The organism is Telluria sp. AC161, from assembly GCF_979258535.1.
Window position 1 is genome coordinate 2,509,371 of the sequence record NZ_OZ409861.1, and the last position, 57,671, is coordinate 2,567,041.

A 57,671-nucleotide genomic window follows, 5' to 3' on the forward strand; every position below is an offset into this window, starting at 1 on the left:
GCGAACTGCAAAGCACCGACTGGGTGCTCAAGACGGCCGCCAAGGATGACCTGACGCTCGAAGGCAGCCCCGAGCAGATCCAGAAAGCCCTGCTCGCGCTGTACAAGAACGAATATGCGCAACAGTGGCAGAAGTTCATCCAGGGCGTGAGCATTCGCGAACTCAATGGCTTCGACCAGGCTGCAACCGCCATGAACCGCCTGGGCGATCCGGAATCCTCGCCGATCGATAAGCTGATCAAGACGGTGTATGCGGAAACGTCGTGGGACAACCCGTCGCTGATCGACGCCGGCCTGCAACGCGCTCAGCGCGGCGCCATGGGCTGGTTCAAGGAAACAATCCTGCGCCAGAAGCCGTCGGCGATCAACGTGAATCTGGACGCGAGCAGCAAGCCGGGCGCCGCGCCGATCCCGATGGGTCCGGTCGGCCGCGAGTTCTCGGGCGTGGCTCGCCTGGTGGTCAGCAAGGACAACGGCGCGACGCTGATGAAGGGCTATATGGACATGCTGTCCAAGCTGCGCGCGCGCTTCAACCAGATCAAGAACCAGGGCGACACCGGTCCCGGCGCCAAGCAGTTCATGCAGCAGACGCTCGATGGTTCCGGCTCTGAACTGGCCGAAGCATTGAAGTACGTCGACGAGCAGATGCTGATCGGGATGACCGACGCGCAGAAAAGCGCCATCCGGCCACTGCTGGTGCGGCCGCTGATGCAGACCTTCGCCGTGATCGTGCGCCCGACCGAGGCCGAGATCAACAAGGTGTGGGCCGCGCAGGTACTGGAACCATTCAACCGCACGCTGGCCGTGAAATACCCGTTCGCGCAGAATGCGGCCGTGGAAGCCAGCGACGCTGAAATCGGCCAGGTATTCGGCCCGGAAGGTGCGATCGCCAAGTACTTCAACACCACCATCGGCCCGCTCGTCGTGCGCCGTGGCGACGTGATCAGCGCCAAGACTTGGGCCAATATGGGCATCAACCTCGCGCCCGGCGTGGTGAGCAGCTTCCCAAGCTGGATCGCCCCGCTGTCGGCCGGCGGCGTGGCTGCCAGTGCCGGCGCCGGCGAAGCGCAGACGCGCTTTGAAGTCCAGGCATTGGGCGCAACTGGCGCAACCGAGTTCACGGTCGAGATCGACGGCCAGTCACTGCGCTGGCGCGGTCAGCCGCAACCGTTCGTGCAGATGGTGTGGCCGAATCCGCGCGGCGTGCCGGGCTCGCGCATCAGCGCCATGACGCCCGAGGGCCGCACCGTCGTGCTGCTGAATGAGCCGGGCCACTTCGGCCTGAAGAAAATGATCGATGCCGCTAAGCGCCAGCGCCGTGACAACGGTGTGTTCGAGCTGAGCTGGGAAAACAGCGGCGTCATCGTGCGCGCCAATCTGAAAATCGTGGCGACCACCCAGGCTGCCGCACCGGCGCCTGGCGCAGCAGCGGGCTTCCGCCGCATGCGCCTGCCGGACACGATCGCGGTCTCGGCGCCGCTCGCGCCGACGAGCGCCGCCGCCCCGGTTGGTGCGCCGGTGACCGGCGCGGTCGCGGGAACGGCAGCGGGCGGGAGCAAGCCATGAGTCGTCCGGTCGCGATCCCGGTCGGGTACTTCGGGAAGATCCCGACCCGGGCAGACTTCGTCAAGGCGAGCGAGAATGCGGCGCTGAGCAGCATGCTCGACGCCTGGCTGGCGCAGGCGATCGACCTGCTCAGCGCCGACGCGCGCTGGAAGCGCAACTACGATGCGCTGGCGCCGATCAACTTCGCCTTCATCGGGCCCCGGCGCGGGCGCGCGGTTGCTGGCCACCTGGTGGCCAGCACCGATCAGTCGGGCCGCCGCTTTCCGTTTCTATTGATGAGCACCATGGCGATCACCACGCCGGCCACCTTCGTGGCCAACAGCCCGCTGATGCTGGCGCGGCTGTGGAACCGGCTCGAGACGATCAGCGCCGACGTGATGCGCGCCCAGGAACCGGCGCCCGCGCTGCAGACCGCAGCGACGACCACGGTCGATTTTGACCCGGACAGCGCTGCCAGTACTGCCGAACTGAACACGTTCCTGGAACAGCAGACGGTCGGCTCGCTCGACACGATGCTGCGGCGCGCCGGCTTTCACGTCTCGACGCGCCAGATTCTGCTGGCGCTCGGCCTGCTGCTGCAGCCGGTAATGGCGACCAGCTCAAGCCGCCTCGAGAAAAGCCTGGTATTGCCACTGCCCGCAGAAGCCCTGCAGCGCCAGCAGGTCGCAGCGTTCTGGATGCACCTGATCACGCCATTCCTGCTGCGCGCCGACTTCGAACTGTCAGTCTTCGTCACGCGCCAGGACGAGCGCCCGGTGCTGGTACTGGGGTTTTCCGGCGCCTCGGCGCAGACACTGCAGGCGATCATGGATCCGCAGGTCGGGCTGGAACACCACATCGGCTTCGACCAGCTCGACTGGGTCGAAGACCAGGTCAGCGCCGACTACGCGATCAAGAAAGTCTCGACTTACCTGGCGCAAGGCGCCCTCTCACTCAAATCGGCCGGCGAATCGCTGCACGCCGCCTTTATCGGAACCTGATCATGCGTGTTGTACCGACCCTCCTGTTAGTCCTTGGCGCCGCCCTCCTGAACCCGGCTTCGGCCCAGACGGCGGTGCCCGCCGGCGTGACGCCGCAGCCCGGCCAGGTGCTGGCCAGCGGCACCGTGCCGGACGAATCGACCAAGGCCGCCGTGCTGGCGCGCCTGTATGAAGTGTATGGCGCCGACAAGGTCGTCGACCAGATCGCCGTGGGCCAGGTGGCGCAGCCGGCCAACTGGAACAATTACGTGCAAAAGCTGATCACGCCGCAGCTCAAGCAGATCACGCGCGGCCAGCTCAAGATCGATGGCAGCACGGTGAGCGTGCGCGGCGAAGTGGCCAACGAGGCGCAGCGCCAGCGCATCGCGAGCGACTTTGCCACCAGCCTGAACCCGACCTATGTCGTCAACAACGGCCTGCGCGTGGCCGCGGCCGAACAGAATATCCTCGACGGCGCGCTGGCCAATCGCATCGTCGAATTCGACAGCGGCAAGGCCACCCTGACGCCGGCCGGCCAGGCGATCCTGGACCAGATGGCCGTCGCCATCCAGAAACTGCAAGGCCGCAAGATCGAGATCATCGGCCACACCGACAACCAGGGCTTGAAAGCGGCGAACCAGAGCCTGAGCCAGGCGCGCGCCGACGCGGTCAAGACTTACTTCACCGGCAAGGGGATGGCCGCGGACATGTTCACGACGCTGGGCCAGGGTTCGGACCGGCCAGTGGCCAACAACGCGACGCCCGATGGACGCGCACGCAACCGCCGCATCGAATTCCGTATCGCGCAATAATTTACAGGGTCATCCATGACGTTTACAGCAGAACAACTACTCGAACCGATCAGCCCCGAATCGCCCAGCGGCGAAGACCTGTCGTTTTCGCCGGAGCTCGACGCCATCTCGCAGGCGCGCCGCTTCGACGACCCGTCGCTCGCCCAAGGCGAGTGGATCACCGACCTGAAAGAAGCCGATTGGCCATTCGTCGTGCGCCGCTGCGCTACCCTGCTGCAGGACACGAGCAAGGACTTGCGCCTGGCGGTGTGGCTGGCCGAGGCGGCCGTCAAGACCGACGGCTTGCGCGGCCTGGGTGAAGCGCTGCGCACGCTGGCCGGCCTGTGCCAGGACTACTGGGACGTGGGCCTGTATCCGGAATCGGATGGCGATGACCATGACCAGCGCATCGGCAACCTGAGCTGGATCCTGGCGCGCATGCCGGCACTGCTGCGCGAGGTGCCGGTGACCGATGGCCGGCAAGGCAGTTATTCGACGATCGACTTCGAGACGGCGCGCAAGGCGGCAGCGGCGGCCAGCAATGGCGGCGCGGTGACCGGACCCAAGCTGGCCGACCTGGAAGCGGCGCGGCGCAATAATTCTGCTGCGTTCGTCGCGGCGTTTGCCGCGGATAGTCAGTTGTGCCTGGATGCGTTGACGGAGCTCGAAGCCGTCGCCGACGAGCGTCTGGGTCCGGATAGCCCGGGATTCTCGGCGGCGCGCAATGCCGTGGTCGATCTGCAGCGGATGGTGCCGGCGGCTGGCGGGGCTGCAGCATCGGTGCCGGGCGACGCCGATGCTGCGGCGTTGGCAGATGCGCCGACTGGCGCTGCGGTCCATGTGGGTGGGATCACCACGCCAGTGGCGCCGGCTGGACAGCCCGGGCCGATTCAGACACGCGCGCAGGCGCTGGCGCAACTACGCGCGGTGGCGCAGTTCTTCCGGCACACGGAGCCACACAGCCCCGTGTCGTACTACGCGGACAAGGCCGCCGATGCGGGCGAGCAGAATCTGCATGACTGGCTCAAGTCGGTGGTCAAGGATAGCGCGACCATGTCGCATATCGAGGAGTTGCTGGGGGTGCAGCCGCGTAACGAATGACATGCGGGGGACGATGTCGGAGCCCGGCAATCCGGGTAGCGATTGAAGGTCGTGGCATTGCCCCCTCCCCACTGCTGCATGATGTATTGCTTGATGCGGACCCGCTCGCTAGGTGGCGTGGCGTGCTGCCATGACAATACAGTCAGCTACGCGAACACAAATCCACATCGTTTCATCGATCTTCGACCGCGACAGTGCCCGCGCGGGCGATCGCCTTCAGTTCGTCCAACCCCTGCTTGGCCCCGACAAAGAAATCCCAGTCACCCAGATCTTCGTCCGGGATAAAGCTCATCATGCTGGCCATACCGAACTGCCGGACATACGCGGACGCGTCATACGTCACCTCATGCGTGACGCCGCCTTCCAGATCGTGCAGCGTGAACGTGTTCATGCCAGGCATGTCGCGACCGTCACCGTCGGTGGCGGGTTCCAACTGCACGCGTAGCTGCGGCGCCAGATCGGTCAGCGCGCCATTGGTCTCGCGCCTGAACAGACGAATACATTGGCTGTCAGGTGTCATGAACACCAGTTCGGGTTCGTCGGTCCAGAACAGGCAGTATCTGCGACCGTTCTCGATGGCGTAGCTGCCACGAACCGAAGCATTCTCACGCTGTACGATCGAGGCGCATCCGACAACGGACAGGTCGTCGCGATCATCTGGCAACGGCTGCCAATGGCCGCTGGCGACATCGATATCGATGAAGTCACTCACTGTGGAGTGATGGAAAATACAAACCATAAGTCTTTATGTGATTAAGGCTGGATTGGCGAATGTTCCGCGCTGTCAGAACGAGCGAAGAACGCTGGATTGTTGGCCGCACGAGATTGTGTCGTGACGTTAGAACGGGACTGTGTCCGCTTTTTTCATCCATCCAACAGTCAGTTTTTTCCTGCCCTGATATTTTACGTACAACCAGTCAGGTTGTTCTTCGTAGGCGTAGATCGTATCGCCGGGCACCAGATATGTTCCTTCAACAGGACTTCCACCCGGAGCTTTGTAAAAAGCAGCACGTTTTGATTTGATAATATGGACACTACGCCAAGTGCCGGGTGTACGTTCAGGAATTACGAAGAAAACATTATCACCTTGCTGCGCGACGGATGGCTCACCAACAAAAGATAATATCCATTCACATCCGGCCTCCAGCTTCTTTCTGTCTAACTTTATTTTTATATTTTTCCCATCGTACACGACTGATTCCTTGTCAATGTCCGAGAATTTATTGACACCGTCCTCAGCACCGACAACAAAATAGCGCACTTGCAGTGTTTTTTGGTCCTTTGCGTTGCTGGAAAATAAGATGCGGCACTCATTCGTTTCACCTGGCGCAGTTCTGGAAACTGAAATCGATCCAGTCAAAACATTGCTGGTCGTATTGAATCCCGTTGCGATAAACGGATTGTCGAAGATTTCATTCTTCCCGGAAATGAACAGGTCATTTGCTAACACCGTTGGACCGGTCGTCAACCAAACAGCAATCCAAAACAGTAAATTAAAAAATATTTTCATATTTTCTTTATTGAGGACCGGAGCGGGTTCAACAGTCAGGACTGAAATTTGGACATCGCTCCAAAGTCATGTCATCCCAATAATTTAATCACGAGAATGCGAGAATTCACTTGGAAACCAAATCCACGAAAACTCTCTTGCCTGACTCTTTAAATATCATCCGAGGATACACGTAATAGACGATGAACCCGCATGTTACCAACCCTATGGCCATCATATCGGTAGGTATAGCAGCAATAGCAAGGAATAGATGCGTAAAAGGCAGACCAACTGTCGACTTCAGATATGTCGCGTTGGGAATCGTCAAAACGGCGCCAAACATAAAGATGATGACAAAAAGCGCATTAGGAAATTGACGAAAGCGCATTTCCTTTTCTAAAATTCTTACATCCGTCTTCTGTCGGTAGTAGATCAGCGCTTCAGATTCCACGTAGATACGCTGCCTGTTTATAGCATTGCCAGAAATTGACCTATAAACCACTACGAATCGCCAGGCCCAGCCGATTAGAATGAAAAGATACAATAGAAATCCAACTACTCTTAAAACTATGGGCAGTTTACTGTAGAGAAGAATACTTCCCCAAGGAATTGCACCAAGCAATGCAACACTTCCCAGATAAATCACAGAAACACCGAAATACTCCGCTTTCCAGTCCCATTTAAAAATTCGAGGAATGATGAACAGAAATACAGATAGTATGTATATAACAAACATACGAGGAAAAGCGGATTTCTGAACACTTCAACATCAGGTGCTGCACCAACCGCCAAGAACATGCTGCACGTCGACAATGCAAAAGGAAGAACCGCAGTGTTCGCGCAAAAGGTATTCGGCCTGGCAAATTTCGGGTTCGCTTTGTCGAGATCTATCAAAATGCGATCCATCGGTAATCGTTAGGGCCTCTACTGATTAGGTGATTTATTATATTTTCTGAACGTTAGCCCTGCTTTCATGACCTAAGCCATGACTAAGCGTGCTTCGATACTCAACGCCCCGATCACAACAAATCACTTCAGTCGCAACTTGACTGCGATCAGGGAGCACCCTGCTCTTCGTACAGGTCGAAATAAACCACGTTGGTCTTGTAATCAGCTTCAATATCGACATAACGCAGCGGACCGCCGCGATTCGCTTTTACCTTCCATTGCATTTCGCAGACGCCTTGTTTGGATTCGGGCTTGCCATAGCGCCTAGTTAGGATGCTAGTCATGTACTGGCATTTATCGACGCCGATAAAACTGCTCTGTATCATGGTGACTGGATCGGAGCCTGTGTTTGCCATTGCAAACTTAACCACGCCAACACTTTTATTGCATGCGACATTGCCCTTTTTCAGCAAGTCATCACCGGTGTCGGTACTCGACATGCACATGCCCTGCAATTGCCGCAAGACGCCCGAGGATGGCGTGGAAAACACTGTCTCAGAACTGATGACGTCAAAAACCTTTTGAAACTGCTCGGCTTTCTTGTCAGCTTGAGCGTAGCAACTTGCGCATACTAAACTTGCCAAAAAACAGAATATTTTATTCATTTTTAAAAGGGGTTACATTTATGAACCGTCGGCGTTGGATCGGCCAGATCAGCACAGCGCAGGAAGCCGGGATTTCTGGTTTGAATTCAATCTCACTAGCCCCTCCGTGATAATGTTTTTTCAAAAAGACTGCATCACCTTTTGAGAGCAATATCCAACAGCCAGCAGTGTTGCATCTTACTGAGGCATGATCGAATTTACTTTTTTCATTTTCTTATACATTTTTTCCAATGCGTTACCATGCAGTGGAAAGTTTTTAGAATCCAATAACTTTCCGCTCTCATCGTATGCAGTCCAAAATTCGGAATACGGCGCAGAGCCACCGCCGACGGAGTAATACAAAATCGCGTAGTTAGCATTCGCCACCTGCGCGCAACCCATTTTGATGACGTACAATTCGCTAACTGAACCTTCTTCTTCTTTTATCGACTTGATGTCACCTTGGTTCAATTCAGGTGACACCGCGCTGCGTACGATGCCAGCGCTAGATATTGTCATTTTCTGCGGCTTGCAGACATTCAGCGACATATCGTCGTCGCCTTTGGCGCATGTTGACTGTATGGACAGTTTGGCTTTGCCGCAACTTATTTCATCTGTGAACGTCTTGTAGGTGCCGACCGCTTGAATGGCAGCCGAGTATCCGAGTGCTAGCCCACACAGGATCGACTGGATACATCGTTTTGTTTTCAACATTGTATTCAACCTTTTTCGGTTGCGGAATCGCCTAGTTTAGTCCATTTACTCCAGTTTCGCGAAGAATCAGCTAAAGGAGCCGCTGTGAGGGGAAAAACGATAATAAGCGAAACTGGAAAGTCCATCAGTACAAACAGCGCTATTGATGCCAAACATGGTGGCACACCGTCACATCTCCATTTAACACCAGTTGCCCACCGTCTGCTTGCAACGGACATTGCAAAAAAAATCGTCGACGGCGCTGTTACGCGTAAATTTAAGCTTCAATTTTATGACGTTATTCGAACAGCCAAGTAATTCGAAGAAATTTACTATCCAATCTTCTCACAATTAAAACGGATGAAACCCAATAACTTCAATTTTTGGACCTCTTCAAAAAAATCCTGCTAACATAATTAATCAACGCAGATGGCAATACAAATACAAAAGGAGGGTTAATAATAGTAAACCCCCATCGGCAACTCAGGCGACCCACTTTTAATTCTCGCTTTCGTAGATTTTGTAAGGTTAACGTTTTCTGGAAAATCCATTTTAAGCGCAGGTGCCACCCCAGTCATCCGATTCGCAAAAAACATAAAATCGCCCCAACTCATTCCCACCGTCGCAATTAATATTACCGCACTGGATATAGAAGCCCCAAGCAAATAAAACCAAAGTTGCATGTTCGGTAAAGTAAATAGAAAACTTGAGATTGCAAATATTACCGCAACGTAAATTACCGAATTCCTAAAGATATATCTTCTCTGTGCTGAAACACCTCTCTCACAATGCGGCTGCATCCAAATGGTTCGATTTTCTGGGATAACTACTGCGATCGCATTGAAAATGCTGCCGCTTTTTACTCCGATGACTTTGATGAAATCACCATTTTTGAATGTGACTTTCCAAAAACTGCCTTCAACCTTCAGTCCTCCTACGCGCATGGAAAACCCCTCCACTGGATCGCCCGAGCTATTCGCGGCTTGCGCGCTATGCACAGCTCCAGGAGATCCTACCGCAGCTTGTAGAGTCGAAACAATGCTAGCGGTACGAGAGTTTCTCTCCGCGTTAGCCAAATAATTAACATCCGCGTCAAAGATGTTTAAATCTTCAACAACTCCTTCGATAATTTCATATGAACTCATTTTCATAATTGTGGTCAAAAAGGGAGCAATCAAAAAAAATGGGCAATGTTTTCATTTTATCTTCTCTTTGAACAACGAGCGGGGTCGATGGTAGTCAGTAATAATATACACCCATCGGCAATTCTGGCTTTCCACTTTTCACCATGGCACTTGTAGATTTAACAAGATTTATATCTTCGGGAGAATCTATGCCAAGCGCTGAGCCAGCCTGTGTCATTTGATGGGCAAACGTCATCAAATCTTTCCAACTCATACCTACTGTGAGGATTAAGGAAAGCACAGCTAATGACGATGAGCACAAAAGATAGAACCAGAGTGTCATTTTTGGAACAGTAAATAGATAGCTTGAGAGAATGAATATTGCCAAAACAAATAAAATGGAGTTTCTCAGTAGATATTTCCGCTGCGCTGCTATCCCTCTTTCGCAATGTGGCTGCATCCAGATCATTCGATTTACCGGCGACGTCACTGCTACCGCTATAAATACCCCGTCATCCCTGAACCCGATGACCTTCACGTTATCCCCATTCTTGAACGTCGTTTTCCAAAAGCTGCCCTGAATTGCCTGGTTTCCGACGTTCATCGTGAACGCTTCCACCGGATCTCCAGAATCACTTGCTGCCTGCGCACTGTGAACCGCGCCGGGAGCGCCGACTGCCGCTTGCAGTACTGACACGATGCCCGCCGTTTGAGAATTTCTGTCAGCGTTCGCCAGATAGTTTACATCGGCGTCGTACACAAACAGGCTTTCGACGACACCCTCAAGAATTTCATATTGACTATTTAACATTCGGTATCCTAAGATATTTCTTCTAATGCCATACCCAGTTTATCCATCAACTGAGCAGGCGTTTTTGGTCCATTTTTCTTATCCGGTCCGAACGGCGATTCTTCGCACCATTTCTTTAGTGGCTCAGGCGTAAAAACCCAGATAAGCGCAGTAATTGCCAAGCCTGCCATATTGAATCTGACTGCCCATGTCATGAAGAATAACCGCCGAGCTAATAGACGCGTGCCGGTCAGAATGAGGATTCGCATCTGACTCTTTTGCATCAATGGTGCCGCGTATGACAACGCTGCCAAGAGGCCTGCGGTCGCGGCCAATACCTGAATGCCGGCCTTGATTGCATACGTGGCCGCCATCCCGTAATCTTCTCTGGCGAAACTGGACTTCATATTATTCACTTCTTTTAGTGCGTAATAGTAGCCTGCACTCGCAGCGATCAAACCACCATAAACCTTGAGATACTGGAATGTCTTCGAAACCTTGTCGCCGACAGTGTGCTTTGCAGCATTCGCAGCGATATCTGACAGTGCAGCAATCGTCGAGCAGGCCGCAGCGCCCAGTTCTCCAAATGTCCGCTTGTTATCCTTAAACTCCCAGGATATCTTGATAAGATTGACTAGCTCGAGGATGGCAACGAGATACGACAGCCTATTTTCCTTGAGCGCAGTAGGTCCCTTGTCCGGATCTGCTTTGATTTTCTCCCAGCTCTTGCTGAGCTCGGTATATTTTGCGGTTTTTAGATCGTCCGCAGTGCCGAGGAAGGTTTTGGCTGTTCGCAGCCTGGCGACGATTTCGCTACGGGCCTTTCCTTCCAGTTTAGACTGGGTCGCCAGCGATTCGAGGATTCGATTCGGTTCGACGCCTGCGCGCGCCATCATCAGCCCCCGTACACCGAATTCAGCGCGGGAGTCGAAGCCACGCTGGATGAAAGGTAAGAATAACTTGTCTCCGACCGTCATAAACAGCCTGTCGAAGTTCGTGACTTTGACCTTGTTGATACCCTCAGCTGAATTCTGGGCTTTGATCAGCGTATTTTGCATCGTATTGGCTTTTTTATAGATATCAGCCATTTTTCTAACGTGCATAGTTATGAAATCCAACGCCAGTGTCCCTACTGGCACGCTCTGCGAGCCAGCGCTTGCCAGCAGTTCATTAACCGCAGTGATGCCTTCTTGCTGATTGAGAGCGATTGAGCGCCATAACAAGTTCTCTTCGCTCGCCTTCATTTCCTTCACCCACGCGTCGATCAAGATCCGCCCGTTCGGGCTCGAATTGATCCCATGTATCATCTTCCCGACTTGATCATCGAAGATGACGCCATCGTCGTTGCTAAGCTCATTGAATTCAATCAGTTGATCAAACAGGGCTTTCGATTTGAGCCAGACAATCAAGTCATCGGTTCGATGGTCGATCAACACTGCGGCTTCGTCGAGGAACGCATCATGTTTCTTTTCAAAGTTCTGATATGCATTGGGCGTGAGCTTCTCTTCGTATTTCTCCCAGCCGAACCGTTCCGCCTGTTTAATCATGGTTGGCGAGTTGGCATCCCGCGCGTCCAGCCGTTGCGCTGCCTCCGCTTTCAAGGCAGCGATCTTCGCGCTGCGCTGCGGTTCTTTATCCAGGTTGGCGGCGTTGAGCCGGCCACCGAAACCCGAGGTGATGGGCAGGTCGCGAGACGCCCAGTAATCCACAATGTCGCATACCTCGATTTCGTTGCGCCGTTCGACCGCGCTCAGCGTTTGCGCGCGCGCGCGCCGCTCGGTGGTGGCGCTGAGCTTGGGCGCATTATTGCGGATGTCTTGCTGCCGTTGCGTCTCGTTCTCGACCGCCTTCGTCTCCAATGCCTTCTTTACGCCCTTGATGGCATTCAAAGCGGTAATTTCCAGTTCGCGTTCTTGCGCGTACTTCTGGATCCACCCTGCCGCGTCGTTGCGGTAGCCGTTCAATTCCTGCGTGATGCCGACTGCATCCCATACCGCCATTACCATGGGCTGATGGGCTTGCCCTTTGCTGTTTTCGCCTATTTTCAGCATCACCTTTGCCAGCAATTCTCCCTGGCCGCTGCGGCTCACAGCCTTGTAGCGCGTCGCCTGCGTTGCCAAGCGCGCGGCCGTGTGTCCGCCGCTTTCGTCACTGATAGTCGGCACCATTTCCCGACCATTCAGACTTGCCACATCGAAGCCGGTTGCGTACTCGATGATCTTTTCGATGTTGTCTTTTGTCGCCACCAGACCGTGCCGATAACCGCCTGCTTTGACCCAGGTGGCGGGCAGGAAAGTCTGCATTCGACGGTCCCGCAATGCCGCATCTTGCGCAAACGCCTTGAGCGTTTCGGGACTCCAGGCGTGTTCGGAAAACGCGATCCAGACTCGTTTGCATTTTTCAGGAGATTCGATGGTGATCACCGACGCCGGGATATTATGTCCACCCGACGAACATGCGGGTTCGGTCTGCGGTTTCATGGCTTCCGGCGAAGGCTGCTTCCATACCGTGCCGGCTTCCGTTACGCCATACACTTCCCAGGTAATGTGGCTGCCGCGCGCGTGCTTTTCATGGAACAGGTAGAAAAATCCTGCGCGTAGAGTCCGTAGCGCATATTTGTAATGAGCGAGCTTCAGATGGGTGACTTTATTACCCAAAGGTGCAGGTAATGCGGCATCGATGTCTTTCGGCACCACTGCGTAACGCGCGGGCAAAATCGCCAGCCCGGATTTATTACAGTTTTGGCAATCAGGATTTTTCGGATTGGTATAAGCCATCGTTCCCTAACGAGATAATGTGTTAGTTGCCATGCAGGTAGTCTTGCAATGCGTACGCGGGTTGACCGGATACTTCTTCACATGCAGCGCCATAGTAGTCGCCCGTCCTGGTCTTCTCCCACACTGCAAGCATGCGTGCGTGTTCATGGAAATCGGCGCCCATCTGCAGCGCGTGGACGGCAAACAGCTCCCGGTCCTGCCGATCGGTAATCCCGTACACGCTCGCAGCACGCAGGGCATGAAAGAGCGCTTGCTCCCAAGCCTCACGGCTTGCCAGACCGTGCGAGGCATCCTGCACGTTGCTGCGCCAACGCAGCCATGCGGCGTGTACGACGGCGTAATCGTCGACCTGCTCCCACTGCGCAGGGGTCAGCTGCAGCTTGCCAGGACCCTCATGTACTTCCGGCGCAGCAGCGATGACTCCATGCATTATCAGCGCTTGCTGCCGGTTGAATGCCACGATGCAGCGCGCGGGCCAAGCAAGCGCGCTTGCTGTTGCGGCGTCAACGTCCGCCACAGCCATTCGCGGACGCTGGGATCATGAAAGCGCAAGAGCTTTGTCAATCCATTGACATAATGGAGATGACAATTCGCAGCCCAATGCTGCGCCAGGAGCGGAGCCAAGGCCGGCGGCGGCTGATCGCTGGCAATCCATCCACCGATCGCTTGGCCATTGAACGCCTGCAGGCTGTCGAGTTCCCAGGCGCTCCATCCGATCGCCACACTGCGCTTGAAGACGTCTGCATCGCCGCTTTTGCCAAGGTCGAGCGGCACGAGATATGGCGCGAACACCACGTCGAAATTGGCATGCTGGATCGGCACGCGTACGCGGCGCTCATCGACCAGCGGATCATCCGCGAAAGGGTCGCCCTGGGCTGGATTCACCCACAGCAGGCAGCGATCATTGGCATGCTCGTAGAACTGACGGTGCAGTGTTTGAAGGTGGGGCTGCCACGGTTCTGCTTCGTGCTGGAGGTCGATGCTCATAAGGTTTGCGATCCCGCCTGCGCTGCGCTGGCATCCCTGGTCGACTGTTCACAACCCTTGACCGCGCTCGTGGGAAAGCTGAGTTCAGAACTGCTGCTTGAAGGCCCCGCCAACTCCTTCATACTCGCCTTGAACGCCATCGTCCCCGGCCCATGAATCTCGATATTCCCGCCGTATAATTTGAGCGCCGCGCCCTGCGCCACAAGCTGGACGTGCGTCTTGGCCGCCACATTGACGCTCTTGGTCACACTGGCCACCGTCAGCGCCTTGTCGGCCGTGATCCGCGTTTCGTCGCTCTGGCTCTGGCTGCTCACCTTGCCGCTGGCTGCATGCAGCCGGATCCCGACTTCTTGATTCGGCTTGTCGCCACCGGTCAGTTTGCCGTACGTGAACAGCCCGATGCCGCTGCGTACCGCGTGATAGGCATTTCCCTGCGACGCCGCATTGATATCCTGATCCGCAGCGAACGTGCTCGTGCCCCCGGCACTGAGCACCGCATTCGCCGGTGTCAGCGCGGCAATCCCCGCTGGACTCGACAGCTGCAGATGCGGCTGGTCATACGCTGTTGGCGCGGCCGGCCCCTCGGCGCCGGCAGGCGCACTGCCCTGCCCGCGCGCCTGTAACGTCTCGATACTGCGTTGCAGCCCCTTCACCGCCGCCAGCGCTTCCGGCGTCGTCTCATCTTTCAACAACGCCTTGTGCTTGTGCGCCAGCGCCGCCAATTCGGTGGACATCGTCGCTGCCTGCTCGGTCAGCATTTCCGCCTTCGTTGAATCCAGCTGCGATCCGCCACCCGACGTGGCATCCGTCGACAGCAGCAAGCCGCTCCCTGCCCGCAGGGCCGCCGAGTGTTCGGTCTTGAGCTCGGCCCCAAACCCGGCTGCCGCCATCAAGCCGTTGTCGCTCTGATGCCGCAAGTGCCCCAGATTCAGTTCATCGGTGCCCGCGTGCTGCGCCGCGTGCCGCTGCAGTGCCACCCGTGCTTGCCCCGGGCTGTCATCGAACACGAGCTGGCTGTACGCGCCGGCGCCGCTTGCGCTCGCGCCCAGGGCCTGGCTCTTGAGGCCTGACAGCGCCGCCGCATGGGCGTGGGCGCCGCCCTGGCCGGGGAACCACATCGGCGCGTTGCCCGTGGCTGCCCCGCCACCCTGCGCTACCTGGTTGTGCTGGGCGTCCTGCGCCCCGGCGCCGTTGTAGACTGCGCCGATCACCACCGGCCGGTCGATATTCCCGTCCAGGAAATCGATCAGCACCTCCTGGCCGATGCGCGGCAGCGCATTGCTGCCCCAGTTGGCGCCTGCCGTGGGCGCGAGTGGCGTGGCGACGCGCAGCCAGGTGCCGGCGCGGTCGTCGCCGGGTGCGCCAGCGTGACCGTCGGGCGTCGGGTGCGTCAGGCGGCTGTGGCTCGCCTCGCCGCGCTGCCAGTGGAACTGGACCTTCACGCGGTGATCGCGGTCGGTGTGAACGGCGGCGCCCTGCGGGCCGACGACGATGCCGGTCTGCTGGCCGCGCACCAGCGGGCGTGGATGCAGCAGTTGGCCGTCGCCGCCCTCGCCGCTGGCGCGGAATGGCACGCTGGCGGGAATGGCGTCGATGCGATTGCGGTACACGGGGCGCTCGCCCGCGTTGCGGCCAAGCGTGTGCAGGCTCGATGCCAGCTCGGCGTCGTTTTCGCGGCGCAAGGCGCACTGGCCCAACAGGCGCGCGAGCGCATTGCCGGTGTCGGCGTCCAGATTGTTGTGCGCCATGTGGCGGGCGTGGATGATCGTGAAGGTCTCGCCATCGACGCTCGCATGGTCGTGCAGCGTGAATGTGGTGCCCGGCGCCAGCGTGCGCACGGTGCCGGCGCCAATGTGCACCTGCTTGCGCGCCTGAATCGCTTCGAGCTGGCGGTCGGCGATGCGCAACCCATCTTTGCGCGTCGGGTAGGCATACGCGCCTGGATAGTCGCGGCTGGTCAGGCCGGCGTCGCCGCCAGTGCTGCTGGCCACCTCGCGCACCGACCGGCTGCGGTAGTCCCAGCTGGCCAGTTCAATCGCGTCGGTTGTCTGCCGCCACTCGGTGCGCCAGCGGTCCATGCTGTCTTCGCGCATGACGGCGCCTGGCTGCGTGAAGCGCACATCGGCCTGCGCATTCGGCTTGAACGCGCCGTTGTGGTCCGCGATCACCAGGGTATGGCTGCCGAAGGCGGGGTCGGCGGCGTCGCCCACGTGCTCGAAAAAGTAAAACAGCCCTTCCTCGAACATCAGGCGCTCGATGAACGCCAGGTCGCTTTCCTGATACTGGGTGGTCACGCTGCGCGTCAGGTAGGCGCCGCGGTCTTGCAGGTCGAAGCGCCAGGCCGGCGCCAGGCGGCCCTTACCATCGTAGCTTTTCATGACCGCGTCGAGGATGTCGCACACCGTCATGTCCTGGAACAGCCGGCTGTCGCGGCCCAGTGACAGAAAGCGGGTCCAGGGTTCGATGGTCAGGCGGTAGCGCGCGAAGCCGCCGTTCGACCCTACCTGCTCGGCGCCCGTAACGTGGCCATGGAAGGCGCGTGGCGCGCCGAAACCGGCGGCGCCCAGTTCGACCAGCGCCGGCTGCCCGATCAGTGATTTGAGCGGGATTGCCGCATCGAGCGACAGCGCCGATACGTCGAGCCGGAAGCCTTCGCTCAGTCCCTCGGTCGCGCGCAGGCTTTCAGCCAGCAGCGCGTCCGGACCCGCCACCGTCGATAGCGTCATGATCCGCTGGTGCTGGCTGAACGTGCCGCCAAGGGCCGTCTGGACGGCGCTTGCCAGCGCCGCCGCCGAGGGGTTGAATGCATTCGTCATAAAGCCAACGTCATGGAAATTCCGATCCAGGTCGAATCGGACCGGCTTGACCGCCGGCCCGCTTACTTATTTACTTATTTACTTACTTATTTGCTTGCTTACTTCACGCTGTACTTGAACTGCCCCTTCTTGTCAGCGCCCACCTTGATCTTCGAGATCGTCTTGCCCTCGGCCATATTGGCCAGGACCGATTCGGCGACCTCCGGCAGCAGGCTGCCGTTCAGAATATTGTCGACATTGCGCGCGCCCGAATCGACTTCGGTGCAGCGCGCCAGCACTGCTTCGACCAGCGCCGCATCCCAGGTCAGCTCGGCCTTGTGATTGACAGCGATGCGGCGCGCGATCTTGGCCAGTTTCAGCTCGATGATGCGCACCAGGACATCGTCCGGGATCGGGTAGTACGGCACCACCTTCAGGCGGCCCAGGAAGGCCGGCTTGAAGGCCTTCATCAACTGCGGGCGGATCTGCTGTTCCAGCGCTTCGGGGTTTGGCAATTCTTCCACCGTCTTGTTCAGGCACGCCGCCATCATCGTGCTCGACGCCACGTTCGAGGTCAGGATGATGATCGTGTTGCGGAAGTCGATTTCGCGGCCCTCAGCGTCGTCCATCACTCCCTTGTCAAACACCTGGAAGAACAGTTCGAGCACGTCCGGGTGGGCCTTTTCGACCTCGTCGAGCAGCACGACACTGTACGGGTTGCGCCGCACCGCTTCGGTCAGCACGCCCCCTTCGCCATACCCGACGTAACCTGGCGGCGAGCCTTTCAGGCCCGACACGCTGTGCGCTTCCTGGTACTCGCTCATATTGATCGTGACCAGCTTGCGCTCGCCGCCATACAGCACGTCAGCCAGCGCCAGCGCCGTCTCGGTCTTGCCGATGCCGGACGGGCCGACGAACAGGAACACGCCCTTCGGCTTGTCCGGATCGTCCAGGTTAGCGCGCGATGTACGCACGCGCTGCGCCACGGCTTCGATCGCATGCGACTGGCCCAGCACCCGTTCTTCCAGCAGGTCCTTCAATTTGAGGACCGTCTTGATTTCATCCTTGACCATCTTGCCGAGCGGGATACCGGTCCAGCCGGCGACGATTTCGGCCACCACGTGACCGTCGACCTGCACCGGTACCATCGGGGTCTCGCCCTGCAGCGCGCGCAGCTCGGTCATCAGGGCCTGTACGCCGGCGGCGTCGCCCGGTTTGCCGCCCTCTTGCGCACCCGCTTCCAGTTCACCGCGGGCGGCCTGGATTTTCTCGGTCAGCCCTTTTTCGATCTCCCAGCGCGCTGCCAGCGTGCCGTGTTCGTCGCTGGCCGCGCCGCGCGCTGCGCGCAATTCGGCCAGGCGCGCGGTATGACTGGCGCCGCCGCTTTCTTCGCGCGCCAGCGACGCGATCTCGGCATCGATGCGATCCAGGCGCTTGGCCAGGTTGTCGAGCAGCGCGGGCGTGGCGTTCTGGCCCAGCGCCACCTTGGCGCAGGCGGTATCGAGCACGCTGATCGCCTTGTCGGGCAGCTGGCGCCCGCTGATATAGCGGTGCGACAGGCGCACTGCTTCAGTAATTGCCTCATCATAGACGCGCACATTGAAGTGCTTTTCCATCAGCGGCGCCATCGCGCGCAGCATGGCGCAGGCCAGTTCCTCGCTCGGCTCTTCCACCTTGATCACCTGGAAGCGCCGCGCCAGTGCCGGGTCTTTCTCAAAATACTTTTTGTATTCACCCCAGGTGGTCGCGGCGATCGTGCGCAGTTCGCCCCGTGCCAGCGCGGGTTTGAGCAGATTGGCAGCATCGTTCTGGCCGGCCGTGCCACCGGCACCGATCATCGTGTGCGCTTCGTCGATGAACAGGATGATCGCGTGCGGGCTCTTTTTGACCTCGTCGATCACGTTCTTGAGGCGATTTTCGAACTCGCCCTTCACGCTGGCCCCGGCCTGCAGCAGGCCCATGTCGAGCGTGTGGATCTCGACGCCCTTGAGCACATCAGGCACGTCGCCTTCGACGATGCGCAGCGCGAGGCCTTCCACGACAGCGGTTTTACCGACGCCTGCTTCACCCGTGAGGATCGGGTTGTTCTGCCGACGGCGCATCAGGATGTCGACTGCCTGGCGGATTTCCATGTCGCGGCCGATCACCGGATCGACCTTGCCGTCGCGCGCGCGCGCGGTCAGGTTGGTCGTGAACTGGTCCAGCGCAGGCGTCTTGCCAGCGCCCTGGCCTTCGAGTTCGCCGACCGGGTCCGCGCCTGGGACGGCATCCTCTTCGCCATCCGCCGCCGGGCCCATCGCCTCCTGAGAGCCCTCAGTCACCACATCGAATTTGTGCTTGAGTTCATCGACGTTGAATTTGTTGAACAGCGCCGAGCTGCGGTAGGCCAGCTGCGCCAGTTCGCTGTCGGTCAGCAGCGCCTGCAGCAGGTGGCCGCTGCGGATGCTGCTCTCGCGGCCAGCGCGCACGTCGAGCGAAGCAATCAGCCAGGCATTCTCGAACAGCTTCGGCAGGCGCGCCGAGAACACGGGCGTGCGCGTGTTACCGGTTTTCAGGCGCGCGACTTCGGCGTGCAGGTCGGCTTCGAGCATCGGCAGGCTGATGCCGCTCTTGCGCGCGATGACGGCCAGGTCGCTGCGCGGCTGCTCGAGCAGCGCCAGGAACACGTGTTCGAGGTCCACCTCGAACTGGCCTAAGCCCACGCAGATGCTGGCGGCGCGTGTGGCGGCAGTGCGGCTGGTGTCATTGAGCTTGCCGATCAGCGTCTTCAGGTTGATGCTCATTGCGCGCGAGTCCTTCTGTAATGTGATGGTGTGGTTGAGGGTGAGAGAATCGGTGTGTGTCTAGACGGTTGCCAGTTCGTAGCGCAGGTCGTCGCGGTCGCGCGTTTCCGGCGCAGTGCAGAGAAAACTGTCCCAGCCCAGGCGCCCGCCATGGCGTTCTTCACTGAGCGTGACGCCGTCGACGTCCGGCGCGCGCAGCACGATGTGCACTTCGTACTCCAGCGTCAGGCCGGTGAACATGGTGAGCATCTTCGCCAGCGCCCGCGCGGCCAGGCCGCCGGGCAAGAAGGCATCGAAGCCGGCACGATCGAGCGGCCCGACGGTCAGGCGCATGCGCAGGTCGCGCTGCCAGACGCGCCCGCCGACCAATGCGCTCATGCCCAGCTGCGCATTGGTGCCGCCCAGCGTCGTTTGCTGCGTGGGCGGGACGTCGTACCAGGCGCCGATGAATTGCGTGACGTTGATCGGCTCGCCGAAATAGTCGCTCAAGACCTTGCCGATCATGGCAGCCGACGCGGGCCGGTGACGCATCGCGGCGGCGAAGTAGCCGACCGATTCGTCCAGCACGCCCTCGCCCCCATCGGACAGGCGATGGCGCAGCGCGTGGTTGCCCAGGCCGGCCATTGAGAGCAGCAGCGGGAGGAAGCGGTCCTTGCCGTCGATTTCGTACTGCAGCTCGAGCCGGTACTTGCGCCAGGCTTCGTAGAACAGCGCCAGCGTGCGGTTCGAGAAAGTGTCGAGAAATGCGCGCGGGCCGTCATCGCGTTCGTACAGCGCGTGCGCCGCAATGCGTTCGGTGTAATGGGCGGGCAAGGCGCCGGCGGTACCAAGAAAGCCCATGAACGCGGGCGTAATGCGGATGTATTTCAGCTCGCCGCGCCGGAGCGCCTCGCCCAGGGCAGCGCTGTCCTTGGCCAGCGCGCGCGGCTCGGTGTCCATCGCCTCGAGCTGGCTGGCCGGGAAGTTGAGCGACAGTGAATTCTGAAAGCGTAAAAAGCTGGCCACCGCGCCCTCGCGCGGCAGGCCATGCTTCTTGAGCCAAAGCTCGAGCATCCGCACCGCCTGGAAGAACTGGAAGCGGTACGGTTGCTCGAACAGGCGCTCGATTACACTAGGTTCAAATCGCCGCTGCGGGGTGCGCATCGCCAAATCTCTTCTCCGGTTTTCTTGGAAACGATCGCCAGCTGCACGAAGCTGTTGGCGTGCACGTACAGGCCGAAGAAGCATTCGATAACGTGGGCAAACGCGTGAATGCCGCTGCCGATGAAGGCTTCTTCGTCGATCGTCAGGCGCACTTCGATGCCGCGCACCAGGCTGGCGAACGGATTGCCCGGCAACCAGGCGTTGGCGGCTTTTGAATCGATCGCAGCGATGCCGCGGATCTGGCGCTGCGAGATCGCCGAGCGCGGCAAATCGTACAGCGTCAGCATTTCGCGGAACGCGTCGACGCCGGCACCGGCCAGCGACAGGTGGTTCAAGGCCAGGTGCGACACCAGGCGCCAGTGCGCGCCGCGTCCGCGCTCGAAGCGCTGCGCCGGCGTCGGCCGCCGCAGGAATGCGATGCTGCGCACGCTCGATCCGCCTTCCAAAAACAGGTCCCCGCCCGGCAAGCCGTAGCTGAGTGACGCCGGGATGTCGCGGTTGGTGCAGGTCAGCTCCAGGCTCAGCGTGTCGGTCTCGATGACGGCCGGATCGAAGTCGATGTCGACAATGGAAATCTCGGTTTCGTAGCCCGGGCTTTTCAGCGCCACCAGTTCGTCGCGCCGCATGACCCAGTAGTGGCCATGCTTGCTCGGCGATTCGCCGTGGCGCAGCGAGTAGAACGGGCGGAACTCGGTGACCGACTCGCCCTGCGGCGTCTGGCGCACGAGCTTGACCGAATCGATCGATTGCACCTCGTAGGCATACGCGCGGCGCGCTTCGGGCAGCACCGGGTAGCTGGCGCTCGCGTGCGTCAGGCGAATCGGCTCGCCGCGCTGGCGGAACAGGTTCACGACCGGCGTGCAGCCCAGCAGCAGGTTATTGGTCGACATCGTGCCCAGCATGCGCGCCGTGTTGGAATCGGTGCGCAGGCCCGACAGGCCCAGATGCAGCGTGAAGCGCTTGCAGCCGGCCGGCAGCGCCGCCACGATGGCGGCCAGGTCGATGTCGAAAAAGTTGAATTTCTCGGGGAAGCAAAAGTATTCGGTCAGCAGGCGGTAGGCCGGATGCGAGCGCGCCGAGAACGGAATCAGCGATTCGTCTTCGCGAAAGCCGGCAGGCGCCAGCGGGATCGCGCCAAGCGGCGACCAGCGCCCGCTGCCATCCGGCTCGACCCAGGCTTTCACGGTGCGCATGAACAGCGTGTCGCGCAGCGCGGCGCAGAACGATGGCTCGCCATCGATGAACACGCGCAGCGCGCCCACGCCCAGTTGCCCGAGCGTGACCTGGGCCGCCGTGGTCTCGATGCCGATGGCGATGCTCGCGCTCACGCCGGGTGGCAGCATCACGGCTTCCGGCGCGTCGATGATCGGGTGGAACGCTGCGTGGCTCAGCGCCAGCGGCGCGATGGTGACGGGATAGGCTGTGCGGAAGGTGCAGGCCACGCCCTTGACGGCGCGAGTATCGAGCTCGGTGCCGCGCGCCATCGTGCTGGCGGTGGTGAGCTGGGCGGCGCTCGCACTGTAATCCATGCGCGCGATCGAGCACGATGGAAACGGCCGCAGGTAATGCGGATAAAGCACTTCAAACAGTGCTTCGGTCAGTTCGGGATAATCGTCGTCGAGGCGTTTGGCCACGCGCGAATTAAGCAATGCGAAAGACTGGATCATGCGCTCGATGTGCGGGTCTTCGCAGACCTCGCCGCCCATCAGCAGGTTCCCGGCGATCTTCGGATAGCGCTCGGAGAATTCACGTGAATAGCGGCGCAGGAATCCCAGCTCGCGTTCGTAATACGGTAACAGTTCTTCCACTTCAGGTTCCTTGCGCCAGGCGGCGCGCCTTGCTGATCGTGTAGTGCAAGCTCGATGGCTGCAGTACGGCGTCGAAATTGACCGGTTCCTGCTCGGCATGCAGCACGAGCAGCGCCGTGATGGCGAAATTGAGGCGATTGATCGTGCCCTCCTGCACCACGAGCGCAGCGCGCACATTGCGCAGTCGCGGTTCGTGGCGGCCGATCGTCTTTTCGATGCAGGCGCAGATGTAGGCGCGGTCGTCGCTGCTCGACAGGCTCAGGCCAGCAAAATCCTTGAGGCCATAGGTCATGATCGAGCGCGCGCATTCCGGAAAGGCGCGGATGCGGTCGTCGCCAATGGCGGCGCGGGTATTCAACAGTGCTTCCAGGTCGCGGGCAACGCTGTCCTTTAGTTCCTCGATCGACAGTCGGGTGACGGCTGCCGGCGCGCCGTGCGGTGCGCTGCGCGTGCTGCCCTCCATCAAGCGGTCAAACAGTCCCGGCGAAAAACCCTTCATGTGGCTCCTGGATAGCGTGGGTATGACGACTACATCAACTGCACGGCGCACCCGGGCGGCAAGCCTGCCACCCGGGTGCGCCGAAAGTGCACTACCGGATCATCAAGCCGTTTTGTTGGCCGACAGATCCCAACCGCCCGAGGTATTGCCGCCCGACCCGCCGCCCACTTTTTGCTGGGTGTACTTCCACTTCACCTTCGAGTATTTCAGCGACAGGTTCTCCGACAGGATGTCGCCGGCTTCAACGCGTGGCGACACATTGCTGATCAGGACGTTTTCGAGTTCGATCTCGAAATACTTGATGCGCTCGCCCTGGCCATCGGCGCGCAGGAATTCGATCTTGGCTTTCGGGATCGTTTTACCCGACGAGCAATTTTGCAGCAGCAGCGGGGTCGCCAGATCGGCCAGTTTGGCGATCACGATGTCCTTGTGCTCGGTACGCTCGGCCGTGTGGCCGCCGCCGGTCGATGCCGTTGCCGATTTCGGCTGCAGCACTTCCCACTGGACGGAACGGCATTCGATCCAGTCCTTGTGGGAGGTGTCGGTGGATTCGCCTTTGATGCCGTCGATTTGCAGGTATACGTCAATAGCCATGCTAGTTCCTTCGCAGAATGTTCGTGATTAAGATTTGGTCGATTGCGGCAGCTCCGCAACCAGGCGGAGTGACACGGACAGCTCGTCGAGCTGGAAATGCGGGCGCAGGAACGACACCGCGCGGTACACGCCGGGACGGCCGGGTACCTCGGATACCTGCACCGATGCTTCACGCAGCGGAAACTGCGCTTTCTGTTCCTGGCTGGCGTTGTCGTCAAGAAGGACGTACTGGGTCAGCCAGCGATTCAGAAAATCTTCAACATTGGCAGCCGATGCAAAGCTGCCGATTTTGTCGCGCATCATCGCCTTCATGTAGTGGGCGATGCGCGAGACGGCAAAAATGTATTGCAGCTGGGCCGACAGCACCGCATTGGCATTGGCCGCATCGCTGTTGTATTTCTTGGCGCGTTGCGCCGACTGGGCGCCGAAGAACGCCGCGTAATCGGTGTTCTTGCAATGCACGAGTGAAATAAAGCCCAGGTCGCTGAGCTCTTTCTCGCGGCGGTCGGTGATGGCGATTTCGGTCGGGCACTTCAGGGCCACTTCGCCTTCGTCGGTCTTGAAGGTGTGGGTCGGCAGGTCTTCGACCAGGCCACCGCCTTCGACGCCGCGGATCGCTGCGCACCAGCCGAAGTCCTCGAACGCCGTCGTCAGGCGTGCGCCGAACGCGTACGAGGCATTGCACCACAGGTACTTTTCGTGGTCGGTGCCGTCGACGTCCTCGACAAAATTGAAGCCGTCGACAGTGGCGCCATCGGCCGGATGGAACGGCAGGCGGCCCAGGAAGCGTGGCAGCGTCAGGCCAACGTAGCGTGCGTCTTCCGACTCACGGAACGATTTCCATTTGGCGTATTCGACGGTATCGAACACCTTCGACAGGTCGCGCGGCTTGCCCAGGTCGCTGTAGGTTTCCAGGCCAAACAGCTCCGGCGAAGCGGACGAGATGAACGGTGCATGCGAGGCAGCGGCCACGTGCGACATCTGCTCGATGAAGTACATGTCTTCGGGCTGGCGGGTAATTTCATAATCGCCCAGCAGCGCACCGAACGGGGCGCCGCCGAAGGTGCCGAATTCTTCTTCGTAGACCTTCTTGAACATCGTCGACTGATCGAATTCGAGCGCGCTCTGGAAATCCTTGACCAGTTCTTTCTTGGTCGCGTTGAGCATCTTGATCTTGAGGTTCTGGCCCGTGGCCGTGTTCTTGACCAGGTAGTTCAGGCCGGTCCAGCTGCCTTCGAGCTTCTGGAACTCGGGCGCGTGCATGATGGCGCTGAGCTGGCGCGAAATCATCGCGTCGAGTTCGGCCACACGGGCATCGATGGTGGCCGCCAGGTTGTTCGACACCACGACGGTGCCTTCCATGACCTGGGACACCAGCTCGGAAATGATGTCCTTGGCGCGCGCATGCTCGGTACTGGACTTGGCCACCTTGCTCTGCTCGACGATCTGGTCGAGCAGCGCGAGTTCGGTGGTGGCCGCGCCGGCGGCCTGGGACGAGGTTTGGAGAGACATGGTTCAGTCTTTCTTGGCAGGAGTTTGCTGGCCCAGTTCGGCCAGCTTTTCGGTACTGCTCAGCACGTCGCTGAGGATGTCTTCCAGCTTGTCGTTGCCGGCCATCTTGTTGCGCAGATCGGCAAGCTTGGTGCGCGCTTCGAGCAGCTTGCGCAGCGGCTCGACCTGCTCGACGACGGCTTCAGGGCGGAAGTCGGCCATCGACTTGAACTTGAGGTCGACCGAGAACTGGCCCGTGCCGTCGCCCAGTTCATCGGACACGCGGTAGGCCGCGCGCGGCTCGACGCCTTTCATGACTTCATCGAAGTTATCGCGGTCGATGTTGACGAACTTGCGTTCCTTGAGGCGCTTCTGCTCGATCTCAGACTGGCCGCCGAAGTCACCGACGACACCCATCACGAATGGCAGCTCCTTGTTCTCGATCGCATCACCGATCTCGACGTCGTACGTCATCTGGACCCGCGGTGGACGCACTTTTTGCAGGCGCTTCTGAACACTTTCTTTTTTTGACATGACCTTCCCCATTTCACATGAACGGCGGCGCGTTGGCGGCGCCGATGGCTTGAGACGACAGCTGAATTATTTCAATGCATCGAACGGATTGGCGCTCGTATCCGTGGTTGGCTTGGCGCCCTTGCGCGCCGGTGTGCGGGTGGCCGGCGTGGCAGCGCGGGCACGCGGTGCCGGCGGCACCAGCACTTGCTCGCCCAGGCTTTCGCGCAGCAGCTTGGCCAGGTCCTGCGACTCGGTGCGCAGCGAACCGGACAGATTGTTCTGGCGGCTCAGGTCAGCCAGCGCGCGCGTCGACAGGCGCAGCCCGCTGACCGCGATGATGCTGTTGGCGACCTGGTCGTTGGGATCGCGCACCAGGATTTCTTCGGCATTGACGATGGCTTCGCCATAACGGCCGGCGTCGTAGCGCGTTTGCGCCATACGCGTCCATGGCGTCTTGTCGGTGGGGTAAGCGGTGGCAGCTTCGCGCCACAAGGCAATGGCGGCTTCCTTCTGGCCGGCCGCATCGGCGGCGGCGGCTTTACCCATCACGTCGGCCAGCGATGGCTTGACTGGCTTGACTGGCGCGGTGCTGCAGGCACCCAGTGCCATGACACAAAGGGCGCTGCCCAACAGGCGGCGAAGGCGTACGGATGATGTCATGCGGTCCTCAAAAAAATTATTAATGCAAAGTTGTATCGAACAATTGCTCTACTGTCATTTCCAAAAAAATACCATAAATTATGGAAACGGCGCTCACAACAGGAAATGGAACAGCGCTTATGCACCGTAGGTAAAGGGGGTGCAGCACGGTACGAAGCGGAATAGCAATTTCCCGATATTCAATGTTATTGTCTTGTCAGTTGTAACCGAGCATTGGTTTTGTGTCTATAGGATGTGCGATGAGTAATTCTGGAAAACTTCTTTGGGGCGAAGGACTTTTTCTGCGTCCCCAGCACTTTCAGCAGCAGGATCGCTACCACGAGGCGCGCCTGCGCGACAGCGTGCGGGCACTGCATCCGTACTGCTGGGGGGTGAATGGTCTGCAGGTCGATCGCGACGCGCTGCAGAACGACACGCTGCGCCTGCTGGAGCTGACGGTGTTCTTCCCGGACGGCGAAATTTACGCCGCACCGGGTGACGACGACCTGCCGCCCGAGATCGACCTGGCGGCCATTCCGCGCAACCAGCAGGAGCTGACGTTCTACGCCGCCCTGCCCGCCTTCAAACACTTCGGCGCCAATTTCGCGCCCGACGGCCAGCCCAGCAACGCAGCGCGCTTCGCGCAGCACAATGCCGATACGCCCGACCTGTACACGCAGGCCGCGAGCGCGCAACTGGCCTACCTGAAAAAATCGCTGCGCCTGATCTCGGAAGCCGAGCCGCGCGATTCATACGTGAGCATTCCGCTGCTGCGCCTGCGCCGCCTGTCCACCGGCGGCTTCGAGCAGGATCCGACCTTCATTCCGCCGAGCCTGTCGATCCGCAGCGCACCGCTGATGTTCCTGCAGCTGCGCCGCTTGCTCGATGCGCTGCAGGCGAAGGTCGACGCGCTGTATGGCCACCACCGCGAGCCGAGCAAGAACGTCATTGAATTTCGCTCGGGCGACATGTCGTCGTTCTGGCTGCTGCACACGGCCAGTTCGGCGCACGCGTCACTGAGCCATTATTTCCATCATCCGACGCTGCATCCGGAACGCCTGTACGAGGCGCTGCTGAGCCTTGCCGGCGCCCTGATGACGTTCTCGAAAGGCCTGTCGCTGAGCGACCTGCCGCCGTACGAGCACGTCAATCCGGGCCCGGGCTTTGCGCGCCTGCACGCGATCATCCGCGAACTGCTCGATACCGTGATTTCGTCGAAGTACTTCGCGATTGCCCTGAACGAGGTCAAGCCGTCGTACCACCACGGGATGCTCGACTCGGGCAAGATCGATGCCCAAACCAGTTTTTACCTGGGCGTCTCGGCCGACCTGCCGGGCGTGGAACTGGTGGACATCGTGCCGCTGCGCTTCAAGGTCGGCGCACCCGACGACGTGGAAAAATTCGTCCTCTCGGCCATGCCCGGCGTGCGCCTGGCGCATGCACCGCAGGTACCGGCGGCCGTGCCGGTGCGCCCGGACACCTATTACTTTGCGCTGGATGCCAAGGGTCAGATGTATGACCGCATGCTGCAGGCGCAATCGATTTCGATCTACGTCCCATCCGGCCTGCGCGACCTGAAGCTCGACCTCGTCGCCGTTACCTCATGAAGACCTTGTTATGACAACCAGCGCACCATCCCTTATCCCCGGCGGCCAGCCATCGTTCTCACCCAACGTCGCAGCCGGCCCCGGTACCGAACACACGCTGATGGACCTGATGTACGACGGGTTCTACGCACTGTTCATGCTCAAGAACGGCCATGGCCCGCAGTCGGATGCCGACTTCCGCAACAAGCTCACGCAGTTCCTGGACGACTTCACGCGCGGCGCCAAGAAACAAAACGCCACGCCAGACGACATCGACAACGCCAAGTACGCTTTTTGCGCCGCGGTCGATGAAATCATCCTGCGCTCCCCATTCGCGATCCGTGACGACTGGGCCCGCCGCCCGTTGCAACTGGTGCTGTTCGGTGACCAGCTGGCCGGCGAGAATTTCTTCATCCGCCTGGAAGGCCTGCGCGCCCGCGGCAGCGCCCACCTGCAGGCGCTCGAGGTATTCCACATGTGCCTGCTGCTGGGATTCCAGGGCCGCTACATGATCGAGGGCGAAGAAAAGCTCAATTACCTGACCTCGCGCCTGGGCGACGAGATCGCCCACATGAAAGGCCGCACGGGCGGCTTCGCGCCGCGTGCCGAGCGCCCCGACCAGATCATCCACAAGCTGCGCAATGACGTGCCGCTGTGGGTGCTGTGCTCGGTGTTCGCACTGATCTGCGCGCTGGGCTACATGGCCCTGCGCGGCACACTGGGCAGCACGACCGAAACGACCTTGAGCGCCTACAACGACGTTGTCAAACTGGCGCCCAAGCAGGCCAACCTGACCATCACGCTGCCGTGAACTCCCCGTCCGACCTGGCAGGCGCATCGCTGATCGATGCGCTGTTTGGCGTCAAGCTGAGCCAGTATGCACGCCTGATCACGATCGCGTCGTCACAGGATTCCTCGTTGCCGCAGGCGCTGGTGGCCGAGCGGTTCACGGGACGCGAAGCGGTCAATGAGCTGTTCAGTTTTGATGTCGATGCATTATCGACGTCAACCGATCTCGACCTGGCGAGCTTCATCGGCGAAGAACTGACGATCACCTTGTTGCAACCGGACGGCAGCCGCCGCGCCTGGCACGGCCTGTGCACCGACGCCGCCTGGCTCGGCGCCGACGGCGGCCTGGCCCGCTATCGGCTGCATCTGCAACCGGCGCTGGCCCTGCTCGGGCTGCGGCGCGACAGCTATATCTTCCAGGACAAGGATGCGCGCGACCTGATCGGCGAACTGCTGGCCGACTATCCACAGGTGCGTCATTCGTTCGATGTGGCGCAGGCCCTGGCCGTGCGGCCGATCTGGACCCAGTACCGCGAAAGCGACCTGGAATTTCTGCAGCGCGTACTGGCGGCCGAGGGCCTGAACTGGCGTTTCGAGCATGATCAGGAAGGCGACGAACCGGCCGAGGGCGGCGCAGCGCAAGCGCGGCACAGCATCGTGTTCTTCAACAGCCAAGCCGCCTTGCCCGCTACGCCGGGCGGCGACACGTTGCGCTTTCATGGCGTGCGCGCCAGCGACACCGATGACGCGATCGACCGGTTCGCCGCGCTGCGGCGCGTGGCCGCCAACGCTGTTTCGATCAGCAGCTGGGATCCGGCGCAGCTGATGGCACCCGCGGCCGAGCAGCTGACCAGCCTGGATATCGGCGAGATGCCGTCGCTGTCGATTTACGACGGCAGCGCCGAGCGGCGTCATGACAACAAAGCGGGGGCCGACGCCCACAGCCGCGTCATGCTGCAGGCGTTGGAGCTGGACAACAAACAGTTCGAAGGCGCTGGCGCCGTACGCCGCATGGCGGCCGGACACGGTTTTACATTGACCCAGCACGACGGCTATGCCGACGGCGACAACAGCTTCAAGACACTGTGGGTCGAGCACGAGGCGCGCAACAATCTCGAACCGGCACTGGGTGAGGCCCTGTCGCGCCTGATCGGGCTGGCCGAAGCCGGCGCGGCAACCCTGCTGCAGTTTTCCGATGAAGCGCTCGAACCTGGCACCTACCGCAATCGGTTCGGGTGCGTGCGCGAAGCAGTTGCCATCGTGCCGCGCGCGGCCGCTGCACGCTTTGCGGGGGCGTCGCTCGGGCCGCAGACGGCCATTGTGGTCGGGTTGCCGGAAACGATCAATACGACCACGCGCGAGCATCAGGTGCGCATTCAGTTTGCCTGGCAGCGCGGGATAGGCGCGATTTCGGGCGGGTTGACGCATGACACCGACGAGAAAGGCAATGCGCCGGGCAACGATGCATCCGGTACCTGGGTGCGCGTGGCCGAGGCGCTTGCCGGGCCGAACTGGGGCTCGCAGTTCACGCCGCGCCTTGGTACCGAAGTGCTGGTCGATTTCATCGAAGGCGACATGGACCGGCCGCTGGTCGTCGCGCAGTTATATACCGGATCGGATACGCCGCCCTTCTCGGCTGGCGTCGACACCGACATCAATCATGCCGGTGTGATTTCCGGCATGCACAGCAATAACTTCGACGGCGGCGGATTCAACCAGTGGGTGCTCGATGATACGAGCGGGCAGTTACGCACGCGTCTGGCGACCAGCAGCGCGGGAACGCAGCTCAATCTCGGGTATCTGGTGCAGCAGGCGGCCGGCTCGGCGCAGCGCGGCGCGTATCGTGGGACCGGGTTTGAATTGCGCACTGATGCGTGGGCTGTTGTTCGCGGCGGCGAAGGTGTGCTGCTGTCGGCGACAGCGCGCGCGCAGCAAGGCAGCAGTGTGACGTCGACGCAGCTGGATAGTAACGAGGCGATAGGATTGCTGCGTGGTGCGGGCGAGCTCGGAACGACCCTGCTCGATGCGGCAACCGCGCAAAAGGCCCTGTCGAGCAAAGAAGCGTTGCAGGCGCAGGTTGAATTGATCGAGCAGATCGATCCGCAGCAGAAAGGCAAGTTCGGCGGCGGCGTCGGTGGGCAGGATGCGCTGAAGGCGGCGGTTGGTTCGCGTGATGCGGATGCGGATGCGGCGGTCGAAAAATTTGGTGCGCCGCTGGTTCTGATGGAAGCGCCGAGCAGCATCAATTGGGCGACGCCGGCATCGACCGTGGTGTTCGCGGGTGGGCAGTTGCAGTGGACGACGCAGGCAGATTTGCATATGGTGGCGGCGTACACGGTCGCCTCAGTGTCGGCGAATGCGACCGGGTTGTTTACGCATGATGGCGGGATTCAGGCGGTGGCGGCGAATGGGCCGGTGTCGCTGCAGGCGCATACGGATCAGCTGGAGATTCTGGCGGATAAGGCTGTCACCATTGTTTCGGTCAATGATGTTATCGAGATCAAGGCCAGTGAGAAGATTGTGCTGCAGGCGGGGCAATCGTCGGTAACGCTGGAGGACGGGAATATTACGTTTGCTTGTCCGGGGAATTTCAGCGTCAAGGGGGGGCAGCATGTTTTCGAGGGCGGCTCAAACCGGAATATCGACTTCGTCAAACTGCCAGACACCCGAATCAAGATTTTTGATGAAGCATTTGTTTTAAAAGATCCAAGCGGCGTACCAATTCCCTACATCGATTATATCATTGAAAATCGCGATGGCAAGCATATGGCAAAAACTGCTGCTGAAGGCCATAGTGATAGAATTTCCACCGTTGCAATTGACAAACTGAATTTCTCTATTAAGTGGTTCACAATTGAGCCGGAATGATAACTAGCAACTTACCCTTATTAGGTGATCAGTGAACGACCCCACTAATATTACAGCGACAACAAACACAACACCAAAGTCATATGTCGACGTCAATTGCGACTGCAATACTATGTGGTCATTTGCACAGCAGTTTAGCAATAAACGCTTATGCACGTTAAGTGGAGAACACAAGGGGAAACTGATTCGCAACTATTCCGTAAGAGCTAGACGAATAGCTGCCACCTATGCAAGATTTTACCTGGAAAACGAAGACGGCGGAAACACAAAATATAAAGGGAGATATTATTGGATGGCACTAGGTGCTTTCGCCAGCAAGACAGTCGCATGTACGTTTGATGCGTGGCAGGTCAGAGGCATGACTCCTTTTGACAGTACAGTATGGGATGGGTTGGGGAAGGGGAATTTTTGGTTATTTTGCGACATTAGCGGCTGGCACTGGTATCACAACATGCATCGCATGACATTCGACCAATGCGCACCATCTAGAGACGCAAAAAAATATGTTGGTCCGGTAAAAGAGCAAATAAAAAATCTACCTTGGCAATCAGAGGCACTACCGGTAATAAAAAATTTTTCACCGTCCAAGTACGTGTTGTCGGCTTTCAAGAAAGTGGCAGAGTACGAACGAGCTATGCCGAGAGAACGTCCAAGGATCCAGCTTGCCCATCTAATTGATATCGCAAACCATGAACAAGGCGTCATATTACAACCGCTAATTTATAAAAATCAATCATTCTCTAATCGGATAAAACTGCAGAGGGCATGGTATGCGAACTGGGCTAGCCCGACAGTTGAATTGATTTTTACTCACTTATGCTCAAGTAACGAAGCTAGCTTAAAATCTGTTGCTCCGGATGAAACAGAGTTAGAAAACTTGGCAAGCAGGATTAGTTGGATTTTATTAGCTGCGGAAAAATTTCATCAACTGATGTTAAACAAGCGGTCTTTTATGGAAGCAGAGTTGAAAATTATGGCAGATTGGAAAGACTTACCAGATACTCCTACCAATATGGAAATCATAAAAAACAAATCTCGTGAACTTGGAAGGTTCGCAAAAGATCTGATTAAATAATGCGATATGAAACGTATAACTTTAGTTGCAATATTTTGCTTAGCACTCTGCAGCTGCGATAAAAAATTTACCGGAGAAAACATGGTTGATAAAAAAAATCCAATAACAGTTAAAATTAATCAACCGGGAGCAGATTTTAAAAATCAGTATCCGGAAATTGTAAGAGTTGAGCGACAACCTGCTGGTCTTACATTTTATCAAATCAATTGGAAAGCAAACGCGAAGGGAATAGTCAAGCTAGATATGAATGACAGTAGTTTCGCGTTCGACAGAGTACTAGGGCTGATCGGAAGCGAAAACAATGAGGAAGAAAATTTGGGCATCTATCAGATAGTTATTACATCAAGCATTACTGATGCTGATAAAATTTCTCACGAGGATGCGAGAAAAGAATTCTTTTCAATACTCAGGCAAATAAAAAATTCAGGTTGGTCACCTATAATTCCTTTTACTGCCCCCCGATTAAGGGGGAGGGATATGCTGAACTATCTGTTAGAGTCCGGAAATCCAACAACGCTAGATGCAGATTATGAACTAAATATTGATGAATGGATGAAAATAGAAAACCTTACATCATGGGAATTTGAAAAAGGAAAAGTTTTTCTTGATGTGAGTTTTGTTAGAAGTGCAGCAGAATTAGAAGACCAAAAATCCATGACTTATATAGTACGATACTCAATTAAATCGGACGTTGCATATTTTAAAGAATTTATTGACCCCAGCGCGACTGATCCATGGAAATTACTGCTACCCGGCGAACTCAAAAACTCTGCTGAGCGCCGCAGACATCTAGAAAATTCGCTAGAAAAAACCGGTATAAAAATTGACAAGACATATACGAACCCAAAACCCCCAATAGTTTCTGGCGATGACTGATCTGTCTGTCTAACTATGAAAAATCTGGAATATATGCTGGAGTATTTCCATTAATCGGAGAGGACCTCGCTTGCATTGGAAATCAATCCTAATCTCATCTTGTTTGAATTATTACTTGAGGGCATAGATGTCGACCATGATGCCACACTCACTTACGGGATAAAGACGCCTAACAGTGGACATAGAGATTTCTATATCTCAGTCTAGCATTCATTCGGGAGTGAAATTTGTTGCGCTTCTTGTGCTAATGGAAGGGCCAAACAGCATCAATTGGGCGACGCCGGTATCGACCGTGGTGTTCGCGGTTGGGCAATTGCAGTGGACGACACAGGCGGATTTACATATGACGGCGTACATAGTTGCCTCGGTGTCCGCGACTGCGACCGGGTTATTGACGCATCATTGCGGGATTCAGGCGGTGGCGGCGAATGGGCCGATATCGCTGCAGGCACATATGGACCAGCTAGAAATTCTGGCGGACCAGGCGTTGACCATAGTGTCGGTCAATGACGTTATCGAGATCAAGGCCGAAGAAAAAATCGTGCTGCATGCGGGGCAATAGTCAGAACATCCTTGATCTCTTATCCAATCTTTCGGGTTTGTGCGCGCTTGCGAGTTATCCGCAGCTACACTGTTCGTTCGATGTGACAAAGTCCCTTGTCATGCGGCCGATCTGGACCCATTACCACGAAAGCGCCCTGGAATTTCTGCAGCGCGCATTGGCGGCTGAAGGCCTCATCTGCCGTTTCGAGCATGATCAGGGGCAACTGAAGAAACTCTGGAAACTATCTTAACTAATAAGTATATCTATTCTTATTTAAAAGTCAAATCTTTGAACGCGGACCGATATGAGACGTCAATTTACTAAGACAATCAAAATGGCAACTATCTTATTAGCGCTGACATGCTCTGTCAAAGCTAATGACAAGCGACACTGCGAAGTGAACTGCATCTTGATGAGCGCGCTTAGCGATCAGAATTGTGCGCTCGAAAACACACCACTCATACGCTGCGGGAATTTTGAAGAATTTAAAGATCACGATAATAGGCTTACTCATTCTTATTCGACTCTACGCAAAATGCTCAATAAGGCTGAGCAAGAAAATTTACGGAAGATTCAAATAAGTTGGATAAGCTGGCGAGACGAAACATGTGACGATTTGGAAACCGAAGCTAACTGTGACAATGGAATGTGCACCGGGGTCGCCCATGACTCATGTATGGTTTCCTTGACGGAACGTCGAGATAACGAGCTAGAAATCTTTAAAAAAAGCATTACTAAGGCAAAAGCGTCGAATTTTAGCTTTTCGAGAATGTTGCCGAATAATGAAACTTTTGAGCTTCCATAGAAAAATTGAATCAAGGCGGTCTCAATGCTTACTGGAATTGGTTCAACATGATGTTTTTTTTATTCCATTTGAAAAGAATTCTGGCACTGACGCTGCTTACTGCTTTAACAGCGTGCTCAAAAGATACAGAAAATAAGCTTTACTCCAACGAGCTTTTAGCGTTAAAGAAAGTTGTCGCGATACCCAATGAGGTACTTTCTGCAAAATGGGAGATATTCAGATCGCCGGAGTACGCTAATATTCCGGGGCCATCCGACTTCGTCGCGCTTGTCGCGGAAATTGAAATCAAGGATGGAAGCTTCCAAACACGCCCGTCGGTAGATGCGAAGGAGGAGTACATAGTACCTCAAGCTTCCAGACCTTGGCTGTCAAAAGAATTTAAAACACTGATGGCCAAACATTAGAATAGTCGTATCGAAATATCGCAGATCGGAGATTGCAGTCCCTACAGCGCAAAGATGACCAAAGGCGGTAGATTGGTAAATGGCATCGCTTGTGTTTCAGGTAATCGCTACTTAATTTATTTGTTGTTACAGTCTGACTCCCAGTAGATCGAGTAATTTTTTAGGCTGTTGATTCAGTCATAGTGAATGCAGTCATGAACAGGTATAAAAAAGTTACTGCCACTGCGCGCCATGCTCTGCACTAGCACAGTAATAGAATAACAGCTCCTAAATATGCTTGAGTCGCGATGTAAATCCTCCTTTTTTTCATCCAGCATTCATATAAATGAAAAACAAATTTTACGTCGTCGTATTTCTGTACGCATTAGCGCCGCATGCTCCCGCGAAAAATTCTCAATGCGCTGCTGACGAAAAAATTATTTTTACATGTAGTTCAGGAAAGAAGACAATGTCAATCTGTTCTATTCAAGAAGACACATCTTCACAATACGTTGAGTACCGATATCCCAATAATAGCAAAAATCCTTCTTTCACCTATCACTCTGACAGCAAACACTTATCTAATGAATTTAATAGGGCGTCTGTCATAGGCGCAAGTTCTGAAAGCATCATCATCTGGTTCAAAAACCTCGGACATACATATATAGTGAATGATCCAATTAAAGGACGCGCATCTGTGTCGGTGTGGAGATCGGGACGAAAAATAGCAGAGAGCCAGTGCACAGGGAATTACGGCGGCGATTCGGAGGCTTCGACCCCGTTGATCAAACAAAAAACTAATGACGGATACCTTTATATTTTTCGTGAAAAACAATAATTGAGTTTTCCAAACTAATACAGGCAGTGTTCCAGCCCTCTTGCGACTAGCTAGCCGACCGATCTGTAGTCATGTTCTTTCCTGGGGGTTGTACGCTCATAGGCACCTAGTATGGAGTTCCACCTAAATAATTGCCGCATCTCTGGCCTTGTACACATCGCCTTGCGCCTGGAGCGTATTTCAGACGAATTATTGACTGTGGCGGTACGACGATGCTACCGCTGGTGATCATCGACGTCGTTTGAACAATAGACTCCCTCAAGTTTCAAGATCGGCTAGAATCCCTACAGGATCGAAGAAATCCCCTCTTTGGGTAGAGGCGAGATGATCAGCGCTACAAATATCGCCGCCCGGGTCCCGAAACAACGGCTTCGTGCCAATTTGCCGGTATGGACCTTGAACCGGGAACCGGCCTCCCTTACTGGGACAACGAGCGCGTTGGCACAAGCAAGGATTCAGTATGCAATCTGCTCCATTCGAGTTAAGTCAGTCTCAAAAAATTCAAGTCACACTGCTCTACCTCTATGCGTCGTTTGATTACCTTAAAGAACTACGCCTCAAGTTGCAAGCGCCGATGATCGCAGTCAATCCGACACTCGATCTCGCGAAAATGCAACACCGCAATTCATTGATCACCGCTTCCCAGCGTGGCACACGTGAGATGTCCGAGAATTGGCGCAATGATGCCTGCTCTATTCTTATGCATTTCGAACGTTCAGTCGAAAGACAGATGACCGAACGTGCCAAGGATTCGTTTTCAATCACTATTGCGAACGACTGCGAGCGCAGCTTGAGAGAAATATCGCTGGCCTGGATGACGCCTGATGAGCAGGATAATTTCGACAATCAATTTCAAGCAATTTCATGGCACGCCGGTCAGCTCGACAACACGGTCAGTCAGCATGAACAGGCGGGGCGCTGGGATGATTTCAGTCTGATGCTCGCTGCGTCCGGGCGCAAGCACGACATCGACCGAGCGGATCCACTTCGGCTACGCCCAGATATCCTTGGTGTGAGTGGTACAACGCCGGCTCGTACAGGGGTGTATCTCCCTCTCGACGATCCCTACGGTACGCCTCAGTTCTGCTGGATCGGTAATCCACAAGGCGTTCTTCTCGACTGTAATACCTTCAATGAGCTTGGGCTGAAAGCACTGGCTTCCATCGGACGGGATGATTTATGGATCAACAAAAGCCGCATGCTCGAATTTGCCCGACGTCACGCGAACGATCCAAGATTAACGCAAGACCCATTTTTTGACGACAGCATCTCTGATGAAGATATTGCTCCAAGTCTTGTGGCGCGAAACGCATTTACCACTCGGCCCTGCCGCTGGATGTACGTCGAAAAGATCCATGGTGCGCTGAAAAACTGAGCTGAAGTAAAAAGCTGAAGGAATCTCAGCCATGGTGCAAATACTGGTCTGTATAGTTCTCGGCTTAAAATATTTGACCCATCAAACGAAAAACGCTGTTACATGACAAAATTCTTCACTGGCTTTCTCTGCTCAACGCTTTCACTTGGCTGCCTTGCAACCGAGTTTCCTGCTGTGGGCTTGCTTGAACAAATTCCCGTGATGGGAGCAGACTACAAGGTGATAGCACGGCCCATCTATATCTTTACAAACAAGAAGTTAAGTTCCCCTACCGTTTTTACTGGCATGGCCGGAACGGAACCGCCTTATATTCCAGTATGTTGCTATCAAGTCAGAAACATCTCCCCTCTTGATCTCCCGCGCGAAGTCAAGAAGTATCATAAGGATGAAGAGTTTGGTTCGCATATGAGGGGTATTCGAGGATATGCCTACCTATACGCAGCAGAACCTGTCAGCGACAAGTCCAAATGGACTTCAATGATGTCTGCTCTGATAGAGAAATCCTCGAACCCTGACGATGGGTCGCCGTTCAGTGCGCCGGTGTTAGCTGGAATGATCACTGCAGAAACAAGTCCGCCAAAGATGGGAACACCTCCCAATCAAACGACGCTTCACACGCGATATGACGAGAAATCTGATCGCCTGGTCTTTACCTTTCAGCAGGGAAAGCAAAAAATCGAGTTTTCGGAACCGACGTTTGCGCACTAGCTACCCGAAACAGGTTGCTTGGGATTTCACGACTGTGATGTAAACATCGTGGAAATCGCACTGATGGTTCTCCCAACGTGGAAGGCCGGCGGTCCTCACTCCCCCGTGATCTTCGCATCCTTCACAAACTTGCCCCACGTCTGATATTCCTTGCTCGTATGCGCTGCCAATTCCTGCGGCGTCATGTAGACCGCGTACGCACCCTGCTCCTGCGCCTTGCGCTTGAATGCGTCGGTTGCCATGATTTTCTTGATCTCGCCAGTCAGCTTGTCCACGATCGGCTTGGGCGTGTTGGCGGGCGCGTACACGGCAAACCACGAGCTCACGTCCAGCTTCTCGTACCCTTTGATCGTCGCCGTGGTCGGCACGTTGGGCAGACTCGGCAGCGCAACGTTGCCGGTCACCGCAATGGCGCGCAGCTTGCCGGACCGGATGTGAGCCAGCAACGGCGGCGCTGTCGTAAAGGTCATTTCGACGTTACCGCCCAGCAGATCGGTAATCGCCGGGCCCGTGCCTTTGTACGGCACGTGGGCGATATTCGTGCCGCTCATCTGATTTAGCATTTCGCCCGTCACGTGCTGCAACGAGCCATTCCCGGACGATGCGTAATTGAGCTTGCCGGGGTGTGCCTTGGCGTAGCTGACCAGCTCGGGCAGCGTCTTGATCGGCAGATCGGGCCGCACGACAAACACTTGCGGCGCCACGATCAGGTTCGCAACCGGGGTGAAGTCCTTGATCGGATCGAATCCGGCCTTGACCACGTGCGGTGTGATGACGTGAAAGCCCGAGTACTGCACCAGCAAGGTATAGCCGTCCGGCTTGGCCCGCTTGACGGCCGAGGCAGCGATCGCGCCCGCCCCACCCGGCCGGTTCTCGACGACGACCGGTTTGCCCAATGCCTTGGACAGCGGATCGGAAATCATGCGCGCAGCCAGGTCGGTTGTGCCGCCCGGCGCGGCCGAGACCATCAGCGTGATGGCGCGCGCAGGATAATTGTCCTGCGCGAGCGCGCCGGTGCTGACAAGTGCAGCGCCGACGGCGAGCATACTGGCGCGCATGCGCAGCGAGTGGATTGATTTCATGGTGTCTCCTGAATTATTAAAATAGTTGTTTGCATTCCGGCGATGGCCCGGGTTCAAACCGGGCGCGCTTCGGCGCGCTCCCTGATCGCTTCAAAATCCCCGGGTGGCCGGTGCAGATCGAGCCGCCGGCCCGCCTTGACGATCTGGCTTGGCGTCTCGTGCCCGATCAGCGCCGGCAGCCGTGTCGAAGCGTCCAGTAAGCGGCCCAGATCGACACCCGTGTCATAACCCATCAATTGCAGCGCGTGCACCACCTCTTCAGTGCAGACATTGCCCGAGGCGCCGGGTGCATACGGACAGCCACCAATGCCGCCAAGCGACGCGTCGAAGCGGTCAGCGCCCGCATCGATCCCGGCCAGCACGTTGGCCAGCCCCATGCCGCGGGTATTGTGAAAGTGCAGGCTCAGTTCGGTATCCGGCCAGGCTGCGCGAAAACGCGCCGTCAGCGAGGCGACCTGGCTCGGGTAGGCCATGCCGGTCGTGTCGCACAGGGTGATGCCGCCGGCGCCCGCTTCGTCGATGAAGCGCGCGCACCAGGCCAGCACCGTGTCTTCCGGCACGTCGCCTTCCATCGGACAGCCGAACGAACACGACAACGAGATATTCACGGTCAGCGACGCTTGTCGCGCCAGTGCCGCCACCTCGCACAAGCCCTGGAACGATTGCGCCTGCGTCATACGCAGATTGGCCAGATTGTGCGTTTCGCTGGCCGACATCACCAGGTTCAGTTCGTCGGTGCGGCTCTCGATCGCGCGCTCGGCGCCACGTACATTCGGCACCAGCGCGCTGTAGATCACGCCCGGAATCCGCTCGATGCCGAGCATGACTTGCTGCGCATCGGCCAGCGCCGGAATCGCTTTGGGCGAAACAAAGGCGGTCACTTCGATCTTGGCCATGCCGGCCTGCGACAAGCTGTTGACCAGGGCGATCTTGTCGGCGGTCGGTACGAACACCGACTGGGCCTGCAAGCCATCGCGCGTGCCGACTTCCTGCATGTGGATGCGGCGGCCAGCGCCGTTCCACCGGTTCATGCGACCACTCCCTTGTCGCGCAAGGCGGCGATGTCCGGCTCACTCAAGCCCAGTTCGCGCAGCACGCCATCGGTATCGTCACCCAGGCCCGGGGCAGAGCTGCGTACGGTGCCCGGGGTGCCCAGCAACTTGGGAACGACGCCGGGCACCTCGAGGTCGTAGCCGTCGCGCGTGGACTGGGCCAGGATCATGTCGCGCGCCCGGTAATGGGGATCCTCCGCGATGTCTTTGGCCGTATAGACCTTGCCGGCCGGGACACGGGCGCCGCCCAGCAGGTCGAGGACCTCGGTGATCGGGCGCGTTGCCGTCCAGACGCTGATGGCGGCGTCGATCTCGGCCACGCGCACGACGCGGCCGGCATTGTCGGCCAGCGCCGGGTCGTGCGCCAGGTCGTCGCGCCCGATCACGGCCATCAGGCGCTTGAAGATGCTGTCGCCGTTACCGGCGATGAGCACGTACCCATCGTTGCAGCGGTAGGCGTTCGACGGCGCGATGCCGGGCAGCGCGCTGCCGGCCGCTTCGCGCACGGCACCGAACGCGCTGTATTCGGGCAGCAGGCTTTCCATGACGTTGAACACGGCCTCGTGCAGGGCAACGTCGATCACCTGGCCTTTACCGCCATTGACCTTGCGGTGGTACAGCGCCGTCAGCACACCGATCGTGCCGTGCAGCGCGGCCAGCGTGTCGCCGATCGACACGCCGCAGCGCACCGGCACGCGGTCGGGTTCGCCCGTCAGATGGCGCAGGCCGCCCATCGCTTCGCCGATGGCACCAAAGCCTGGCAGGTCGCGGTACGGACCGGTCTGGCCGTAGCCCGAGATGCGCAGCATGACGAGGCCGGGGTTGAGAGCGGACAGCGCGTCCCAACCCATGCCCCAGCCTTCGAGGGTGCCGGGGCGGAAGTTCTCGATCAGTACATCGGCTTCCGCGATCAGCTTGCGGGCGATGTCCTGGCCTTCAGCGCTGCGCAGATCGAGGGCGATCGAGCGCTTGTTACGCGACTGCACCTGCCACCAGACCGATGTGCCTTCCTTGATCATGCGCCAGTTGCGCAGCGGGTCACCACTGCCGGGCGCCTCGATCTTGATGACGTCGGCGCCGAATTCGCCCAGGGTCTTGCCGGCGAACGGGCCGGCGATCAATTGACCCATTTCGATGACGCGCACGCCGCGCAAGGCGCCGTCGGGAATGCTGCTGTTGAGGTTCATGCTGGTCTCGTCGATGGTTGTAGCTTGTCGACCCAGCATAGAGAGAACGGGCCCTGCCCGTCCAACCGTTTCTTTTCAACGAGCCTTCGTCAACCGCGAACGCTCCTCGGCGGCTCCCAGATGCGCGAGCAGCGCCCGCGTCACCGGCGACAAACCCTTTTCTTCCCGCACGACGATGCGCAGCTCGCGCTCGGCCCACGGCTCGTCGATCTCGACAGCCACCAGCCCCAGCGGCTGGCCGATGGCAGTAAACACTTCGTGGGGAATCACGCCCAGGCCCATGCCCACCTGCGCCATGCGGCACACGGCGTCAAAACCTGGCACGTGGATGCGGGTTTTCAATGGCCGGCCAGAGGCGCGCGAGGCCAGGTGCGTGCGCTTGTTGATGGAACTGTCCGCGTGCAGGCCCACGTGATCGAAGTCGAGCGTGTCCGCGAACGGGACGCGGCCGCGCCCGGCCAGCGCATGGTCGTGGCGCATGACGAGCACGATGCGGTCGCGCCGGTACAAGTGGCTGTGCAGCTCGCGGGTATCGGTATCGCCCGAGCAGATGCCAATCTCGGCGAAGCCGTCCTCGACGCCCTTGACGACGTCGCCGCTGGGGCGCTCTTCCAGGTCGAGCCGGATTTGCTCGTGCAGGTTCAGGAAGGCGCGCAAATCCTCCGGCAGAAATTCCACGATGGCCGACAAGTTCGCCACCATGCGCACGTAGCCGCGCAAGCCCTGGGCGTGCTCTGCCAGTTCCTGGCCGATCTTGTCGACGCTCTGCAGGATGCGGCGCGCATGCGTCAGCAGCGATTCGCCGGCCGGGGTCAAGGTCATGCCGCGCGCCGCGCGCACCATCAGCGCCACGCCCAGCGCCCCCTCCATGTCAGCCAGCCGCTTGCTGGCCGCCGAGACGGCAATGGCTTCGCGCTCGGCGGCGCGGGTGAGTGAACCTTCTTCGTGGATTGCCAGGAAAAGCTGCAGGCTGGTGAGGTCCAGCCTTCTGAGGATATTGTTCAGTGCCATCGGAAAAGCTGATACAGCGGGAGACGAGAGTGTCACGACTGTATCAGGTCTGTTCAGGCAAACAGGTTTCCCACTCTGGGCGCGTCCGCCAGGTTCCAGATGCGCGCGGCCAGCGCATGCATCTCGGCCTCGCTCGCGGCTTCGCCAAACAAGGCTAGCCGCAGCGCTTTCTGTTCGAGTTCAGCGCGCGACAAGGTGTTGCCGGGGTCGCCCTTCGGTTCATCGACCCGGCCGGTGAGGCGCCGCCCATCGGTCGTCTCGACCGTGACCTTGCCGATCCAGCGCGCCGGATACGCGGTGTCAACTTCGTCGTCGAACTCCATGCCCACCTTGCCACGAAACGCCGCGATCGGCGCTGCATTGAAATTGTCTTCGAACTGGCTCAGGCCGGCCACATCGTAATGCGCGATCAGCCCGAGCACCGTCCCCATCGAAAATTTGGCCTGGTGTACCGTCTGCGGATCGACGACCGCGCCCAGCACGTCAATGGCGCCCTGATGCACGTGCGCGACGACACGCGTGATCTGCTCCGGTTGCAGGCCGTGGGTTCGCATCACCTGCTGCAAGGCGTCGGCGGCCGGATGCGTGTGCCGGCACGACGCGTGGAATTTGAAGGACGTCTCGGCCAGCGCCCAGCGCTCGCCCAGACGGTCGGTCAATTTGGCCGGATCGGCGTCGCTCGACATGCCCGCCGCCATGCCCTGCGCACCCTCGAGAATGCGGCGTGCACCGGTAAAGCCATCCTGCGCCAGGTAGGCCGATGTCAGGCCATTGGCGGCCGCGGCGGCCGTATGCAACTGCTTCGAGTCGGCGGCGTCGCGCAGGAATTCCCACAAGCCCGCCGCCTGGGTGCCGGCCGAGCCGAAGGCATGCAGCATCTGGTCGGGTGTGAGCTTGAGCAGGTGCCCCGCCGCAGCGGCAGCCGCCAGCGTACCGGCCGTACCCGTCGTGTGGAAGATGCGGTAATGCGAGCGGCCGAGAAATTCGCCGACGCGGATGCCCACTTCGTAGCCGGCCACGGCCGCCGCCAACAGGTCGCGCCCGCTGGCGCCGATCGACTGGGCAACGGCCAGCGCTGCCGGAAACACGACCGCGCCGGGATGGAATACCGAGCCGTTGTGCACGTCGTCCTGTTCGGCGACGTGCGAGGCAGCCGCGTTGACCATCGCCGCGAACAGCGGCGTCGTTGTGCGGCGCGAGATCAGCACCTCGCAGGGGCCGCCGCCCGGCCCCATCGTCTCCGCGTAGCGGTCGATGGTTTGCACGGCGCGTGACGTGCGGCCGGCCAGCGCGGAACCGATCCAGTCGAGGAACAGGTCTTCGGTGCGCATGCGCACGGCGTCGGGAATCTGCTCATAACGCAGGGTGGCGGCGAAGCTGGCGAGCAGCTGGCTCGGGTGCTGGTGGTCAGCCATGTGGTCTCCTTGGTTCTTGATGTTGGTGGTCAGCGTACTGCGACTCGATGGCGCTCTGCGACCATCATAGAGAGCAATACCGGCCATGAAGAAATAGAAAAATTTGATACCACCATGCTGCTGTCAGATTACCGCCGTGCAAGCTAACCATGCCCCTTTCTTGCCAACCATGAAATAGTATTCACTTTGTCAGTAATGATATATCATTATCAATAAGGCGCACATCCTGTGCCAGCCGGTCCACCCTGCACGCCTGTACTCCACGAGACGCCATGATCCGCATCGACCACCTGACCAAACGCTACGGCGAACGCGTCGTCGTCAACGACCTCAACCTGCACGTCGAAGCAGGCCAGGTCTATGCATTGCTTGGCCCGAATGGTGCCGGCAAATCCACGACGATCGGTTGCCTGCTCGGTTTCGTCAAACCCGACGCCGGCCGCATCACGCTGGCCGGTTCGCCGTTGATGCCGGCCGAGGCCGCGATCCGGCACGCCGCCTACATCGCCGAAAACGTGGCTCTCTACGAGCGCCTGACCGGTGTCGAGAACGTCGACTTTTTCATGCGCCTGCTGGGGCGCCGGCTCGACACAACCGGGATCGAAGCCTTGCTGGAGCGGGTCGGCCTGCCCCGCCACGCCTGGCACCGTCAGGCGCACGGCTATTCGAAAGGCATGCGCCAGAAGGTCGGCATCGTCATGGCGCTGGCCAAGGGCGCGCGCGTGCTGGTGCTCGATGAGCCGACCTCGGGCCTCGATCCGGAAGCAAGCGTCGCCTTCGGCCACCTGATCCGCACCGTCGCCAATGACGGGGCGGCCGTGATCATGGCCACGCACGACCTGCTGCGCGCGCAGGAACTGGCGGACCGCTGTGGCGTCCTGGTGGGCGGCCATCTGGTCAGCGAATGGCAACTTGGAGAACTGCATGCCGGCGAACTCGAACGCAATTACCTCGACAGTCTCGCGGCCCGTGGTTGATCACGTGTGGCGACAAGCCTTCATCGGTGCTTGGCAAGCCGACTGGCGCGAGCGCCGGCGCGACTGGCGTGTGGCGCTGGTACTGGCCCTCGGGCTGGCGCTGGCTACGGGCGCGGCGCTGCTGGCCTCGCTCGACCTGGAACGCACCCGCGCCGCGCGCACCGTCGCGGCTGCGGCGGAGGTCGAACGTTGGGTGCACCAGGGCAGCAAGAATCCCCATTCTGCCGCCCACTACGGCGTGTACGCGTTCAAGCCGCTGCCGACACTGGCGGCGATCGATCCCGGCATCGAACAATATGTGGGGTCCAGCATCTGGCTCGAAGCGCACAAGCAGAACGACATGGTGTACCGCCCCGCCGCCGACAGCGCGGGCGCCGACCGCCAGTTTCGCCTGAGCCCCGCGCTGGTGCTGCAAGTGCTGGCGCCGACAGCGATGATCTTTCTGGGCTTCGGCATGTTTGCCGGCGAGCGCGAACGCGGGATGCTGCCGGCGCTGCGCCTGAACGGTGCGCCACTGGGCGCAATCGCGGTCGCACGTGGCGCGGTCCTGCTGTGCCTGGCCATGACGCTGTCGCTGCCCGCCATCGTCGCCATCGTCGCCCTGAAGTGGCAGGCCGGCGGCGGCGAACCGGTTGCCGATCCGGGCCTGCGCGCACTGCTCTTCGGTGGCGGCTACCTCGTCTACCTGACTGTCTGGGCTGCCATCATCACGGCCGCGTCGGCGTATGCGGCCACGCTGCGCGCCAGCCTGGCCCTGCTCGTTACCCTGTGGACGGCGCTCACGCTCGTGCTGCCGCGCGCCGCTGCCGAACTGGCGCAATCGGCCGCGCCGCTGCCGTCCGCGCAGGCATTCCGGCAAGCCGTCGACGACGACCTCGGCATGCCGGACGATCCGCAGGAGGCCGAGCGCCACAAGCAGCAACTGCTCAAGCAGTATGGCGTCGACAAGGTGGCCGACCTGCCGGTCAACTGGGCTGGCATCAGCCAGCTGCGCAGTGAAGCACATGGCAATATCGTCTTCGACCGCCATTACGGCCCGCTGTTCGCTGCGCTGGCAAGCCAGGACCGGGCGATGGCGCTGGCGGGCTGGTTGTCGCCGGCCGCCGCGATCGCCGGGCTGTCGAGCCGGCTGGCCACCAGCGACAGCGCCAGCCACGTCGAATTCATCCGCGCTGCCGAAACCCACCGCCGCCTGATGCAGAACCTGCTCAACAGCGACCTGGCGCGTCATCCCGACCGCGATGGTGTCAAGTACCAGGCCGATGCGGCGCTGTGGCGCAGCATTCCCCCGCTCACGTTTGGCTATGCGGCGCTCGATCTGCGTGAAGTGGCCGTGCGCTGGTTGCTGCCGCTCTTCACGCTGCTCGTTGCCAGCATTGGCCTCGCTTGGGCAGCGCTACGGCGCCTTCGTGTCGGAAGCGTTGGGAGCATCAAATGATCCCCACCCTGGCACTGATCCGCACCCTGGCACTGATTCGCTTCGATCTGCGCGCACTGCTGCGCGAGCGCGGCACGCTGCTGCTGCTCGCGGCGGCGCTGTTGCTGGCCTGGTATGGCCTGTTTGAAGGCGCCCGCTTCCAGCAGCACGCGCAGGCTGCGAGCCAGGCGGCAGTCGCGCAGGAGGCCGCAGTGCGCACCGCGGCCAGGGACCTCGCAGCGCGCTACTTCGCGCAGCCGGACGCGCCCGAATTTGCCGGCCTGCTGTATTACCGCACGCCAGTGGACGTGCGCGGCTACGCGTTTCGCGAGCACGTGGGCTTTGCCGTCATGCCGGCGCTGCCGGGTGCGGCGCTGGCGATCGGCCTGGCCGACATCCAGCCGGCCTATGTGCGGGTGCGGGCCGAATCGATGGCGTCGGTGCGCACTGCCACCGATATCGACCACCCTGCCCGCCTGGCATCGGGCCGCTATGACCTGATGTTCTTCATGGTCTACCTGTGGCCCCTGATCCTGTTGACGCTGTCGGCGTCGGTGCTGACGCAAGACCGCGAGAGCCTGCGGCTGCGCAGCCTGCTGCTGCAGGGCATCGGCACGGCGCACATCCTGTTTGTCCAGGCCGGCGTGCGCGCCCTGCTCGCGACGATCCTGCTGATTCTGGGCGTTGTTGGCGCCGCGCTGCTGTCCGGCGCCGTGCCATTCGATGGCGCCGGGGCAGGCGCGCTTGCCCGGTGGGCCGGTCTGGTGCTGCTGTACTCGGCGTTCTGGAGCGGCGTCGGCATCGCCGTCTGCGCCTACTGCGCGAACCGCATGAGCGCCGCCTTTGCCGGCTTTGGGCTGTGGCTGCTGTTCGCGATCGTGCTGCCGGCCGCCCTCGACGCCGTCACCCGCATCGCGGCGCCGGTGCCGCCGCGCGAACGCTATGTGCAAGCCATGCGCGATGCCCTTGATCAGGTCAATGCCGGCCAGGCCGGCAGCCTGGCGCGTTTCTATGACAGCCATCCCGAATGGAAACCCAGGCGCACCGCGCCGGGCGAGGTCGCTTCGAGCGTGTCACGCCTGCACCGGGCCGAGGAAACCGAACGTCTCATGGCAGGCGTCGAACGCGAATTCGCGCTGGCCGAACATGCGCGCGCTGCGTTCTTTACCCGCATGAGCGTGCTCAGTCCCGTCAGTCTCGCCAATGAAGCTTTCGCCGACGCCGCCGGCACCGACCGCGCCCGCCATCGCCGCTTCATCGAGGACGTCGCGCGCCACCAGGGCCGCTTGCGCGACTGGTTCCAGGCCGCCATTCAGCGCGCAGCACTGGGCGACGAACAGGCGCCGTGCGCCCGCACCTGTCTGGGCGGCTATGGGTTCCGCGACTTCGATGCGGTGCCCCGCTACGCCGCATCGCCTGCGCTGGCGCGCCCGGCGCCCATGCCGGCGCGCACCTGGATGCTGCCGGCCTGGGCCTGCGCCTTCGCCGTGCTGGCCTGCATCGCCCTGTGGCGCGAGCGCAGCCGGCAGCGCCGCTGATATCTGTTTCTCTCACCCTCACCTTGCCACCCACTGGAGTCTTGATCGTGCAATCCGCTACCCGTTTCACCCGCCTGCGTGCGATTCCCCGCGCCGTCATGCTCACCTGCCTGTTTGGCGGCGTTGCCGTGGCTGATGACGAGACGCCCGACCTCGCGCCGCTGGCCGAGTCCTCGGCGCAGGTCGTCGAAGTCCGGGGCCAGCGCGGCAATGACGAACGGCTGGCGCCTGGCCTGGGCGCCAGGTCACTGCCGGGCAGCGTGACCACCGTGACAGCCGAAGACCTGGCCACGCTGGACATTGGCCGCGACATCTCGAACGTGTTTCGCCGCGTGCCGGGCGTGGTCGCCAACAATATCGACCAGGGCGACACCGGCAACGGCTTTCGCATGCGCGGCTTCGCCACCCAGGGCACGCACGGCGCCGACACCGCCATCTATATCGATGGCGTGCCGCAGAACATTCCATCAAGCCAGGGCGGCGCGGGCCACGGTCCGGCCTTCCTCGAATGGATGACCGGCGACATGATCGACACGTTCGACGTCATCAAGGGCCCGGTCTCGGCCCTGTACGGCGACCAGAACCGCGCTGGCGCGGTGACGATCCGCACCCGCGAAGGCGGCGCGGCCACGCCGTCGAGCGCCACGGTGACCGTGGAAAGCTATGGCGGGCGGCGCGGCTCGCTCGTGCTGTCGAATGACTTCGGGCGCATCCGCTCACTGGTGGTGGCCGACCGCTACAGCCTCGACGGTTTCCGCCACGGCGCCAGCCTCGACCGCAACAACCTGTTCTGGAAGCTTTCGACCAATATCGGCGACGGTGTCTACAGCCTGCGCGCCACCTATTACAAGTCGGACTATGCCGGCGCCGGCTACCTGTCGCTGCCAGCCATGGAAGCCGGGCTGGTCGATCCGCACGACACCATGTTCAACCTGCCGGGCTTTGGCGATGCACACCGCAAGACGCTCGTGTTCAACCGCAGTCCGGCATCGGGCGACGCGGGCTGGTTTGCCACCGCCTATGCGGAAGACTTTGCGCGCAGCCGCGCGATCCAGACCAGCACCACGCTGCACACCTATGGCTATGACGAGCGCGACATCTTTGGCGCGCGCGGCGGCAATACCTGGGTCTTCGGCTCAGCCGGCGTGCTGACGGCCGGCTTTGAGGCTCGCCAGGACAAGGGCGATGCGTTCCGCCAGCAATACCGCAACCGCCAACCGACCGCCAGCTACGTCAACAACCAGGACCTCGACCTGCTGACCTATGGCGCGTTCATCCAGACCCAGTACCGTATCCTGCCCACGCTCAAGCTGCACGGCGGCGCGCGCTATGACCGCTTCGACTACGACCTCGTCAACCGCAAGCTGCCCGCCGCATCGACCGGCTACGAAGCCTCGGTGGTCACGCCAAAATACGGCGCGATCTGGAACGTCCTGCCTGCCGTCGAGCTGTACGCGAACATCGCCCAGGGCTTCCGCTCGCCGGCAGCCGAGCAGATCAGCACCAGTGGCAGCCTGGGCCCGCTGGGCGCGCTTGGCGGGCGCAGCAATCCCGGCATCGATCCGAGCCGGGTGCGCTCGCATGACCTCGGTTTCAAGGCGGCGCCACTGGACGGCCTGAGCGTGTCCGGCGCGTTCTACTCTATCCAGAATGACGACGAGATCATCAACACGGCGCCGGACGTGTTCGTCGCGTCCGGCCAGACCACGCGCCGCGGTCTCGAACTTGACCTGCACTACCAGCTCAGCAGCGCGCTGAACACTTACCTGAGCTACGGCCGCATCCTGCGCGCGCAGCTGGACAACCCCGCGCCTGGCGCCGGTCCGCGCCTGTCGGTGCCGGAACACACGTGGAAAGCCGGCGTCCAGTACCGCACGGAGATGGGCCCGGGCCGGCTGTCGCTCAGTGGCGACGTGTATGTCACGGCCGGCAATCCCTATTACATGGGCACACCGCTGTACGAGCGCGACATGCCGACCTATGTGCGCTACGACATGAAGGCGACCTACGATCTGGGCAAGTTCCAGGGTTCGCTGTTTGCCACACTGCAGCCGCACGAATTCGCCAGCGACATCGCGTATGGCACGGCCGGTGGCTTACTGGTAACGACCGTGCCGCAGGCCACGGCCGGGGCGTCTCTGCGTTACTACTTCTGATTGGAAGAGACCGCGTCCACGGTGGCGCGGTCATTGCTGCGGCGACCCACTCGATTGATGCACATCAACGACTACCAGGCGCCGCAGGGTGTAATTTTGATGCCTGTCACATTACCCCTCCATCACAGCGCATGCATCACACCCCATGGTAGCTCCCCGTCTGACCTGGCCCGCCAAAGCACATGGCGGCGCCGCGCATCTCCTCCTGCTGTTGCTGCTTCAGGCTGCCACGGGTTCCGCCGCGTTTGCCCGTGATGCCGGCGTGGGCGCCGACGTCCCGGCGCCTGCCGTTGATCCTTGTGCCCCGGGCGCCGCACCCGCTGCATCCTGGCTGGCCGGCGCGCAGGAACTGGCCCCGCTCGCACTGCAACTGCTGCGCGCGGCGCCCGAGCACGGACTTGACGTCCGCCGCTATCAGGTGGACGAGCTGACCCGGCGGCTGGCCGGCCCGGAGGGCGCATCGGCAGCATTCGTGCGCGACCTCGACCGCGCGATGACGCAGTACCTGTGCGATCTGCACGGGGGCCGCGCGACCTGGGCCAGCCGGGTTTCCGCAGCGCCCGACACCGGCTTCGACCCGCGCCAGCGCCTGGCCACCGTGCGCGACGCGCAAGGGCTGGCGCAGGCCATCGACGCCGCCGCGCCCGCCATTCCGCTGTATGGCCGGGTCAAGGCGGCGCTGGCACAGTACCGCGAATTGTCTCGGGCAACACCGGACTGGCCCGCGCTGCCGCCGGTCGCACGGGCCGCCATCCACCCCGGCGAGCCTTACGCCGGCGCAGCCGTGCTGCAGGCGCGGCTGCAGTTGCTGGACGATCTGGACGCGCAGGCGCCCATGGGCAGCGACGGCATCTATACGCCGGCACTGGCTGGCGCCGTGCGGCGTTTCCAGGCACGGCACGGGCTGGATGAAGACGGCGTACTGGGCGCCGCGACGGTCACGGCCCTGTCGGTGCCGCCCGCGCATCGCGTCGCCCAGCTGGCGCTGACGCTCGAACGCCTGCGCTGGCTGCCACCGCCGCCGGCGCACGGGCGCGTCGTCGTCGTGAACGTGCCCACTTACCGCTTGTGGACCTTCGATGCCAGGGACAACTTTGCGGCGCCGGCGCTGGAAATGCGCGTGATCGTCGGCGCGCGCGGTCGCACGCCCACGCCGCTGTTCATCGGAGAAATGCGCTACGTGGAATTCGCGCCTTACTGGAATGTTCCAGCCAGCATCCAGAAGAATGAAATCCTCCCGAAGCTGGCGCGCAATCCTGCCTATCTGCAGCAGAATGACATGGAACTGGTAGGGGCGGACGGGCGCGTGCTGCAGATTGGCGCCGGCGATGCGGCAAGCCGCCTGCGGGCCGGTGGCGCCAGGGTCAGGCAGCGCCCCGGCTCACGCAATGTGCTGGGCGACGTCAAGTTTGCATTCCCCAATCCGATGAATATCTATTTGCATTCGACGTCGGCCAGGGAACTGTTCCAACGCACGCACCGTGACCTGAGCCATGGCTGCATCCGCGTCGAACAACCGGCCGAGCTCGCGCAATTCGTGCTGGCCGACGCGCAACAGTGGAGTGCTGCACAGGTGACGGCCGCCATGAGTGCGGGCAAGAACCGGTTCGTCAAGCTGGCCGCGCCGGTGCCCGTCGTGCTGTTCTATGCAACGGCCCTGGTCGATCGTCAGGGCCGGGCCTTGTTTGCACCCGACATCTACGGGCGCGACGCCGCGCTGATCGCGGCGCTGCAGCTGGAGTAAGGGCCACGCCGCCGTGGCGCGGCGCCCTGCACCTTCTTGTTTCGCCTGACCACCGTCACACCACGGCGACTGCGTCGCTCACGGGTTCGCTGTCAATAATCTCCTGCTTGACGGACGACGACGTGCTGTTCACCGGCGCCTTCGCAGCAGCACCGTGGACGGCAGCGGCCTGCGCCAGCAGCGCGTAGAAGACCGCGTTCATGCGGCGCATTTTCTTGGTATCCATGGGGGCTCCTTGATTGATGGATGAGCGCCATATGGTTGGCAGTCATGGCATGCAGTGTGCCGAGATGGGCACGCAATTTGAATGATGCACGTCAAAAACTGCCGTCACCGTGGCACATCGGTGAAATATGCCTACCGCACCAGCACGTAACGGCCCGGCGCATCGTCCAGCACCGCGTCCGGATCGACCGACGTCACTGCCGTGGCGGCGATCTGCGCTGTGGCATGGCTGCGCAGCCAGTGCTCCCAGGCCGGCCACCACGAGCCGGACTGCTGCGGCGCCGCGGCGCACCAGGCGTCGGGATCGAGATAGCGGCCGTCACGGGCACGCGTGGCGATCTGGTAGCCGTACCCGCCGCTTGCGAGCGGGGGGTTGACGACACCGGCATTGTGCCCGCCGCCCGTCAGACAGAACGTGATGTCAGCGTCGGCCAGCAGGTGCAGCTTGTAGACCGACAGCCAGGGCGCGACCGTGTCGCGCCGGGTACCGAGCACGAACATGGGCAAATGCAGGTCGGACAACGCGACCGGCCTGCCGCCCACGCGGTAGCGGCCCTGCGCCAGATCGTTGTCGAGATACAGGCTGCGCAGGTACCCGCTTTGCTGGCGGTACGGCATCCGGGTGGCATCGGCATTCCAGGCCGCCAGGTCGCTGGTGACGCGCCGGCCCTTCCCCATCAGATAATTCTGCACCATGCGCGACCAGACCATGTCCTTCGCATTGAGCAGCGCAAACGCGCCTTCCATCTGCGTGCCGTCGAGATAGCCTTTGCCGGCCATGACGTTGTCGAGAAAGTTCAGCTGGCTCTCGTCGATGAACAGGCCCAGTTCGCCCGGCTCGGTGAAGTCGACCTGCGCCGCCAGCAGCGTCAGGCTGGCCAGGCGCTCGTCGCCCTCGCGCGCCATGGCGGCTGCGGCAATCGCCAGCAGCGTGCCGCCCAGGCAGTAGCCGAGCGCCTGGATCGCGTACCCGGGGCGCCGCGCGGCGACCTGGTCGATGGCCGCCATCACGCCCAACTGCAGATAGTCGCCCATCCCCAGATCGCGATCGGCCGCGTCGGGATTTTTCCAGGAAATCATGAAGACGGTGTGGCCTTGGCCGACCAGGTAGCGCACCAGGGAATTGGCCGGCGACAGGTCGAGAATGTAGTATTTCATGATCCATGGCGGCACCATCAGGACCGGCTCGGCGCAGACGGTAGGGGTCGCCGGCTCATACTGGATCAGCTCGATAAGGCGGTTGCGGTATATCACCTTGCCCGGTGTCAGGGCCACGCCCCGGCCGGGCTCGAACCCCGTTGGCACCGTCGCGGCAGCGCCGCTCGCATCCTCGATCGCATTGTGCCAACCCATGACCAGATTCATGCCGCCGGAACGCCAGGTTTCCTTGAGCACGACCGGATTCGTCAGCAGGAAATTGGATGGCGAGAACATGTCCAGCGCCTGGCGCACGGCAAAGGTCCATAGCTGCTCGTGATGTCGCGTCACCCCGGGTACGCCGGTGGTGGCGTTGTACCACCACTGCTGCTCGAACAGGAATGCCTGGTGGATCAGGTTGAACGGCCACGCCTGCCATTCCGGCGCGGCGAAGCGGCGGTCTTGCGGCAGCGGGGCGATGCAAGGTACGCCGTTCTGATCCGCACTTGCGGCGGCGCTTGCCGCCAGGCGCAGCAGCTTGCGCTGCGCCTTGATGACCAGTTCGCGCTGCTTGTCGGGAGAGCCGGCCAGGTGCACCAGCCAGTCCGTGGCGGCCGCCGCCAGCGACGCCGGGGACAGGCCCTGCGTCCACCAGGCGAGCTGGGCGTACAGTGCGCGGTCGAGCTCGCGCACCGGCGTCTCGCCAGGGGTGGCGGCCCCGGTCACAGGCTGGGATGGCAGATCCGCAATGCGCATACCCTCCCCTCAGCGAAACAGTAGAACAGGCAGATGCGCGTGCTCGATCACCCGCGCCGTCTGGCTTGCCAGAATGTGCTCGCTGGCGCCGTGGCGGCCATGCGAGCTCATGCAGATCAGGTCAGCGTGATGGTCGAGCGCGGCGCGCACGATTTCACGCCACGGTTCGGCGCCGGTCAAGACCTGGCACTCGCACGGCACGCCCAGCGTGCGCGCCGTCTCGGCCACGTTCTGCAAGATGCGGCCGGCGTGGATGCGGCCGGCGCCAGCAGCATCGGCATCCGTCACGACATGCACGGCGATCACAGCCGCGCCGGTGCCGGCGGCATACGCCAGGCAGGTGCGCGCCAGGGGCGTCATCGACAATGAGCCATCGACCGGTAACAGGATGCGCCGGAACATGGGCTGGTGTTCAGGCGCCGCATGCGCAGGCAAGGTCGGCACGTGCAGGGCGTCCGTGGTCACGCGATCGCCAGCGGCGTGCCGCTGCCGCCCGCTTTCTTGGGCAGTTCCAGCTGCAGGACGCCATCCTTGAATTCGGCCCGGGCGGCAGCGTCATCGACCGCTTGCGGCAGTGTGAAGCTGCGGTAGAACTGGCCCCAGGCGCGTTCGGCGCAGATGGTCGTGGCACCTTCGTGCGTGTTCTGCGATGACGTGTCGGCACTGATCGACACGTGGTTGCCGTCGATATTGACCTTGATGTCTTCTTTTTTCACGCCCGGCAGGTCGGCCTTGACGCGATAGCCGTCGCCGTTCTCGGTGACGTCGATGCGCACGCGCGGCGCCAGGTCGGCAAAGAAGTCATCGAAGGTGCGAAACGGATCGGCACGCAGCATGCGTGCGACGGGATCGAAACGGGTCATGGAATGGGACATGGTCATTCTCCGGAGGATGGTGTCTGCGCCTGCCGTCGACCGATCATCAGGCATCGGGCATCGGGTTGATCCTAGTCGTGCAAGCCCGAACATCGCTATGACATGCATCAAAAATCGCGGCAACCCGTCGCCTGGCGGACGTTCGCCTTCTGCTTCGCCCGGCAAGTTTGATGCAAGTCAAATTCGGTGAAACCGGTTGGGCCAAGCGCAAACGTCGCGCTGGACTCACCGCCACGACGCGCCGTACGCTGGCTGTCACGGCCATCCGGAGGTGCAGCATGTGCTACAAGACCATCGTCGTTCACGTCGACCATTCGCTGCATGCCGGGGCGCGCATACGGTACGCGGCGCAGCTGGCCGCGCGCTGCGGCGCGCACCTGGTCGGCAGCGCCTTTTCCGGTATCTCGCGCTATGCCGAGGCCGGCAGCACCATGCTGCTGGCGCATCAGCACGAACGCCGGGGCGACCACGACGCCGCACTGGCGCGCTTTGACGCCATCGCCGCTGCCGAGGGCGTTGCCAGTCACGAGCGGCGCTATGCCGACGACGATCCGGCCGGCGGACTGGCGCTGCAAGGCCGTTATGCCGACCTGGTCATCGTCAGCCAGACCGACCTCGACGATCCGGCGGCAGCGCATCTGGCCGGGCCAGTGCCGGCGCAGGTGGTCCAGGGCAGCGCGCGCCCCCTGCTGGTGCTTCCCCATGTACGCCGGCACGAGACGATCGGTGGACGCATCATGCTGGCATGGGACGGCAGCCTGCAGGCCACGCGCGCCGTCGCCGGCGCGATGCCGCTGCTGCGCGATGCCGGTCTGGTGGCAATCGTCCTGTTCCAGCCACTCGAGGCAATCGGGCGCGAGCCGGGCACCGATCTCGCGCTGTATCTGGCACGCCAGGGCGTGCGCTGCGAGGTGCACGTCGAACCGTCGCCGATCGACGACGGCGCCGCCTTGCTGGCCTGCACAGATTGCCTGGACGCCGACCTGATCGTGATGGGCGCCTACGGCCGGCCGCGCCTGCGTGAGCTGGTGTTGGGGGGCGTCACGGAAACGCTCCTGGACCGCATGACGGTGCCGGTACTGATGGCGCACTGATGGCCGCCGACCTAACGGCCGACGGCTTGAGCGCCGCCGAGGCCGCACACCGCATCGCCACGGACGGGCCGAACACGCTGGCCGAGACCGAGCGCCGCACCTGGCGCCGCATTCTTGCCGACAGCGCCCGCGAGCCGATGTTCCTGCTGCTCGTGGGCGCGGCCCTGCTATACCTGGTGCTGGGCCAGCTCGATGAAGGGCTGCTGCTGTGCCTGATGGTCGCCGTCAGTCTCGGCCTGGCCCTGTACCAGGAAGGCAAGACCGAGCGCGCGCTGGCCGCGCTGCGCGATCTGGCCAGTCCGCGCGCGCACGTGCTGCGCGACGGCTGCTGGCACGTCATCGACAGCGCCGGCATCGTGGCCGGCGATCTCGTCGCCGTCCACGAAGGCGACCGGGTGCCGGCCGATGCTCACGTGCTCAGCAGCACGGGACTGCAGACCGACGAATCGCTGCTGACCGGCGAATCGATGCCGGTCGATAAAGATGCAACGGCCATGCTGTTTGCCGGGTCCCTGGTACTGCAGGGCCACGCGCTCGCCCGTGTGGCCGCCACCGGCGCGCGCAGCCAGCTGGGCCGGATTGCAGCGTCACTGCAGTCGCTGCGCCCCGCGCCCTCCCCGCTGCAGCGCCAGAGCGCTGCGATGGCGCGCGTCTTCGCCGTGCTGGGCATGGCGTTCAGCGTCGTCCTGGTGCTGGTCTATGGCCTCATGCGCGGCGACTGGCTGCAAGCCGTACTGGCGGGCATCGCGCTGGCCATGTCGATGCTGCCCGAAGAACTCGCGATCGTGATGACCGTGTTCCCCGCGATCGGCGCCTGGCGCCTGTCGCGGCAACAGGTCCTGGTGCGGCGCCTGCCGGCGATCGAAACACTGGGCGCCATCTCGGTCCTGTGCGTCGACAAGACCGGCACCCTGACAGCCAACCGGATGGACGTCGTGGCGCTGTACGCGCACGGTGCGCGCCATCCGGTGATGGACGAACCCCTGCCGGCCGCGCTGGCGCCGCTGCTTGAAACAGCCGTGCTGGCCAGTACTGCGACGGGGCCCGACCCGATCGACCGCGCCGTGCAACGACTTGGCACAGCGTGCCTGGCGCCGGCGCAGCGCCATCCGGACTGGTCGCTGGTGCACGAATACGGTGTGAGCGCGCAGCAACGGGCACTGGTGCAGGTGTGGCGGCGGCCCGACGGGGCCCTGATCGCTGCCGCCAAGGGCGCGCCGGAAACCGTTCTGGGGTGGTGCAAGCTTGATGCCGGTGTTGATGCCACTGCCAGCGCCGGGCTGCTGGCTGCAGCGTCGTCCATGGCGCAGGACGGCCTGCGCATGCTGGCGGTGGCGCAGGCCACCCTGTCCGGCGCCAGCTGGCCAGCCCGCGCTGCCGAGATCCGGTTCGTGCCAACCGGCCTGCTGGCCCTGGCTGACCCGCTGCGGCCCGAGATCCCCGCCTGCGTTGCCCGCTGCGCCGGGGCCGGCATCCGGGTCGTGATGATCACGGGCGACCATCCGGACACGGCGCGCGCCATTGCGCGGCAGGCAGGACTGGCCGACACACCGGTGCTCACCGGCGCGGCGCTCGATGCGCTGGGCGATGCGGCGCTGGACGCGCGCATCGCTGAACTTTCCATCTGCGCGCGCATTGCCCCGACGCAGAAACTGCGCCTGGTCCAGGGATTCGCGCGGGGCGGCGCCACGGTCGGCATGACGGGTGACGGCGTCAATGACGCGCCGGCACTCAAGGCCGCCCACGTGGGCATCGCCATGGGAGGGCGCGGTACCGACGTGGCGCGCGAGGCAGCGGCGCTGGTGCTGCTGGACGACCGCTTCGCGTCGATCGTCGATGCCATCGGTGCCGGCCGCCGGATCCACGACAATCTGCGCAAGTCGATCCGCTATGTCATTTCGATGCACGCGCCGATCGCCGGCATGGCCATCCTGCCGATCCTCGCAGGCTGGCCGCCCCTGCTGTTTCCAATGCACATCGTGTTCATGGAATTGATCATCGATCCCGCCTGCACGCTGGTGTTCGAAAACGAGCCGGCGGCGCCCGGTGCGATGCAGCGCCCGCCCCGCGATGCGCAGGCGC

The 57,671-nt window shown here is 60.6% G+C and carries 50 protein-coding genes (2 of these 50 cut by a window edge); 22 read left to right on the top strand and 28 right to left on the bottom strand.

All coding sequences use genetic code 11. The features are described 5' to 3' along the window. The 4 genes in view from tssM to tssA are tightly spaced (at most 15 nt apart) and all read left to right on the top strand, a layout consistent with a single transcriptional unit that may run on beyond the window. On the top strand, nt 1–1,565 hold the end of the coding sequence (gene tssM, locus ACZ0AJ_RS11155; protein WP_499456777.1) for a type VI secretion system membrane subunit TssM. Its footprint begins 2,350 nt before the window's first position; only the last 1,565 of its 3,915 coding nucleotides appear in the window; the start codon falls outside the window, past its left edge; it ends in the stop codon at nt 1,563–1,565. After that, the gene (tagF, locus tag ACZ0AJ_RS11160; RefSeq protein WP_499454529.1) at nt 1,562–2,545 is read left to right on the top strand and encodes a type VI secretion system-associated protein TagF; all 984 of its coding nucleotides are present in this window, start codon (nt 1,562–1,564) and stop codon (nt 2,543–2,545) included. Before tssM ends, tagF begins: the two co-directional genes overlap by 4 nt. A gap of 2 nt (nt 2,546–2,547) precedes the next feature. Continuing rightward, complete coding sequence (locus tag ACZ0AJ_RS11165) at nt 2,548–3,336, top strand: OmpA family protein (RefSeq protein WP_499454531.1); 789 nt, start codon at nt 2,548–2,550, stop codon at nt 3,334–3,336. 15 nt (nt 3,337–3,351) lie between these two features. After that, nucleotides 3,352–4,416: a type VI secretion system protein TssA gene (tssA, locus tag ACZ0AJ_RS11170; RefSeq protein ID WP_499454532.1), complete on the top strand. Its 1,065-nt coding sequence runs from the start codon at nt 3,352–3,354 to the stop codon at nt 4,414–4,416. 172 nt (nt 4,417–4,588) lie between these two features. Here the strand turns inward: tssA and ACZ0AJ_RS11175 are convergent, their stop codons facing one another. From ACZ0AJ_RS11175 to ACZ0AJ_RS11265, 19 genes are all read right to left on the bottom strand, one after another. Then, entirely contained in the window at nt 4,589–5,128 is a 540-nt protein-coding gene (locus ACZ0AJ_RS11175) for a hypothetical protein (RefSeq protein WP_499454533.1), read from the bottom strand. Between the two features lie 126 nt (nt 5,129–5,254). After that, nucleotides 5,255–5,926, bottom strand: coding sequence for a hypothetical protein (locus tag ACZ0AJ_RS11180; RefSeq protein WP_499454830.1), 672 nt, complete (start codon nt 5,924–5,926; stop codon nt 5,255–5,257). A gap of 106 nt (nt 5,927–6,032) precedes the next feature. Then, a complete protein-coding gene (locus ACZ0AJ_RS11185; protein WP_499454537.1) occupies nt 6,033–6,641 on the bottom strand; it encodes a hypothetical protein in 609 nt (202 codons plus the stop codon). Between the two features lie 319 nt (nt 6,642–6,960). After that, entirely contained in the window at nt 6,961–7,293 is a 333-nt protein-coding gene (locus ACZ0AJ_RS11190) for a hypothetical protein (RefSeq protein WP_499454832.1), read from the bottom strand. A gap of 342 nt (nt 7,294–7,635) precedes the next feature. Further along, the gene (locus ACZ0AJ_RS11195; protein ID WP_499454540.1) at nt 7,636–8,151 is read right to left on the bottom strand and encodes a hypothetical protein; all 516 of its coding nucleotides are present in this window, start codon (nt 8,149–8,151) and stop codon (nt 7,636–7,638) included. Nucleotides 8,152–8,585: 434 nt separating this feature from the next. Next, complete coding sequence (locus tag ACZ0AJ_RS11200) at nt 8,586–9,281, bottom strand: putative type VI secretion system effector (protein WP_499454834.1); 696 nt, start codon at nt 9,279–9,281, stop codon at nt 8,586–8,588. 88 nt (nt 9,282–9,369) lie between these two features. After that, on the bottom strand, nt 9,370–10,065 hold the full coding sequence (locus ACZ0AJ_RS11205; RefSeq protein ID WP_499454836.1) for a putative type VI secretion system effector: 696 nt from the start codon (nt 10,063–10,065) through the stop codon (nt 9,370–9,372). Nucleotides 10,066–10,073: 8 nt separating this feature from the next. Continuing rightward, a complete protein-coding gene (locus tag ACZ0AJ_RS11210) occupies nt 10,074–12,821 on the bottom strand; it encodes a T6SS effector BTH_I2691 family protein (RefSeq protein ID WP_499454544.1) in 2,748 nt (915 codons plus the stop codon). A gap of 22 nt (nt 12,822–12,843) precedes the next feature. Next, nucleotides 12,844–13,251, bottom strand: a complete 408-nt coding sequence (locus ACZ0AJ_RS11215; protein WP_499454838.1) for a hypothetical protein — start codon at nt 13,249–13,251, stop codon at nt 12,844–12,846. A gap of 2 nt (nt 13,252–13,253) precedes the next feature. Then, nucleotides 13,254–13,808, bottom strand: a complete 555-nt coding sequence (locus ACZ0AJ_RS11220) for a DUF4123 domain-containing protein (protein WP_499454840.1) — start codon at nt 13,806–13,808, stop codon at nt 13,254–13,256. Beyond that, complete coding sequence (locus tag ACZ0AJ_RS11225; RefSeq protein WP_499454842.1) at nt 13,805–16,624, bottom strand: type VI secretion system Vgr family protein; 2,820 nt, start codon at nt 16,622–16,624, stop codon at nt 13,805–13,807. Before ACZ0AJ_RS11225 ends, ACZ0AJ_RS11220 begins: the two co-directional genes overlap by 4 nt. 98 nt (nt 16,625–16,722) lie before the next feature. Beyond that, nucleotides 16,723–19,386, bottom strand: a complete 2,664-nt coding sequence (gene tssH, locus ACZ0AJ_RS11230; protein WP_499454550.1) for a type VI secretion system ATPase TssH — start codon at nt 19,384–19,386, stop codon at nt 16,723–16,725. 60 nt (nt 19,387–19,446) lie between these two features. After that, the gene (tssG, locus tag ACZ0AJ_RS11235; protein ID WP_499454844.1) at nt 19,447–20,529 is read right to left on the bottom strand and encodes a type VI secretion system baseplate subunit TssG; all 1,083 of its coding nucleotides are present in this window, start codon (nt 20,527–20,529) and stop codon (nt 19,447–19,449) included. Further along, nucleotides 20,493–22,337 (bottom strand): type VI secretion system baseplate subunit TssF, encoded by a 1,845-nt coding sequence (tssF, locus tag ACZ0AJ_RS11240; RefSeq protein ID WP_499454846.1) that lies wholly within the window; start codon nt 22,335–22,337, stop codon nt 20,493–20,495. The genes tssG and tssF overlap by 37 nt, the downstream gene beginning before the upstream one ends. Before the next feature lies 1 nt (nt 22,338). After that, a complete protein-coding gene (gene tssE, locus ACZ0AJ_RS11245; protein ID WP_499454552.1) occupies nt 22,339–22,836 on the bottom strand; it encodes a type VI secretion system baseplate subunit TssE in 498 nt (165 codons plus the stop codon). A gap of 102 nt (nt 22,837–22,938) precedes the next feature. After that, nucleotides 22,939–23,430, bottom strand: coding sequence for an Hcp family type VI secretion system effector (locus ACZ0AJ_RS11250; protein ID WP_183558457.1), 492 nt, complete (start codon nt 23,428–23,430; stop codon nt 22,939–22,941). Between the two features lie 27 nt (nt 23,431–23,457). Continuing rightward, nucleotides 23,458–24,942: a type VI secretion system contractile sheath large subunit gene (gene tssC, locus ACZ0AJ_RS11255; protein ID WP_499454555.1), complete on the bottom strand. Its 1,485-nt coding sequence runs from the start codon at nt 24,940–24,942 to the stop codon at nt 23,458–23,460. Between the two features lie 3 nt (nt 24,943–24,945). Continuing rightward, nucleotides 24,946–25,455 carry a type VI secretion system contractile sheath small subunit gene (gene tssB, locus ACZ0AJ_RS11260; protein ID WP_499454557.1) on the bottom strand — a complete coding sequence of 170 codons (510 nt, stop codon included), beginning with the start codon at nt 25,453–25,455 and terminating at the stop codon, nt 24,946–24,948. Nucleotides 25,456–25,521: 66 nt separating this feature from the next. Continuing rightward, on the bottom strand, nt 25,522–26,097 hold the full coding sequence (locus tag ACZ0AJ_RS11265; protein ID WP_499454558.1) for a tetratricopeptide repeat protein: 576 nt from the start codon (nt 26,095–26,097) through the stop codon (nt 25,522–25,524). Nucleotides 26,098–26,336: 239 nt separating this feature from the next. On the opposite strand from ACZ0AJ_RS11265, the gene tssK reads away from it, so the two are divergent. The 11 genes from tssK to ACZ0AJ_RS11320 all read left to right on the top strand — a co-directional run bounded on the left by tssK (nt 26,337) and on the right by ACZ0AJ_RS11320 (nt 37,923). Then, nucleotides 26,337–27,683, top strand: coding sequence for a type VI secretion system baseplate subunit TssK (tssK, locus tag ACZ0AJ_RS11270; RefSeq protein WP_499454559.1), 1,347 nt, complete (start codon nt 26,337–26,339; stop codon nt 27,681–27,683). Between the two features lie 10 nt (nt 27,684–27,693). Beyond that, a complete protein-coding gene (gene icmH / locus ACZ0AJ_RS11275; protein ID WP_183558409.1) occupies nt 27,694–28,473 on the top strand; it encodes a type IVB secretion system protein IcmH/DotU in 780 nt (259 codons plus the stop codon). After that, nucleotides 28,470–31,319, top strand: a complete 2,850-nt coding sequence (locus ACZ0AJ_RS11280) for a type VI secretion system Vgr family protein (RefSeq protein WP_499454850.1) — start codon at nt 28,470–28,472, stop codon at nt 31,317–31,319. Before icmH ends, ACZ0AJ_RS11280 begins: the two co-directional genes overlap by 4 nt. A gap of 31 nt (nt 31,320–31,350) precedes the next feature. Beyond that, entirely contained in the window at nt 31,351–32,394 is a 1,044-nt protein-coding gene (locus ACZ0AJ_RS11285; protein ID WP_499454563.1) for a DUF2515 family protein, read from the top strand. 81 nt (nt 32,395–32,475) lie between these two features. After that, complete coding sequence (locus tag ACZ0AJ_RS11290) at nt 32,476–33,270, top strand: hypothetical protein (protein ID WP_499454564.1); 795 nt, start codon at nt 32,476–32,478, stop codon at nt 33,268–33,270. A gap of 220 nt (nt 33,271–33,490) precedes the next feature. Continuing rightward, entirely contained in the window at nt 33,491–33,832 is a 342-nt protein-coding gene (locus ACZ0AJ_RS11295) for a DUF2345 domain-containing protein (RefSeq protein WP_499454565.1), read from the top strand. A gap of 394 nt (nt 33,833–34,226) precedes the next feature. Continuing rightward, nucleotides 34,227–34,619: a lysozyme inhibitor LprI family protein gene (locus tag ACZ0AJ_RS11300; protein ID WP_499456778.1), complete on the top strand. Its 393-nt coding sequence runs from the start codon at nt 34,227–34,229 to the stop codon at nt 34,617–34,619. Nucleotides 34,620–34,666: 47 nt separating this feature from the next. Beyond that, entirely contained in the window at nt 34,667–35,023 is a 357-nt protein-coding gene (locus ACZ0AJ_RS11305) for a hypothetical protein (RefSeq protein WP_499454853.1), read from the top strand. A 325-nt stretch (nt 35,024–35,348) separates the two neighbouring features. Beyond that, nucleotides 35,349–35,840 (top strand): hypothetical protein, encoded by a 492-nt coding sequence (locus tag ACZ0AJ_RS11310; protein WP_499454855.1) that lies wholly within the window; start codon nt 35,349–35,351, stop codon nt 35,838–35,840. 460 nt (nt 35,841–36,300) lie between these two features. Continuing rightward, nucleotides 36,301–37,215 (top strand): hypothetical protein, encoded by a 915-nt coding sequence (locus ACZ0AJ_RS11315; RefSeq protein WP_499454857.1) that lies wholly within the window; start codon nt 36,301–36,303, stop codon nt 37,213–37,215. A gap of 102 nt (nt 37,216–37,317) precedes the next feature. Beyond that, complete coding sequence (locus ACZ0AJ_RS11320) at nt 37,318–37,923, top strand: hypothetical protein (RefSeq protein ID WP_499454569.1); 606 nt, start codon at nt 37,318–37,320, stop codon at nt 37,921–37,923. Between the two features lie 95 nt (nt 37,924–38,018). On the opposite strand, the gene ACZ0AJ_RS11325 is transcribed toward ACZ0AJ_RS11320, so the two are convergent. The 5 genes from ACZ0AJ_RS11325 to ACZ0AJ_RS11345 all read right to left on the bottom strand — a co-directional run bounded on the left by ACZ0AJ_RS11325 (nt 38,019) and on the right by ACZ0AJ_RS11345 (nt 43,670). Continuing rightward, a complete protein-coding gene (locus ACZ0AJ_RS11325; protein ID WP_499454570.1) occupies nt 38,019–39,005 on the bottom strand; it encodes a Bug family tripartite tricarboxylate transporter substrate binding protein in 987 nt (328 codons plus the stop codon). Between the two features lie 53 nt (nt 39,006–39,058). Further along, complete coding sequence (locus ACZ0AJ_RS11330; RefSeq protein WP_499454571.1) at nt 39,059–40,036, bottom strand: hydroxymethylglutaryl-CoA lyase; 978 nt, start codon at nt 40,034–40,036, stop codon at nt 39,059–39,061. Then, a complete protein-coding gene (locus tag ACZ0AJ_RS11335; protein WP_499454573.1) occupies nt 40,033–41,244 on the bottom strand; it encodes a CaiB/BaiF CoA transferase family protein in 1,212 nt (403 codons plus the stop codon). The genes ACZ0AJ_RS11330 and ACZ0AJ_RS11335 overlap by 4 nt, the downstream gene beginning before the upstream one ends. A gap of 75 nt (nt 41,245–41,319) precedes the next feature. Beyond that, nucleotides 41,320–42,255: a LysR family transcriptional regulator gene (locus ACZ0AJ_RS11340; RefSeq protein ID WP_183558326.1), complete on the bottom strand. Its 936-nt coding sequence runs from the start codon at nt 42,253–42,255 to the stop codon at nt 41,320–41,322. 53 nt (nt 42,256–42,308) lie between these two features. After that, nucleotides 42,309–43,670 carry an MmgE/PrpD family protein gene (locus tag ACZ0AJ_RS11345; protein WP_499454575.1) on the bottom strand — a complete coding sequence of 454 codons (1,362 nt, stop codon included), beginning with the start codon at nt 43,668–43,670 and terminating at the stop codon, nt 42,309–42,311. Nucleotides 43,671–43,942: 272 nt separating this feature from the next. On the opposite strand from ACZ0AJ_RS11345, the gene ACZ0AJ_RS11350 reads away from it, so the two are divergent. From ACZ0AJ_RS11350 to ACZ0AJ_RS11370, 5 genes are all read left to right on the top strand, one after another. After that, nucleotides 43,943–44,647 carry an ABC transporter ATP-binding protein gene (locus ACZ0AJ_RS11350; protein ID WP_499454577.1) on the top strand — a complete coding sequence of 235 codons (705 nt, stop codon included), beginning with the start codon at nt 43,943–43,945 and terminating at the stop codon, nt 44,645–44,647. Beyond that, on the top strand, nt 44,595–46,085 hold the full coding sequence (locus ACZ0AJ_RS11355; RefSeq protein ID WP_499454579.1) for a DUF3526 domain-containing protein: 1,491 nt from the start codon (nt 44,595–44,597) through the stop codon (nt 46,083–46,085). The genes ACZ0AJ_RS11350 and ACZ0AJ_RS11355 overlap by 53 nt, the downstream gene beginning before the upstream one ends. Next, entirely contained in the window at nt 46,082–47,602 is a 1,521-nt protein-coding gene (locus tag ACZ0AJ_RS11360; RefSeq protein ID WP_499454581.1) for a DUF3526 domain-containing protein, read from the top strand. Before ACZ0AJ_RS11355 ends, ACZ0AJ_RS11360 begins: the two co-directional genes overlap by 4 nt. Before the next feature lie 47 nt (nt 47,603–47,649). After that, nucleotides 47,650–49,758, top strand: a complete 2,109-nt coding sequence (locus tag ACZ0AJ_RS11365) for a TonB-dependent receptor (protein ID WP_499454583.1) — start codon at nt 47,650–47,652, stop codon at nt 49,756–49,758. 145 nt (nt 49,759–49,903) lie between these two features. Beyond that, nucleotides 49,904–51,502 (top strand): L,D-transpeptidase family protein, encoded by a 1,599-nt coding sequence (locus ACZ0AJ_RS11370; RefSeq protein ID WP_499454585.1) that lies wholly within the window; start codon nt 49,904–49,906, stop codon nt 51,500–51,502. A 55-nt stretch (nt 51,503–51,557) separates the two neighbouring features. On the opposite strand, the gene ACZ0AJ_RS11375 is transcribed toward ACZ0AJ_RS11370, so the two are convergent. The 4 genes from ACZ0AJ_RS11375 to ACZ0AJ_RS11390 form a co-directional block, all read right to left on the bottom strand. Continuing rightward, a complete protein-coding gene (locus tag ACZ0AJ_RS11375; RefSeq protein ID WP_258834721.1) occupies nt 51,558–51,728 on the bottom strand; it encodes a hypothetical protein in 171 nt (56 codons plus the stop codon). Nucleotides 51,729–51,859: 131 nt separating this feature from the next. Continuing rightward, entirely contained in the window at nt 51,860–53,620 is a 1,761-nt protein-coding gene (locus ACZ0AJ_RS11380; RefSeq protein WP_499454862.1) for a PHA/PHB synthase family protein, read from the bottom strand. Between the two features lie 9 nt (nt 53,621–53,629). Next, nucleotides 53,630–54,085 carry a universal stress protein gene (locus ACZ0AJ_RS11385; RefSeq protein ID WP_499454586.1) on the bottom strand — a complete coding sequence of 152 codons (456 nt, stop codon included), beginning with the start codon at nt 54,083–54,085 and terminating at the stop codon, nt 53,630–53,632. Next, nucleotides 54,082–54,495, bottom strand: coding sequence for an Hsp20/alpha crystallin family protein (locus ACZ0AJ_RS11390; protein WP_499454588.1), 414 nt, complete (start codon nt 54,493–54,495; stop codon nt 54,082–54,084). The genes ACZ0AJ_RS11385 and ACZ0AJ_RS11390 overlap by 4 nt, the downstream gene beginning before the upstream one ends. A gap of 278 nt (nt 54,496–54,773) precedes the next feature. On the opposite strand from ACZ0AJ_RS11390, the gene ACZ0AJ_RS11395 reads away from it, so the two are divergent. Both ACZ0AJ_RS11395 and ACZ0AJ_RS11400 read left to right on the top strand, forming a co-directional pair. After that, a complete protein-coding gene (locus tag ACZ0AJ_RS11395; RefSeq protein WP_499454589.1) occupies nt 54,774–55,589 on the top strand; it encodes a universal stress protein in 816 nt (271 codons plus the stop codon). Next, nucleotides 55,589–57,671 carry the 5' portion of a cation-translocating P-type ATPase gene (locus tag ACZ0AJ_RS11400; protein WP_499454865.1) on the top strand. The gene runs 398 nt beyond the window's last position, so 2,083 of the gene's 2,481 nt are visible here — the first part of the coding sequence; its start codon is at nt 55,589–55,591; the stop codon falls past the right edge of the window. Before ACZ0AJ_RS11395 ends, ACZ0AJ_RS11400 begins: the two co-directional genes overlap by 1 nt.

Bases quoted from the DNA above. Each gene is read 5' to 3' on its own strand.
- ACZ0AJ_RS11180 (WP_499454830.1), bottom strand. From the start codon at position 5,926: ATGAAAATATTTTTTAATTTACTGTTTTGGATTGCTGTTTGGTTGACG.
- tssB (WP_499454557.1), bottom strand. From the start codon at position 25,455: ATGTCAAAAAAAGAAAGTGTTCAGAAGCGCCTGCAAAAAGTGCGTCCA.
- ACZ0AJ_RS11350 (WP_499454577.1), top strand. From the start codon at position 43,943: ATGATCCGCATCGACCACCTGACCAAACGCTACGGCGAACGCGTCGTC.
- ACZ0AJ_RS11325 (WP_499454570.1), bottom strand. From the start codon at position 39,005: ATGAAATCAATCCACTCGCTGCGCATGCGCGCCAGTATGCTCGCCGTC.
- ACZ0AJ_RS11205 (WP_499454836.1), bottom strand. From the start codon at position 10,065: ATGTTAAATAGTCAATATGAAATTCTTGAGGGTGTCGTCGAAAGCCTG.
- ACZ0AJ_RS11375 (WP_258834721.1), bottom strand. From the start codon at position 51,728: ATGGATACCAAGAAAATGCGCCGCATGAACGCGGTCTTCTACGCGCTG.
- ACZ0AJ_RS11335 (WP_499454573.1), bottom strand. From the start codon at position 41,244: ATGAACCTCAACAGCAGCATTCCCGACGGCGCCTTGCGCGGCGTGCGC.
- tssC (WP_499454555.1), bottom strand. From the start codon at position 24,942: ATGTCTCTCCAAACCTCGTCCCAGGCCGCCGGCGCGGCCACCACCGAA.
- ACZ0AJ_RS11315 (WP_499454857.1), top strand. From the start codon at position 36,301: ATGCAATCTGCTCCATTCGAGTTAAGTCAGTCTCAAAAAATTCAAGTC.
- ACZ0AJ_RS11305 (WP_499454853.1), top strand. From the start codon at position 34,667: ATGATGTTTTTTTTATTCCATTTGAAAAGAATTCTGGCACTGACGCTG.
- tssK (WP_499454559.1), top strand. From the start codon at position 26,337: ATGAGTAATTCTGGAAAACTTCTTTGGGGCGAAGGACTTTTTCTGCGT.
- ACZ0AJ_RS11380 (WP_499454862.1), bottom strand. From the start codon at position 53,620: ATGCGCATTGCGGATCTGCCATCCCAGCCTGTGACCGGGGCCGCCACC.
- ACZ0AJ_RS11310 (WP_499454855.1), top strand. From the start codon at position 35,349: ATGAAAAACAAATTTTACGTCGTCGTATTTCTGTACGCATTAGCGCCG.
- ACZ0AJ_RS11210 (WP_499454544.1), bottom strand. From the start codon at position 12,821: ATGGCTTATACCAATCCGAAAAATCCTGATTGCCAAAACTGTAATAAA.
- ACZ0AJ_RS11250 (WP_183558457.1), bottom strand. From the start codon at position 23,430: ATGGCTATTGACGTATACCTGCAAATCGACGGCATCAAAGGCGAATCC.
- ACZ0AJ_RS11345 (WP_499454575.1), bottom strand. From the start codon at position 43,670: ATGGCTGACCACCAGCACCCGAGCCAGCTGCTCGCCAGCTTCGCCGCC.
- ACZ0AJ_RS11220 (WP_499454840.1), bottom strand. From the start codon at position 13,808: ATGAGCATCGACCTCCAGCACGAAGCAGAACCGTGGCAGCCCCACCTT.
- icmH (WP_183558409.1), top strand. From the start codon at position 27,694: ATGACAACCAGCGCACCATCCCTTATCCCCGGCGGCCAGCCATCGTTC.
- tssE (WP_499454552.1), bottom strand. From the start codon at position 22,836: ATGAAGGGTTTTTCGCCGGGACTGTTTGACCGCTTGATGGAGGGCAGC.
- ACZ0AJ_RS11195 (WP_499454540.1), bottom strand. From the start codon at position 8,151: ATGTTGAAAACAAAACGATGTATCCAGTCGATCCTGTGTGGGCTAGCA.
- ACZ0AJ_RS11340 (WP_183558326.1), bottom strand. From the start codon at position 42,255: ATGGCACTGAACAATATCCTCAGAAGGCTGGACCTCACCAGCCTGCAG.
- ACZ0AJ_RS11355 (WP_499454579.1), top strand. From the start codon at position 44,595: ATGCCGGCGAACTCGAACGCAATTACCTCGACAGTCTCGCGGCCCGTG.
- ACZ0AJ_RS11265 (WP_499454558.1), bottom strand. From the start codon at position 26,097: ATGACATCATCCGTACGCCTTCGCCGCCTGTTGGGCAGCGCCCTTTGT.
- ACZ0AJ_RS11370 (WP_499454585.1), top strand. From the start codon at position 49,904: ATGGTAGCTCCCCGTCTGACCTGGCCCGCCAAAGCACATGGCGGCGCC.
- ACZ0AJ_RS11360 (WP_499454581.1), top strand. From the start codon at position 46,082: ATGATCCCCACCCTGGCACTGATCCGCACCCTGGCACTGATTCGCTTC.
- ACZ0AJ_RS11320 (WP_499454569.1), top strand. From the start codon at position 37,318: ATGACAAAATTCTTCACTGGCTTTCTCTGCTCAACGCTTTCACTTGGC.
- ACZ0AJ_RS11395 (WP_499454589.1), top strand. From the start codon at position 54,774: ATGTGCTACAAGACCATCGTCGTTCACGTCGACCATTCGCTGCATGCC.
- tssA (WP_499454532.1), top strand. From the start codon at position 3,352: ATGACGTTTACAGCAGAACAACTACTCGAACCGATCAGCCCCGAATCG.
- ACZ0AJ_RS11200 (WP_499454834.1), bottom strand. From the start codon at position 9,281: ATGAAAATGAGTTCATATGAAATTATCGAAGGAGTTGTTGAAGATTTA.
- ACZ0AJ_RS11330 (WP_499454571.1), bottom strand. From the start codon at position 40,036: ATGAACCGGTGGAACGGCGCTGGCCGCCGCATCCACATGCAGGAAGTC.
- ACZ0AJ_RS11215 (WP_499454838.1), bottom strand. From the start codon at position 13,251: ATGCATGGAGTCATCGCTGCTGCGCCGGAAGTACATGAGGGTCCTGGC.
- ACZ0AJ_RS11390 (WP_499454588.1), bottom strand. From the start codon at position 54,495: ATGTCCCATTCCATGACCCGTTTCGATCCCGTCGCACGCATGCTGCGT.
- ACZ0AJ_RS11185 (WP_499454537.1), bottom strand. From the start codon at position 6,641: ATGTTTGTTATATACATACTATCTGTATTTCTGTTCATCATTCCTCGA.
- ACZ0AJ_RS11165 (WP_499454531.1), top strand. From the start codon at position 2,548: ATGCGTGTTGTACCGACCCTCCTGTTAGTCCTTGGCGCCGCCCTCCTG.
- tssH (WP_499454550.1), bottom strand. From the start codon at position 19,386: ATGAGCATCAACCTGAAGACGCTGATCGGCAAGCTCAATGACACCAGC.
- ACZ0AJ_RS11225 (WP_499454842.1), bottom strand. From the start codon at position 16,624: ATGACGAATGCATTCAACCCCTCGGCGGCGGCGCTGGCAAGCGCCGTC.
- ACZ0AJ_RS11290 (WP_499454564.1), top strand. From the start codon at position 32,476: ATGGTTGATAAAAAAAATCCAATAACAGTTAAAATTAATCAACCGGGA.
- tagF (WP_499454529.1), top strand. From the start codon at position 1,562: ATGAGTCGTCCGGTCGCGATCCCGGTCGGGTACTTCGGGAAGATCCCG.
- ACZ0AJ_RS11300 (WP_499456778.1), top strand. From the start codon at position 34,227: ATGAGCGCGCTTAGCGATCAGAATTGTGCGCTCGAAAACACACCACTC.
- tssG (WP_499454844.1), bottom strand. From the start codon at position 20,529: ATGCGCACCCCGCAGCGGCGATTTGAACCTAGTGTAATCGAGCGCCTG.
- ACZ0AJ_RS11190 (WP_499454832.1), bottom strand. From the start codon at position 7,293: ATGTCGAGTACCGACACCGGTGATGACTTGCTGAAAAAGGGCAATGTC.